The following is a 43,236-nucleotide window of genomic DNA, read 5'->3' as shown; positions in this document are numbered from 1 at the left end:
ATAGAGTTTTACACTGGTGACGTAAATCTTTGGGGTAATGTTTATAATATTGCCAAGCCTGGCGGATCAATGAATCGTCAGTAACTTTCATTTGTTTTTTTTCCTAAAGCCTCGGAATAGAGCAATGCATATCTGGCCTGTTCAGCCCGGTTGCCTTCTGGTTTGAGTTTTTGTAGTATTGCTAATGCACTATCCGGGTTGTTCTGCATTAGCTTTTCAGCCTCACTAAGGCGAGGGGTCTGTTCCCTGTTATAACAACCTGTAAAATAGAGAATAGCTGATAGTCCAATTATAATTTTATATTTCATATTGCGAATATTAGGAGTAACAAACACATTTCGATGCGGAAAGCTTTTATTAGAAGAAATATAATTATTATTACATTCTTTGTATCTCAACAGAAACCATAAATACTTTTTTTGCATGATTCCCTGCATGATAGTTCTCAATTCCTATATATACCATTTCCAAAAACAGACAATAACCAAAAAGTTATAAAATATGCAGGCTTGGGAGTTTAGTATTCTTCATCTTATTATCAACTTTAATTATGCGCTGCTTTATACCATAATGTATTTTCTTTCAGCACAGTCATAGGATTGTCACTCGGATCGGATGTTGTTATACCGGAAAATGTATTGATAGGAATAATACCTTTGGCCATAGTGTAGAAATTTTTTGTATGGGTTTTATATGGAACAAGATGATTTAGCTGCTCTCTAAATTGGTTTAATAATATAGGATCGTTACAGAGTGAGGTTATATAATCTGCAAAATCATAAAATATTACAGGAGTATAACCATCTAAACGTTGGATTGTTCCCCTCAGGGATTTGTCAAAAGAATATTTACTATTGATACTTTTTATGATGGCTGCCATATTCTCCAGTTCTGAACAGTCCGTTACTGCTAATGTCCCACAAGGCATTATTTCATAGGTTGAATAAAAATTGTAAAATTCTTCACATCCCGATTGATAATCGGGATTCCCCAGTAAATATTCCCCAATAGCGGCATAAGGCATTCCGTATGCCATCATCTCACTGGTAGAACCAATCAAATATTTTGTAACATCCTTTAATTCATAGGCAACCTCTATAGATGACATATAACAGTCATCAAATAGAATATATTCCATTTTCATGCCTGCATTAGCAATACCGGAGGCTAGAGATTTTATATCTGTTTGGTATTCGGCGGTCAGTCCTCCAAAATAACGTGTCAATGGAACACCCTGATATTCCCAATGCATTTTCATGTGAGGTGCGGAACGCACTTTCATCTCATAAACAGGAAGCCATCCCATACCGTGACATCCTATAATCATGGTATAAACAGAAGCCGGAGCAAATGCCTTTACATCATTTAAAATTGCTGTTATCCCATCGATTGTCGTAAAAGGCGGAGACTTATATTTTTTAAGTATTTCACGTTTACATCTCCCGTGAGAAGACACAATTTCAAACATCATGGCCTCCGTACTACCGGTAGAAATAAAAACAATTACTTTCTCATTGTTCAGCCCTATTTTCGTTATACATTTTTCCAGGTCAGATATGTTATTATAAAAATAGTTCGTCAAATTTGAGGACCATGGCAAATACATGAATAATGTTTTCCGGTTGGCTTCTATCTTTTGATTTTCCTCCTTCTCGCATGAAGAAAAAAGTAAAATTCCTCCCAATAAAAAGATAATGCTAACCTTTACGTAGATTTTTTTCGTTGTTTTCATCCTGCAAATTGTCCAATAACTCATTATTACTTTTTTATTATAGCCTTCCATTGTAAAATCTCTATTTTATCTTAAATGTGAATTGTAAATAACCATTTCCTGATATTCATAGAATCAAATCCTCTTATAATCTTACAATATTATGACTCATTATCTCACAATATATTGAATATTCTAATAAACAGCATGAATTTAATCGTTTATAACACGAGATGATTTTCTTTTCAATGCCCTATGGCAGTTCTCATTGGAGACACTGCCGAATGGCACTTGTTTCCGTTTCATTCTTGCAAAAAAAGATGAAACGGTTTAACAGGAACAACTGCCTGTTGAAACAATACCGGCACCAATGTCACAACAGGCAGTTTTATGGTTACTTATGGCAGTCCAAACCGATTTTCAAAGCCAAATCGCTCCGGCTTCCACATCCCCTGACTTATAAGTGTAAATTATAAACTCTTCAAGCGCTTCTTTCCATGTAAGATTGAAGGTTCCCATAATTGAATGTATGGCACGATTACTTTTTTCATCAAGCCCGTCTTCTTCCACCCCTTCGGGGTTCGTGTCTTCGTCTACCCCCACAGTCTCTTCACGGCTCCAGAACACCACTACCGGAATGTTTAGGTTGATATCCCATGTACCACGCTGGATCAATATTCCGGAAGGTTTATAGAACGGATCAAAAGTACCTGTTTCCGGATTGCCCTTGGATTTGTAGCCGTGATAAAGACGAATTTTCAGGTCGAATTCCTTACGGTCTTTCAAAAAACGGATAACTCCTTTCAAACCTATCGGGTTACTGTCTCCTGTTATTTCAGCTTCCTTGCTATGTTTGGTCTTGTCCCAGGGGGTAGTGTCCACATAAAGATAATCCACCAATTTCTGCGGTTCATTGTCATCGGCTTCCGGCTGACCGTCAAATGTGGGTTTTACATTTTCAGGCGTGAAGAAATGTTGATGAATATTATCCTGCCCGTTTTCTATAAACTGGCTGTTCATCAAATCTCCTTTGGCGTTATAGTAATAGATGAACATCAAATAAACGGGAGCCGGGGTGTATTTCCCATAAGTATAGTAGTCTCCATTTTTCTGCACGTAGAACTTGCTTTGACTGCCTTCGGCAAGCCTCCAACCCTTGCCGGCTTTCAGCTCATAAGTTATTTCCTGAATACGTTTCATGTGCTTGGCCGGAGATTCCGGATTCTGGTGAGGTCCACCGACTTTCTGTATTTCATTCCAGTCTGCATGCAGGTGACATTCCACAAGACGGATAGTCATTTTGGAAGGATCTTCATGCAATTTATTATCTGTCTCATTTTCAGGAATTACAGGATCTTTACTGCATGAATTGAACAACAACGAAAGAGCTGTTCCTATCAGGAACATCAATGCGATTTTACATACATTTGTTTTCATTTTTTATTTATTTGGTTAATAATAATTGTTATAAATCAAAAACTCCAGTTCACTACACAACGTACATCAGATCCCATGTCATGTGCATAGTAGCGTGAACGGTTAGTGTATTCTTTATATTCTTTGTTCAAGATATTGTCTGCCGCTATCATGAATTGTAGTTTGTATCCGTATTTTACAGGACACTCAAAGCTAGCAGCGAACCCCAAGAGGTGGTATGCCGGAGGGGTATAGGGAATAAGATCCGTATTCGAGTCAAACCGGGTCTGTTTTGCCACGAATCGATGTCTGATACTCAAACGTAATTTGGAATGCGATTTGGTTTCGTGAAGCCATGAGAGGTCATGGCTGAAACGGGAAGAGGGGATATAAGGAAGGTAATTTCCTGTCGTCTGTTCATTTGCCCGTATAAAAGAAGCAATCAGGTGATAATCCCATGAATTTATGGGCATGAAGTGAAAGTCAAAATCCATTCCGCGAAAGAAAGCCGGGGTCTGTTTGTATTGGAATACAGGGTATACCCCCGAAATAACAGTGATGGTTTCTTTCTTCGGTTCATCATAGATATAGCCGCTTATCCATTGCAGGTAACCGTCCATTCGGGCACTGAATACCTTATTGCTGTAACTGATGGAAGATATCCATTTATAGCTCCTTTCGGAGTGCATGGTAGAATCTCCTTTGACAAACATTCCGGATCCGAGTTCATTTCCGTTGCTATATAATTCATACACGTGAGGAGCTCTCCAGGCCAGCCCGAAATTAGTGGTGAGCTTCCATTGGTCAGAGAAATGATGATGACCTCCCAGACTGTATGATACGTTATTGAACTTTCTTGTTCCTCCATAGAGACTTCCTGTCCAGTCATAACCACTGGCACGGGTTTCCTGTCCGTCAAAACGAATACCTGCTTCAATTCCTCCTTTACTGTAATTATACTTCCCGATACCATATATTCCCATCTGTGTCTCCGTATAGTTGGGAATAACGGGAACAATACCTGTTCCTGCCTGACTGTGATTATCAATGAACATAATTTGTCCCCCAACCTCTGTTTGCCATGAATTATAATTCAATTTCCAGCAGAGAGAGTTTTGTAATGAGTTTAAGTGCAGGGAAACAGCTGGAATGTCGGAACCCAGACGCCGGATGCGGTTTTCCTGTCGGTCGTCCTTCTGCCAGGAACTTTGCCAGTAAAGATTTCCTGCGTTCCGCATACTGAACTTCATTTTACCAATGGCTGTCTGATGGGTAACTTTTTGATATGGGTATGCGATACTTCGCGTGAAAGGATCTGTGTACAGGGGACGTCCCAATCGGATACGTTCTGCCAGCAGATCTTCACTTCCCATCTGGGCACTGAACATTACTCCCGTCCGGTTGTAAAAGTGACTGTAGAATCCTTCTATTCTTAAACGTCCACGGTCATAGCCGAGTAAAGCGGAGGTATGATGTTCTCTGGCTCCAGTGTTATTTAGAAGATAGTTTGCGGTGGAACGGTCTCCGGAATTTGAATATGTCCCCTGTACTCGCCAGGCAAGGTCACGGAGAAAAGGGAAAGTGCCTTCCAACTGTCCGGTCAGCACATAACGGTGACCATTACTTCCATAAAGTATGGAAGTCTTTCCTTTCAAGGCCTTCTTCCGGAAGGGTAAGGGAGCCTGTTCCATGACAATAATTCCTCCCAAAGCTTCTGAACCATATCGTACCGCGTCAGAACCTTTTATCACCCGAATGGAAGCGTTTCCGTTCATATCCACTTCAGGAGCATGATCAACTCCCCATTGTTGGCCTGTCTGGCGGGAACCATTGTTTATGATTAATATCCGGTTGCCATACATTCCTTGGATGACAGGTTTGGCAACTGTCGTCCCCGTACTGATGGAACTTACGCCACTGACCTGTTCAAGCAGAGAGGTGAGAGAAGTTCCCAATGCGCGATTGATTGCGAAGGAAGTAAGGTTGTTGCTTACCGTATTCCGAGTCACTCCGGAGCACTCACCGGTAATAATGACTTCTTCCAGAATTTTTATCTCCGGATAAAGATATACTGTTTGAATATTCACCTTTTTGAATGCCTCACTCAAATATATATATTGAGATTTGTAGCCCAAACTCTGTACAAGAACTGTATCCTTGGAATTTGTCTTCCAAGGGATAATGATTCTTCCTCCGGTTGAACTGGCAAGGGGTTGATTCTCCAATAAGATGTAAGCTCCTTCAATCGGACGTCCGGTTTCCTTATCTACAACCAACAGTGTCCTATGTGTATCTGATTGCTGTCGGTATTTCTGTGCATACATCCTTGTAGGAGATATTGCACACAGCCAGACAATGAATAGACACACATATTGGAAATATGCATGAAATGTCATACTTTACGAAAATTGTAATGAAGTTATAAATTGTTTAAGATAACCAAAGGGCACAGCATCCCTCTTTCACATGTCATCTTATAATGCATGCAACCCATGAGAGGGATTGTAATAGTTGGACAGGAGGAGCGCGGAGAGACAATAGGGGAAAAGTAACAGTAATGTCCTTCTCCTTTTGGATAAGATATTCAACGGGGTTCTCTGTCTGAACGCAATTGTACTCAAAGCTCTCGGCTTCGGTAAATGAAGATAAAGTGAACAGGCAGATAGCACATTTATCGGCAGAATCATGATGGGAAGATTGTTGCTCATCATGAGATATACATAAATCTTCTTTGTGAACATGAAAGGCTTTCACAAAGAAGAAAGGCATCATAGTCAGCAACAATAAGCATGCCACTATGGCTCTGTATTTCCGCTTTTTTCTTGCATTATCCATTAGGTTGTAAAGATAGCAGATTGCATAATTGTACGCAATACCTATAAATGATGATTTTACGATCAAGTACGATTAAATATATTGTCCCGATTATTTTGATATGGGAATCAAATAAATCGACACATCGTTACCGGCTGTATGATAACAGGCTATAATAAATCTTCCTATTTTTATTCCTGTTCATATTGGAGGGCCTGTGTAAGATACCCCCTAAAACCAAAATGATTCTTCTCCCAGAAAATATTCAGTAATGATCTCTTGATAAGTTTTGACCGATGAGCATTATTATTTTAAAATCAAGTACTTCGATTCTCATATAATTGTTTTTAAATTCGTTTAAAATTGAACGGTGTCCAATTGTTACGATAATACTTCAGTTCACGTTGATATTTCGAGGACGCAAAGTACGGCTCATTCCCAAAGCATAAGAGAAAGGATTGATGTCGAAATCGCGTTCAAATGTTCCGGTTACCATATTCTTTCTTTGCGGAAGTGTACCTGGAAAGTTTTGGTTACGCCAATTTCCTTGTACAGATATGCCAGCTTTTATCTTGTCTTCATTCCAATAGAAAGATTTTTTTATATTTATTGGTCAAGAGAGGCTACTACTACCCTCCTGAAGTTAGTAAACGGAATCATTTTTTACTTCCTCTTTTTTTCTTATTGTTGTGCATTAATAAATAAAGCTCTTGCAAGAAAAAAAAGGAATATTTTTGTCTTAGATATCATTGTGAATTTCAATTTAAATATAAACACAATATTGGACCGGATCAATTTGTCACAAATCATTTTATAACGAAGAAGGTATGTGTATGGACATATTAAAAAGAATAGCGTCACTCGTCAATACCAAATCATTAGCACCAATCATTTGAAAAACAATATACAAAAAACGCTTTCCGCCAATCTCCTTTAATTGGGCGGAGTTAAGTTCAAATCTTACATTATCCAAATATATATCCTTTACAGAAGAAAAGAGACCATTCAAGACGTTCTTGCTCCATTTATTCTTTTCCCATTGCAATGAATCATGATCCTTAATTACAAATTCCACATACTGTATCCATCTATCTATAGAATTGGAAAACTTATTTTTCACATCACCATAATTACTATTCTTAAGTTTATTTTTCACAAACTCATGCAAATCCGGTGTTGAGTAGGCTATCAACTCATTCTTCAATTCACTTAAGGGTTTAAAACCGGTGAATATTTTATCAAATTCTGCAAGCAACAAGCCACCATTACCCTTTGCATACATGCTTAAATGTAGTGTAAGCATGTTGCCTGTGTCGCTTTTTTCTTTCAGAGTTGTACTGATTTCCACAGCATACGCACTTTCATCATATGAAAAAATGTGACCATTAAATAGAGATGGATTTTCATATATCCCTCTCATATACTTCTGTTTTATAAAATCTGTATTTACAGTAACCTTTCCTTCATAATATTTATTCTTGTCAAACAGAAGTGATATTCTTTTTTTAGACCTACTATTATTGTACCTAAGATAGAAAGAAAGCTGATTTTGCTCATATTTTATATCTTCAAGAACCGTCTTCTCAAGATCTTCCAGAGTAAAAAGATATTTTTCTCCCCCTACATTTATAGAATAAAAGTCCACTAACCGGCCTAAATTCTCAATTGTAAACATGTTCACTTTATGTAATCTGTAAAAGCTATCAAAATCAAGCTTTGCATAATAATCAGCATTTGCTTTCCACTCAGCTTGTGCACCATTAACCATTTGATAATCGTCAGGTTTGCTCACAAAGCCGGTAAAAGTGAATTCATTCTTAAAAGGTGAACCATTTACCGTGCCTGTAACATATAGCACAAATGAGCCTTTTTGATAATCTTTCCTTTTCACTACAGCCTCAGTTATTTTTATCATTTTCCCGTTTATCTGCAGCGTCTCTTTCTGTGCTTCAACAAGTCCTAACGCAACATTTATATCTCTAGACATATCAAATCTAAAATAAGCTGCAACATCCTCTTTAGCCACAGCGGGAACTGATCCGGATTGTTCACTATGAGATTCTTCCTGTTGCCTGGGATGTCGATTCCGGGATTCAATCGGATCATTCTCACCACAAGCAACTAATAACATTATACAGACAAGAAATAATAGGCACCTTTTTATGTTAAAATTTCCTACCTTAAACAAATCACATGTCCTATCACACATAAACATTACTGTCTTTTCAATATATATTGTGCTGCGAGCCGCCCGCTATTGTTGAAGATTTCCGTACTGTCAGACAAGACCACTGCGTCGTCGAGAACTTTATAATATGTTTTGGCACCCGATGAAGGAGTAACCAGTTCAATGATGTTTTCGCCTATCATATTATATACACCGCTCTCTTCAAAAATACCATTCTCCTCACCCAGATACTCACTCCGCAAATCATAAGTTGCATCACTATTAATTTTCAATGTCGTTTTGATGCCACCACAGTCGGCACAAGGTAATATGCCTTCATAGGTGCCATAACAATCTTTGTTTTTGCTATCCACTACTCCGGCAGCACTATTTTCTTGTTGTTTATATTTCTTCCCAGATCCAACACAGCCTGATGTTACTATTATCATGGCTGCTACCAATAAATGCAATTTAATCAATTTCATAATTTAAAATATTTAACATATAATTTGAGGTTAATTATAACTCGCAAGATCATTATATACAAAGACTTATTGTAAATGCATAGCAGTATATAACGAAATTATCTTCGTCTCACTCGCTATGCATTACAATAAAATTAGAAAAAAAAGAAAACTATTTAACCGTCACATTGATAGTTCCCGTTTTCTTATCCTTATCTGTAACTGTAATAGTAGTTTTTCCTGCCTTAACTCCTCTTATGTTGACTTTATTTTCCTTGACTGATACCGTAGCAATATTGACATCTTTCGCAACGGCAGAATATGGCTGTGCACCACCTTTTACTGTTACTATACCATCTTTTCCAACACTCACAGTAATAGATTGTTTATCAAAATCCAGTCCTTTTGGAGTTTTTGGGGTCTCTTTTACAGTTCTTACAGTTACAGCAACTTTTCCTGTAACTCCCTTCCGGTCCGTAATAGTTATCATTGCTGAACCATCTTTTACACCGGTAATTACAATCGCATTTTTATCTGATTTCGCAACTGCGATTTTTGCATCACTTGATTTCGTCGTATATGGTGCAGTACCATTACTAACAGACACAGTAACCGTTTTACCAACTGCAACTTCTACTTTATTAGGACTGATTTTTAAATTGGGCTTATCATCATCCTTATCACATGATACCAATACAAAAGAAGTTAAGCAACAAATCACTAATGCCATCGATTTTAAAAAAGGTTTAGTTTTCATTTTTGATAAATTTAAATTAATAGATAAAATGCTAATGAGTACTCATAAATAAAAAAGTCAGATTTTTCTTACTTTTTCTTTGCCAGCAAAAATAATAAAGCGAAATTGTATTTGAATTATAAAATGATTTTAAAAATCTAACACCTCAATTCATATACATCTAACAATCAACACCTTAGTGTTATGAAACATTATTTTATCTCACATTGAACTAACATCTGTTCGAAAAGCATAAAAAAACAATATTATTCCAATATCAAACTTAAAAAAATATGTTTCACATTGCTAATTCTGATTATATGGTCAATCTTCATAATAGAGTGATACACTATTATAACACCGACTGTTACAGTATCCCTAACAGTGTTTGAAAAAGACCCTTTTTATGATATTTCACAAATACCATATATTCCCTATAATATTATTCTTAATTAGTGAATGAGCCATTCAAAGTAAAAATTGAATGTATTTTTAGCATATTCTATAAAAATCAAGAAAGGATGGCCAATTCAAAAAGTATTTTATCCAACAAACGGAACATTCTTTTTACAAGTTGAAGGTGGTATCACTCAACTATAATTGTGGATGATCAAAAACGTGTGTTCAAACCATACACAATAAATCTTCTATAGCACAAGATTTCTTGAACAGCAAGAGATAGGTACTCGCAAGTCCACGACAAAACGTTTTCCGAGGGGATACTGACGAACTTAAGGATATTGAAATGAGGTACCATACAAAAGTCGGTTGTTGTCACCAATATTATCTTAAAATAACTCATCTACAAAAGCTATGTGTTGTGACATCGTATTGTTAAAAAAACATTGTCATAAACGTCTGACGTCTCTTGATAGATTTACTTTTAGAGGGTATCATATAGCTATCTTCCATATCGTTTCGAGTCGCTTTCTGTACTCATTTGATATCATTCAGGCCATACTCTTGAACATTCACTCATGCAATAGGGGCACTTAAGTTCTAATAAATAGATTATCTCGCTAGCAGTCTCATCTCTCACCACACAGCTAGATTTATTATAAAGTTAAATTCAATGCTCGTGCAAACGGCTGTTTGTTCTGATTTAATGTACTCTTTGTTTGAAGGCACAAAGATATAATGAGTATCTAATATTCAAATAAACTATGTTTTAAGACTTTTTATGACACAAACAAATACGAATGATTTGAAAAATAAATTGATTCTCTTTCATAAGATGTTCTTTCCTATAAGTTAATAAAAAAAAACACTTTATATAATTTTTTTTCTCTTCATTTTTTCGAAAAGCCCCAGTCTTCCATTTTTTATAGAATATCATTTACATATTCCTATTTTTTCCATCCATGCATTATATACCTCATTTTTAGGTGAAGTTCACCCACTCTCTCCTCTTATTTTAGTCAGATTATGCTGCCGTTTCTTTTTTTTTCTTCGTGACCTTTTCAATCATACATACCGCATTGAACGTATGTACTCCAAAGAAAATCCAAAATATTTCCACTTCCCTGTTTCTGGCTTTTTATTCTGGTCTGTAAATAATATTATTTCTACATTTTAAAACTTCCTTTCAATCTGGTAGCACTTTCATGGCTGAGTTCTGACCATCAAATCTTACGAAATGGAGCAATTTAGATAGCTCAGACCTTGTACTTAAAGAAGTGTTTTGTAAAACTTTTTAAATTGATATTATTAGTGTAGCTTGAATCCGCAGCAAGTACCTTAATCCTAACTTTGATCAGTTGTTGTAAATGAATACAGTCTTTCAAATGTATTACTTCGTTAAAAGCCGTAAAGGAGATATGTTCTATAAAGGAGATTTCATCTATCTGTATACTGTTGACTTTGCCTCCGAATTAAACGGATTTGTTTTTTCTTGCCTTAATAATAGTCTGGAGGGACTAAATATTAAGGAAATTTGCTAATTACTGACGAATCACATTAACGATTTAGGATTGGTTAGTGAATGAAGAGGGGCAATCTGAACACCACTAAATAACTGGTAACGAATATTACTAGTTAAATATTTAATCAGTTATGAATATGAAAAGTTGATATAGGACTTCAAGACTACCAAGGCCATTTTATTTTCAGGAGAAAAAAATAACTTTTACCCCCCCAAAAAAAAGGAGAGGATGTCAAGCATCTGTTGGGTTATTCCCAAGAAAGTGAACAGAGTATGGAAGCTGCTGATTTATTCGTTACAACTTTGACGATAATTTTTAAGCATATCGAGCGGTGTAAAATCTACCTAAACAAAACACGATTTCTTTTATATCTTTATCGTGTATTTTTATTTTAGATTTTCATCGGTTGGATTTAACCGATTGAAGAATAAACTTTTAGCAGAGTATTTGAGAAATAGAGGTAACGAATTAGCAACCGTGCAAATTTCAGCGATTTGCGGTGCTATGTTGTCAAATAACTCTTTGTAAATACAAATAAAATATTTAGTACAATTTTGAAGACATCATTAATAACCTTATTTATATCCATACACCTTTGGTTTGTTTCCCTATATTTATTGATAATCTTTTATTCACATATTTGGTAAATATTTCAATCTACGTAGATTTTATAACTAATAGAGTATAAACAATACAAGCTATTCCAACAAATAAAGCTACGGCAGAGCATTTGGTAAATATTGTATCTTTATTTTTAATACCATACATAAGCCCAATAATAGCACATAAAGGAATACCGACAGGAATAATCGTCAGAAACCAAATGAGCATTTTATGATACCCATTGCTGTTAATACTTTGTTTTTCAAATTACTCATAGCTACCATTCTCATTGCTTGTTACTCTTCGCATCTCTTTCTTTATTCATCAACCGCCAAATAGCTTTCTGATATTTCAACTTGGCGAACATCTCGTCATCTTGGTTATCTATCTTTAAGGTCATTACCCGAATACTTGGGGCAGTGGGATATCGGCTTCTCACTATATCATCCACTAGAAACCCGCATAGTCCGGTAGCCGGTTCTGTAAACAAGAAACCTTGAAACATGAGATTAATATAGTCTGCATTTTCGCAAAGATACGCCTTGTACCTCTTATATGTATCCAACTTCATATAATCTTCTGCACGGCTGCTGAAATTTGGCTTGGCAATTTCTTCGCATAAGGCAGATTCTAATTTGCTGTAGGTGGCAGTATCTAAATCTCCCCACCAATAATGATCTTCGGGATTGACCGACATATCCACCCATTCAGAAGCCTCCCAGTAGTCTATCGCAAACACAATTGAATCGGCTTTCTCTTTGGATGAGTAATAGATGGAATCTTTCTCCCAACCTTTGAATATACTTTCAATAGAATCTATTTTCTCTTTCCTAATTTTATTATATATGTTTTTTAAATCGTAGCCATGAGGTAACGATATTTGAAAAACACCGTTTTCAATTCTTGCATTCACCTTTGGATTTGTGATTACCGTATCGTCAAGTACAAAAGCTATATGTTTGCCAATCGCCTTTTCTGTTTCTTTTGCCCATTTTTTTAGTTTATGCTTGCTTATTTGCCCCACAATTACGCATGTCCCATTTTCATCAGAATCCATTCGTAACGAAACAAAATCTTTTACTGTTACAATAGACTCTTTAGCAATACTGTCTTTTTGCTGTGATAGGATGTGATACCATCCATTCTCATAGTGGGTTTTATGTATTTGATTACAGGAAGCGAAATAAGCAATTAAAATAAGTATTCCGAATAAATTCTTTTTTTGCATGTTCTTATATAATAAAAAAATAAACTGTTATCTGTTCCTGAATTGTATCCGTCAGATATATTTAAAGCATTATGTTTCAAATTAGCTACTTCTCCAAATATATAAGCAAAAGTAGATTGTTTGCCTTTTTAAGAAGACTGTTCAAATCTGTTTTGATATTGTTTTTCTTGATCACAACTTATAAGATGGATTGTGTATAGTTATTTCATCTCGCCAAGCATATTCCTTGTTTTATCCATATAATTACTGAAATGCGCCTTTACCTGTCAAAAATATATTACTGTAAATAATGTACCGTTTTATCCCAAAAGATTTAAAAACAGTTCTTTATTTACTATTTTTGCAGATTTGATACGTGATTTGAGCCGTGATTTTCGAGCATATACGTTAGCCACCGTATCCTTCATGAATAAGCTAATTACTTGTGGTGAGAATCCTACAAAAATATAGCATAACAGCCTGATGTCAGAAGTTTTCATGGTCGGAAAATCTTCCTTGAGCTTGTACATGGCATTGTCATGACAAGTGTTTACGATTTTTTCCAATTCTTGCAGTATTTCATTGCTTTCTGCAAAATCTGTAATTATCTGCTTTACTTCATTAAATATGACTGACTGTTGCGATGTTGTATTTTCACGTTCATAGTAGGTCTTTCCAAGTTTATCGACAATGTCAAAGCGTGAAGCAGCCAATCCTCTTAAATAACTTTCCGTAGTCTGCTGTTTTTTCACGCGTTCAGTAAGAGCCTTGTACTCGGAATTGGCTTTCTCTGTCAATAACAAATAATGGTTGGTACGATCACGTTGCATGCGTAAACGTTGGCGGACGATATACCAGGCAATTCCAATAATAAAAAAGGTAGCGGCTGCTATAGCTATTTCCCAGACAGTCCGGTTTTTCATTCTGTATTGGGCGAATTTTGTTCGCTCTTTAAAATAGTCCCGCTCGACCATACCGGCGGAGAATTGCATGTTTGAGCGCATTATTGAATCGTTCAAGTAGATATAGCGATGTACATTGTCCGTTGCTTTTTCAAAATTTTTAGCCTGCGCTTCGATATGGTATGCAGTGTATTGTAGTTCTGCCATGTCGCAAATATCAGTAGTGTGCGCCTTTGCAAGCTCCAGATAATACCGTGCACTGTCTATATGATTCTTCAAAAGACTTACATCTGTCAATGTGTGATATCCATATACCGTATCCTGTCGGGCGGAAAGTTCGATTCGCTGTAACAGGTCATTGGATATATGCCGTTTGGATATCACATATAGTGATGCAAGATTAGTAAGGCTGACTTCTATCAGATTACTGTTATTATGTTCATCGGCCAAGTCAAGAGCCGCCGAATACAGCCTTATTGCTTTTTCTATATCTTTTGAGTGAAAAGTAGCGGCTGCCATGTCAAGGGTTACCTTTGTCTCCTCCTGGATATCACCCGATTGGCGGAAATTATTTCTGGCTTCGTGGAAATAATGATATGCCCGGCTGTAGTTCATTTGTTTATAATATACTTCACCGATCTGTCTGTATAAAAGCCCTTTGTAATAAGATTCATCGGTATCTGTCAGTTTCTCTTCTATTTTGAGAAAAAGACGTAATGCTCCCGGTTTATCACCTGTGCGTAATTTAATTCTTCCCCAATAATATAGAGTTTTACACTGGTGACGTAAATCTTTGGGGTAATGTTTATAATATTGCCAAGCCTGGCGGATCAATGAATCGTCAGTAACTTTCATTTGTTTTTTTTCCTAAAGCTTCGGAATAGAGCAATGCATATCTGGCCTGTTCAGCCCGGTTGCCTTCTGGTTTGAGTTTTTGTAGTATTGCTAATGCACTATCCGGGTTGTTCTGCATTAGCTTTTCAGCCTCACTAAGGCGAGGGGTCTGTTCCCTGTTATAACAACCTGTAAAATAGAGAATAGCTGATAGTCCAATTATAATCTTACATTTCATATTGCGAATATAATAATGTGTTTTATTTTTTGCATGGGCGATTAGGAATATTTTACCAATATAAATTATTCTTTAACTTATATGATTATCGCTCGCTATTTATATATATTTTTTATTGGGCCTAACAATATATAATTGCTTATTAGCATATTATATAATATGTATAATCGTAATAGTACAAAATAGCAGTAAGTTATTGCTATTCAGAGTAAAAGTATCAGTTCACTCGTTGTTGTTAAAAAATAAACTTGACTACCCTAAAGGTGTAAGTGTAAGTGCTTTTTTGAATTTTATCAAGGGTGTTAGATATGTGTTAGATTATTAATTGAACCATTTTTGCAAACTACTGATTATAAGTAAAATAAAAATCAATGTATTAGATTTATTCTTTTGTCCTACAACTAAAAAGCTCTGCAATCTTTTTACTTTTGCATTCGAAAAAAATAAAACAATAGATTATGAAGAAAATTGCTATTTTATTAGTTTTTACTTTGGGAACATTTATTGTAAATGCCCAATCAGTTGTAGAAGGAACAAAGTTTATGGACAATTGGTCTGTAGGAGTGAATGCAGGAGCAGTTACCCCTCTCACTCACGCCTCTTTCTTTAAAGGGATGCGTCCCGGTTTCGGAGTTGGAATATCCAAACAATTAACTCCTAGTTTTCGGTTTGGAATTTCAGGGAATGGGATATATCAATACAACTCCGAGTAAAACAGCTTTTGATGTTTTAGATGTCAGCTTGTTAAGTAAAATTAACTTAATAAATCTATTTGCAAGCTATCGGGGCAAACCTCGTTTGTTTGAGATAGAAGCTATTGCCGGAATGGGGTGGTTGCATTATTATGTAAATGGTAAAGGAGATGACAATTCATGGTCTACCCGTCTCGGATTGAATCTTAATTTCAACCTCGGTGAAACAAAAGCATGGACATTGGGAATTAAGCCCGCTATCGTATATGATATGCAAGGTGATTTTAATCAGGCAAAGAGTCGTTTCAATGCAAACAATGCAACATTTGAACTGACTGCCGGATTGACTTATCACTTCAAGATGAGTACTGGGAATCATTACTTTACTAAAGTAAAAGTCTACAATCAGAGCGAAATTGATGATTTGAATGTTGCTATTAATGCACTTCGCGAACAGGTGGGCAGTCGTGACAGAGAACTAAACAATGCTAACCAAAGAATTAGCGGTTTGCATAAAGAGTTGGAAGAATGTCGTACAAAGGTCGTTCCCATTGAAACAGTAGTCAAGACTGCCCGCGTTCCGGAATCTATCATTACTTTCAGACAAGGTCGCTCATCAGTGGATGCATCACAGCTACCGAATGTGGAACGTGTAGCCTCCTACATGAAGAAATATCCCGATTCAAAAGTCATTATTAAAGGGTACGCTTCTCCAGAAGGCAATGTTGAGATCAACGCAAAAATTGCTACCGCACGTGCAGAAGCTGTAAAAACAATCCTTGTTAATAAATACAAGATTAATACGTCTCGTATTACTGCCGAAGATCAGGGAGTAGGTGACATGTTTACCGAACCGGATTGGAACCGTGTAAGTGTATGTACTATCGAAGATTGATGTAATAAGAATATTTGGAGTTGTTGAAGGTAAATAAAAAAGGAAGCCCGAAATCTGAGGGCACTGAAAAAGTTCTTTTTCTCCGTTAGCTCCTCTTCTTATGAATTGGCTCCAAAGTTGCATGGCGTATGATAAATTTCATTTGCATGCAACTTTTCCTTATATTGGTAGTGAGTAATCGTCTATTGGTATACATGCACGCTGGCAACGACACTCTCAAAGGAGACTTTGAAAGAATGCAACTTCAGTCCGCTTTTCCCATCTGCTCCGACTACGGCTCGGAGGCTATCGTCCTTCTGATCTTTGACCAAAAGAACTTCTTGGTCTTTGATTTTTTTGCTCATATTACTATGTATTTAATGACGTCAGTAGCGGTTTACAGACAAAAGTAAACAAAAAAAAGTGAGTGCTAGAGATTGTAAATAAGTGAGTATTTGTAGCTTTGATATGATTAGGAGTAGCATATTGAAAGTTATAAATTTCATTTGCTGAATTACCATAAATGGGGAATGGTAAGTAAAAAAATCATCATTTTAAGGTATTGCAACCGAAAAAATATGTGACTAATTTTGCGTTATAAAATAAAGAATTATGTTCTGACCTATGCAAACAACGAAGGATTATATACGTAAGCTATTGCTGGAAACAGCGCAGAAAGCTTTTTTCGAAAAGGGCTTCAAGTCGGTGTCTATGCGTGAGATTTCTAAGTTGTCGGGCATTGGTCTGAGCAATATATACAATTACTATCCCTGTAAGGACGATTTACTGGTTGATGTGTTGCGTCCTCTTTTGGCTGCTATGTACAGGATGCTGGAAGATCACAACCGACCGGAGAATTTCTCCCTTGACATATTTATCTCAGATGAATATCATCGTGCATCTTTGCAGGAGCTTATGGGCATTATAACTCGTTACCGAAGTGAATTAAATTTACTGTTTTTCTCTACGCAGCATTCTCGCCTCAAAGATTATTTGGAAGAGTGGATTGAGAAGAGTGCCACAATAGGGATGGAATATATGGAAAAGATGAGAAGACTCCATCCGGAACTACATACCGATATTTCTCCGTTCTTCATGCACTTCACCTGCTCTTGGTGGATTAATATGATGAAAGAGGTGGTGCAACATAAGGAACTTTCCTGCGAAGAGATAGAGTGTTTCATCAGTGAGTATATTCGCTTTAGCACGGGAGGATGGAAGAAACTCATGAATGTAAAGAATGAAAGATGAAGGCAGAACTATTGAAACATCCTGTCTGTCAAGAGATAACTAATCAAAACATCCGTTTCTCGTCTTGTCTGCAATGCAAGCCTTGCGGAAATGATTGTACGATTGTAAACAATCGAATCTCTTTTGTATTTGATTCCGAGACAATAGGCATCAGCTACCTTCTGCTCGACTCCACACCTATAGCCTGCATGGACAGATGCTGCAATCTTGTCAGGCAGCGTTTCGTTTGATGCAGGAGTTGGAACGCCGAGTCATTCCAGAAGAATCACTAAATAATAATCAGCATATGAGTATCATCAACATCATCAGCAACGACGAATTAACACTCGTACAAGGAGTCAACGGGCTTTTCTTCTGCGAGGAGTCATGGGTTACGCAAAGCAGGGCAGTCTCCCGTATCGGAAAGGTTTTGCCCAAAGAAATTATTGGGACGAAAGATCAAAGTACCAACATCGTACATCCGCAGACTGACCGAACTAAACTTAGTTGCCAAAAGCATGAAACGTCTTATTTCTAAATCTAACTGTTTCTCCTACCGAGCGAGCCGCCTGCAAAGAGCGGCTCGCTTTGCTTCTGAACAAAACAAACTTTTGTTCTCTTTTGACGCACTAACTTCCAATCCATCATAGCCATGTCTCAACCAGTACTTATAGCATTTTTCCTAACATCGTTTGCCGGTATATCCACAGGGATAGGCAGTGCGATTGCATTTTTTGCTAAGCGCACCAATACTTCATTCCTTTCTCTTTCATTGGGATTTTCAACAGCAGTAATGATTTATATGTCTTTCGCCAATCTGTTTGCCTCTTCTTTGCAGACTCTTGCCAATATACATGGCAAGGACGACGGAACTCTTCATTCCACACTTTCTTTTTTCGGGGGAATCGTATTGATTCTACTTATTGATAAGCTAATTCCTCACTACGAAAATCCACACGAAATGCATCGGGTGGAAGAAATGAGCTTAAAGGAAGAACGAAAGACTGAAATAAAGCCTCAATTATTACGCGTCGATGTAGTGACAGCCTTGGTGCTGGCAATACACAATTTCCCGGAAGGTATGGTTACGTTTCTTGCAGCATTGAAGGATATAAACATTGCTATACCTATTGCCTGTGCCATCGCCATACATAATATACCCGAAGGCATTTCCGTCTCCGTTCCGATCTATTATGCTACAGGTAATCGTAAACGGGCCTTTTGGCTTTCATTTCTATCGGGATTGGCCGAGCCGGTAGGAGCCGTCATCGGCTATCTTATCTTGGCACCATTCCTCAATGACCATGTTTTCGGCGTTATTTTCGGGATGATTGCCGGTATCATGGTATTTATCTCGCTTGATGAGTTACTACCCGCTGCCGAAGAATACGGTAAGCACCATCATACTATCTATGGTTTGGTAGCAGGCATGGCGGTTATGGCACTCAACCTGCTGATGTTGTGTTAGCAAGACTAAGTAATATAAAAAACATAAGTAAAAAAAAGAAAGAATATGAACACTTCTCACTCCTGCCGTTGTCACGTGCATGATGCCCACAAAGAGCATTCTTGTGTCCACGCACATTGTCACCATTATCATATGTAGCCCCAAAGTGGAAAGCTATTTCTCGTCACGCTGCTGAATGTGTTGAAATGAATGAACTTACCAATAACAAACGATATGAAAATAGAAAGAATCAATGACTGGTTTGCCCGTCAGGGCAGATGGATGGTACAAAAACGATGGCTTGTACTAAGCTTGTTTATCCTCGTCTTCGCCATAGGATTTACAGGGTTAAGATATTTCAAGGTGAGTGCTTCGTGGGAAAACTACTTCCTCGAAGACGACCCGATGCTTGTCAAGACCAAAGAATTCAAGGATATATTCGGCAATGACAATTTTGCCGCCGTACTGACCCAATGCGACAATTCGTTTATGAAAGAGAACTTAGAGCTCATCCGCGAACTCACGAACGAAATGATGGATAGCATTTCATACGCCGACAAAATCACTTCGCTCACTGACATCGAATTTATGGTAGGGAATGAAGAAGGAATGACTATCGAGCAGATAGTGCCTGACCTTATTCCCACTGATGCGGCAAGTCTGGAAACGATACGTCGCAAAGCCTATATGAAGCCACATATTGCCGAGCGGCTTGTCTCCAAAGATGGTACGCTCTCGTGGATTATTCTCAAGTTGCGTACCTTTCCTAAAGATTCAGTGTGGAATAAAGGTAAGAATGCCGTTTCTCCTGAAGTGCTAACGGGGAATGAGCTGGAGCATATCATCACTAAAGACAAATACCAAAAGCTCCATCCCAAAGGCACAGGCTTGCCCTACGTTACCGCCATGAAGATGAAATGGATTGGCAAAGAGATGCCCCGTGTGATGGGCATTGCCGCACTCGTTTCCATTCTTATTTTGTTACTCATAACACGCTCCCTACGGGGCGTTGTCGTTCCACTTATCACGGCGGCAGGCTCAATTGTGATTGTGTATGGACTGTTGGGATATGTCGGCATGACGATAGACAGCGGTATGATGATGATACCTATGCTGTTGGCGTTTGCCGTCTCGATAGCCTATAACATACATATCTTTTCCTATTTCAAACGGCAATTCCTTCTACACGGAGAACGTCGACGAGCCGTAGAAGAGACCGTGGGTGAAATGGGCTGGCCTGTGTTGTTCAGTGCACTCACCACCTTTGCCGCCCTGCTGTCGTTTCTCGCTATTCCGATGCAGCCCATGCGGTTCATTGGTATCGCTACCTCCTCGTGCGTGATGCTGGCTTTCTTCATTGCCATTACACTGATGCCCGTGCTGTTGAGTTTTGGCAAGAACGGCAAACCTCATCCCAAAGTGCAGGAAACCGGCGGACGGTGGCTCGACCATCAACTGGGGCGTTTGGGAGAAAGCGTACTCCGGCATGGCACATTGATCCTATGGATTGCAGGGCTGCTTACCGCAGCACTCATTTATCAATTCACCAAGATAGAGACCGCCTTTGACATAGAACGCACCATGGGACGTAAAATAGCCTATGTAAACAATCTGCTGGAAGTAGGTGAAAGCGAACTGGGATCCATCTACACCTACGACGTCATGATAGACCTGCCCGAAGACGGCTTGACAAAATCGCCGGCAATGCTTGTACGCTTAGACTCTCTGGCACAAAAGGCCGAAGGCTATAAGCTAACCAAGCGAACGACTACAGTGCTGAATATCCTAAAAGACCTGAATCAAACCCTGCACGAAGGAGATGCGGCTTATTATCGTATTCCGACGAATCCGGAAGAGGTGGCACAACTGCTGCTCCTTTACGAGAATGCAGGCGGTAGCGAAGCGGAATATTGGATCGATTACGACTATCGACGTTTGCGCCTGATGGTGGAGATCAGCAGTTTTGACTCCGGCGAGGTAGAACGAGAGTTGAACGATATTGCAGCCAATGCCGCCAGGCTCTTCCCCGAAGCTTCTGTCACTACAGTGGGTAGTATTCCGCAATTTACCGTGATGATGCAGTACGTGGCTCGCGGGCAGATGGTTTCATTTGCCATCTCTCTCCTTATTATCGGCATCCTAATGATGTTGGTCTTTGGCAGTGTACGCATCGGGCTTATCGGTTTGATACCCAATATCACTCCGGCTTTGGTGGTCGGCGGACTGATGGGATGGCTGGGCTACCCGTTGGATATGATGACCGCAACCATTATGCCGATGATCCTCGGTTTGGCTGTCGACGACACCATTCACTTCATCAACCACGGGCATTTGGAGTTCGACCGTCGAGGTAATTATCGGGATGCCATTCTCCGCTCGTTCCGTACGATCGGGACACCAATCATTCTGACCAGTGTCGTGATATGTGCGAACTTCGCTATTTACATGACTTCCGAAGGCCTCTCTTTTATACACATGGGTCTGCTCTCCGTAGCGGGTATCGTATCGGCACTCGTGGCCGACCTCTGCGTTACACCCGTGTTATTCCAAAAGTTCCGGTTATTCGGGAAAGAGATAGAAACCAATGAAACAATCAATTAATATGAATACATTAAAGAAACTTCAATTTTACATGGGCAAACGCAAGGTGCTTATGCCCATAGCCCTGACACTGTCGGGATTAAGCGGTCTGCTCTCGCTTATACCGTTCATCTTCATTTGGCTTATCGTACGCTCGCTACTATTGACTGGCAGCGTTGCCTCAGGAATCCCTATCAACGTCTATGCATGGTGGGCGGTAGGCACAGCCGTTGCCGGCCTTGTCATTTACTTTGCCGGGCTGATGCTTTTGCACTTAGCGGCGTTCCGGGTAGAAACCAATATGCGACGTACGGCTATGAGAAAAATCATGCAGATGCCGCTTGGCTTCTTCGACCGGAATACCAGCGGACAGATGCGTAAGATTATTGATGAAAATGCTTCTGAAACCCACACGTTTGTCGCACATCTCTTGCCCGACCTGGCGGGGAGTTTTATAGCCCCGCTGTCGGTTATAATATTGATCTTCGTCTTCAACTGGCAACTTGGTCTGGCGTGCCTGATCCCCCTCACGGCGGCTGTCTTCATCATGACACGGATGAATACAACTGCTCAGAAGGCGTTCCAAAATGAATACCTCGGAGCACAAGAGCATATGAGCAGCGAAGCGGTGGAATACGTACGTGGTATTTCGGTGGTGAAAGTGTTCCAGCAAACGATATTCTCTTTCAAACGTTTTTACGACAGCATCATCGCCTACCGGGATTTAGTTACCAAATACACGCTGGGTTGGCAAAAGCCGATGTCACTCTACACGGTGGCCATCAATAGCTTTGCTTTCCTACTTGTCCCCGTAGTCATATTGCTTATCGGCAACAAAAGCGAAAACATTGCCCCCATCATCACCGATATGTTCCTGTATGTGCTGATTACTCCGGTGATAGCAACCAATGTGATGAAAGTGATGTATCTGCAACAAGATATGTTTCTGGCAGATCAAGCCATAAGCCGGGTGGAAAACCTGACGAGTAGTGAACCACTCCCAATAGCCGAAAATCCGGAGAAAATCACCGCTTGCGATGTGACATTCGAGAACGTTTCGTTTGCCTATCCCAATGCCGGTCAAAATGCCGTAGACGGTATCAGCTTCCACCTCCCCGAAGGGAAGACTTTTGCCCTTGTGGGGCAATCGGGAGGAGGGAAGACCACCATTGCCCAACTCATTCCCCGCTTTTGGGACGTATCAGCAGGTAGTGTGACGATTGGCGGAATAAATGTGAAAAACATTGCCAAAGACAACCTGATGAACCACATCGCTTTCGTCTTCCAGAATACAAAACTCTTCAAGACCTCTTTGCTGGAGAACATCAAATACGGTAATCCGGCAGCGAGTGATGAAGCCGTGCAACGTGCCATAGACCTTTCCCAAAGTCGGGAGATCATCGACCGGCTACCCAACGGATTGAACACGAAGATAGGAGTAGATGGAACATTCCTTTCGGGAGGGGAACAGCAACGCATTGTCTTGGCCCGGGCCATCTTGAAAGATGCGCCGATTGTTGTCCTGGACGAAGCAACAGCTTTTGCCGACCCCGAAAACGAACACCTGATACAAAAAGCCCTGCACGAGCTGAGAAAAGGAAAGACAGTGTTGATGATCGCCCATCATCTGACTAGCGTACAGGATGCCGACAAGATACTGGTGATAGCACAAGGCAAGATTGCCGAAGAAGGCACACACAGCGAGTTGATAGCCCGAAACGGCATCTATAACAGCATGTGGAATGAATATCAACGAACCGTGACATGGACGGTATAAACCTCAGGAGACAACATTATGAATATTAGTAAATATTTTCAACACAGATTCACCTTATCGGAAGACGGGGCAAAGACCTTTATAAAAGGGGTTATAGCTTCTCTTTTTCTCAACCTGGCACTGATGCTGCCGGTAATCTTCATCTTTCTATTCATCACCGATTACCTGCACCCTGTTATCCAAGCCGGGAACAGCACGACGCACGGGCTCTGGTACTACGTGCTGACGGCTCTCTGTTTTATGACGGTACTCTTTGTGATTGCGATGATACAGTACAAGAGCACCTACACGAAAATCTATACCGAGAGTGCCAACCGTCGTATTGGCATTGCCGAGAAGCTGCGTAAATTGCCTTTGGCTTTCTTCGGAGAAAAGAATCTTTCGGATCTCACCGCTACGATGATGGAGGATTGTAACATGTTGGAAACCCTCTTCTCTCACACAGTTCCACAACTCTTCGCCTCTGTCATCAGCATTATCTTGATTGCCACCGGGATGTTCTTCTACAACTGGCAACTGGCCCTTGCTCTCTTTGGGGTCGTACCGGTAGCGACAACGGTCATCTTCTTAGGAAAAAGGCTTATGGATAAAGCTAATAAGGAGTACTATCACGTAAGGCGTGATACGACCGAGCAGATACAGGAAGGGCTTGAAGCGGCGCAGGAGATTAAATCGTACAACGGAGAGGCAGCCTATTGCGACCGTTTAGACAAACAGCTCGAGATATATGAAGCCACTCTGCAGCGAGGCGAATTTCTCGGAGCGGGGCTTGTGGGCAGTGCACAGTCTATCCTGAAACTTGGTTTGGCAAGCGTTATCATTGCGGGAGCTTATTTACTTGGTTTGGGCAGCATCGACATGTTCACTTACTTGGTCTTCCTGCTCGTTGTAGCCAGCATCTACAACCCCATCATGGACGTGTTCAACCATATGGCGACACTGATACTACTCGATGTGCGTATCGACCGCATACGTGAGATGAACGACATGCCCGCACAGCAAGGCGATGAGGATTGCACGGTAGAGGGTTACGACATCTGTTTTGACAAGGTCGATTTTGCTTACGAGACAAGCAAGCAGGTGCTGCGCAACGTCTCTTTCACTGCCAAGCAAGGCAAAGTAACGGCACTTGTGGGACCTTCGGGGGGAGGCAAAAGCACTTCGGCAAAATTAGCTGCCCGCTTTTGGGATATTCATGGCGGAAAGATCACACTTGGCGGACGGGACATCTCAAAAATAGATCCCGAAATGCTCTTGAAAAACTATGCCGTAGTCTTTCAGGACGTGTTGCTTTTCAACGCTTCCGTCATGGACAACATCAAAATCGGGAAGAAAGACGCTACCGAGGAAGAGGTGAAAGCGGTAGCACGTCTTGCCCGTTGCGATGAGTTCATCGCCCGGCTGCCCAACGGTTACGACACCTTGATAGGCGAAAACGGAGAATCGCTATCGGGAGGCGAACGCCAACGCATATCCATTGCCCGTGCGCTTCTCAAAGATGCTCCTGTCATCCTCTTGGACGAAGCAACGGCAAGTCTGGACGTAGAGAACGAAACGTTGATACAGGCCGGTATATCGGAGTTGATCAAGAACAAGACCGTCGTCATCATCGCACACCGTATGCGCACCGTTGCCAACGCTCATCATATCGTGGTGCTGAAAGACGGAACCGTCGCAGAACAAGGAGCACCCGACGAACTGCTTGCCCGAAACGGCGAATTTGCCCGCATGGTAGCACGGCAGAAGGAGACCGGAATATAAATCGAATCAATCAGAATCAATTATAAAGAAAAAGGACAAATGAAGAGATCAATCGCAGTAGTAGCCATGCTTGTGGTGGGGTTCGCTGCCACAACATGCGCACAAACGGGCAGAGAGATTGCCCAAAAGGTAAAAGACCGTCCCGACGGCGATACCCGTCGGTCTGAAATGGTTATGACGTTAATCAACAAACGCGGAGCGGTGCGCGAACGCAAGCTCATTTCCTACTCCATCGATGTGGGCAAAGAAAAGAAAGACCGCAAGAGCATAATGTTCTTCCAATATCCCGGTGATGTAAAGGGGACGGGCTTCTTGACGTGGGATTATGATGAGCTAAACAAGGACGATGACAAATGGCTCTATCTGCCCGCCATAAAGAAAACGCGCCGTATCAGCGGTTCGTCTGCCAAGCAAGACTACTTTATGGGTAGCGACTTTACCTACGACGACATGGGCAGCCGCAACGTGGACGAGGATACGCACACGCTCCTGGGCGAAGAAACCGTCGACGGACAGAAGTGCTGGAAACTGGAATCCTTGCCTAAGGACAAGCGTGATATTTACTCCAGGAAAACGGCCCTGATACGTCAGGACTGTCTGATACCTGTCAGGGTGGAATATTACGACAAGATGGGCAAGCTGCACCGTCGTCTCGAGATGTCGGATATTGCCAAGGTAGAGGGCTTCTGGGTAGCCCGGAAGATGCACATGACCAACGTGCAAACCGAGCATCAGACGGTTCTCGAAATCAAGAATCCGACGTACAACATTCCCATGGAGGAGAGCAAGTTTAACGTGACCACGTTAGAGAAAGGCAGGTTCTGATGAAAGCGTTCAATCGTCTTTCCGCGGGGCTTTGCCTCTCGGTCTTTCTGTTTTGCCCCGTGCATGGAGTTTGGGGACAAGGAGCGGGCGAATCGTCGTGGCAGCTCAAAGGCCTTGTCGACACCTACCACGCCTTCCGCTCCGAAAAGCCGAACGATTGGATGTCTTCCCGTACCCGACTCAGGGGCGAGGTCGGCAAAAACTTCGCAGGCTCTTCGCTCTTCGTCTCGTTCAACGCTACCTACAACGCCTTGCTGAAAGAGCGCACCGGCTTTGAACTGCGGGAAGCATACCTTGACCATCGGCAGGAGCACTGGGGCTTTCGTCTCGGGCGACAACTTGTCATCTGGGGTGCGGCCGACGGCGTACGTATCACCGACCTCGTCTCACCCATGGATATGACCGAGTTCTTGGCGCAAGACTACGACGACATCCGCATGCCCGTCAATGCCCTGCGGTTCTTCGTCTTCAACGACAAGATAAAGCTCGAACTGCTTGCCGTTCCCACTTTCGAAGGATACAAGCTGCCCACCGATGCCGCCAATCCGTGGAGCGTGTTGCCTAAAGAAACACCCCGGTCCCTTGTCTGGGACGCGGAGGGAAGCCGCCCCGAGCTACGCCTCTCCAACGTAGAATACGGGGGCAGGCTCTCTTTCGCCCTGCCGGGGGTAGACTTCTCGCTTGCCGCGCTGCATACGTGGAACAAGATGCCCGTCATCGAGTACAAACCATCGGGCTCCCAACTTACGGTTTCGCCCCGATACTACCGCATGGGATTCGTCGGAGGCGATGTCTCAAAGCCCTTGGGACAGTTCGTGCTGCGCGGCGAAGCGGCCTTCAACCTCGGGAAGCATTTCAGCTACATACAGCAAGCCGCCTCCACCCCTCAAAAAGGATTCAACACCATCAATTGGTTGGTGGGGGCCGACTGGTATGCCCCTCATGAATGGACAGTGATGGCTCAGTTCTCTTCCGAGAGTATTTTCAAGTACGAAAGCTACGTCGCACAGCCCCGCCATAATTCGCTCCTTACGCTCTGCGTGTCGAAGAAGTTACTGGACAGCAACTTACAGCTTTCCGACTTCACCTATTTCGACCTCAACCACAAGGGCTGGTTCAGCCGTTTCACGGCTGACTATGCCCTGAACGACCACATCCACCTCTTGGCAGGCTACGACTGGTTCGGAGGAAGCGAGGGTATGTTCGGCCCGTATAAGCACAATTCGGAAGTATGGGCAAAGGCTAAATACTGCTTTTGAGATCCACACCATTTTAATAACCATAAACAAAATTTGAAAAGATTATGAAGAAGACATACGACAGCAGTTAAAGAGAATGCGGACTTAAGCAATCGGAATCGTTTAAGTTAAACGGTGAAAGACGTTCCAATGGAGCGATCAAAGCCGTTTACTGAAGCTGTTTAAGTAGAACAGCAAAATTATTCAAAGTATAACCATCAAAAACATCAAAAGTCATGTTACTATACAACGTAAAAAAAGAAGAGATGCGCATCGGTAAACACAAGGGCAAAACCATGTATTACGCCTCTCCCATTGCACAAGACAAGATTACCACCAAGCAGCTAGAGGATCGGATTGTCAATGCCACAGCCCTGAGCCGTGCCGACGTGCGGTCAGCCATCACCGCCTTGGCGAAAATCGTACGTGAAGAGATGCTCAGCGGCAGAACCGTTGACCTGGCCAACCTCGGGTCATTTAAGGTTGTATCCAACGGGAAACGCGTGGAAACGGAAAAAGCCGTTACCGCCGAAACTCTCAAAACACCACGCATTCAGTTTTTTCCCAAACTCGAAATGCGCAATCAGGCAAAAAACGTACAGCATGTGGTGATACGTGAAAGCGAGGCCGGATCGGCTAAACCGAGTCCGAATCCCGGAAATTTGCCCGAAGCACCCGATTCTGCTCTTTAATATTCATAACAAGAAACAATGAAGCAGCAAGTATTATTTTTCTTTTTCACGCTGATGCTCACAGGTATCAGCGTGTCCGCCCAAACAGGTGGAGGACGGATTGCAGGCGTGGTCATCGACAATGCAGGCGAAGAACCACTGCCCGGCGCAACCATCTTCATCGAAGAGCTGAAAAAGGGCATTGTGACAGACGGGCATGGCGAGTTCTTACTTTCCGATGTTCCCGCAGCCACTTATACGCTTACTGTAAGGTTTATAGGCTACCACACGCAAACCCGCAAGCTCACGGTGGGTAAAGAGAGAGGGAAAAAAATCATCATCCGCCTGAAAGCCGAAGCAAAATCGTTGGACGAGGTGGTAGTGATGGGTAAGAGCGAAGCCCGTAAGTTACGGGAGCAGGCCATGCCCATATCCGTTATCAGCATGAACCAGATACAAGGAACGGTTAACAATGTACAAGACATTCTGGCAAAAACTGCCGGAATCACCGTGCGTGCCACGGGTGGAACGGGCAGTACCTCTCGCATATCGGTGCGCGGACTGGAAGGCAAACGCATCGGGCTTTTCATTGACGGGAATCCGATGAACGACAATTCCGATTTTATCGACATCAATGATATTCCGGTCGAAATGATCGACCGCATCGAGATATACAAAGGAGTTGTCCCTGCCAAGTTCGGAGGTTCTGCCGTAGGTGGTGCGGTCAATATTGTCATCAAAGAGTATCCGCCTAAATATTTGGACGTGAACTATTCTTACGGCAGTTTCAATACGCACAATGCATCCGTTGTGAGCAAGATGAACATTGCCCCAAAAGGAATCGAGTTCGGGCTGGGAGGTTTTTATACCTATGCCGACAACGACTACAAGATGAAGTCTCCTTTTCAAGAGGGGCTTACTATAACCCGCGATCACGACAAGTTTAAAAAAACAGTCATCGGCGGTAGCTTTAAGGCACGGAAGTGGTGGTTTGACTTGGTGGAGTTTGAACCCGTTTTCATACATACTTACAAAGATATACAGGGGATAGAATCGAACATCCGGCATGCACACAGCCATTCCAACGCCTTTATTTTCGCCAATAAGATGGAGAAAGAAAACTTCCTCTTAGACGGCCTGGACTTGGACTGGCAGCTGGGGTATATCTATACCGACTATCATTTTGCCGATACCGCCTCGCACCGCACACATTGGGATGGAACGCATTATCCGGCAGTTTCCGAATTCGGCGGCGAAATCGGCAAATGGGCTTCATTATTGACGAATGAAAAGCATCAATTGCAGCACAAATTGAATCTCAACTATCTTGTCAATGAGAACCATTCGGTAAACTTCAACTCTTTGCTGAAATACGCTCATGCCAACCCTCGTGATGGGATGAAGGACAAGGTCATAGGTTATCGTACCGACTTTCCAAGCAATATGTTCAGTTGGGTGGCAGGCTTGAATTACGACTATCGCACCTCGAACGATAAGTTCCTTAACTCTTTCAACGTCAAGTATTACTACTACTCGATGAAAACGCGGATGGCAAGTGTCCTGGTAAAGACAGCAGAGGATATAGACACACACAAGAATGATTTCGGCATCAGCAATGCACTTCGCTACCGCATCACACCCAGTCTGATGGCAAAAGCTTCGTTCGGATATGATGTAAGGCTTCCATCGGAAGAGGAACTGTTGGGTGATGGATACGTGATAGCTCCTGCCGGCAATCTCACTCCCGAACGCAATATAAGTGTCAACATAGGAATGTTATTCGATTTAACTGGAAAAGCCTCCCCTAACTTACAGATTGAACTGAACGGATACTATATGCATCTCAAAGACATGATTCGCTTTACGGGCGGATTCTTGCAGTCGCAGTATCAGAACTTCGGCGAGATGCGGACTCTTGGTATGGAAGCAGAGGTGAAAGCCGACATGACACGGTGGCTCTATGGCTATGTGAACGCCACTTACCAAGATCTGCGAGATGTGCGTAAGTATGAACAAAATACAACTGTTGCCAACCCTACCAAAGGTAGCCGTATGCCCAATATACCCTATCTGATGGCAAACGCAGGATTGGAGTTTCACAAAGAAAATCTGTTCGGAGGCAGCGGGATGAATACGCGCATATTCACCGATGCTTCATTTGTGGAAGAATATCTGTACGACTTCGAACAAAGCCAATTCCAGCAGCATCGCATACCTCGAGCCCTCTCGTGCAATATAGGCTTTGAGCAAAGCTTTGGCAATGGGCGCTACTTCATTATGGGAAAAATAAACAACCTGACCGATACAAAAATGATCAGCGAGTTTAACCGTCCTTTACCCGGACGTAGCTTCACTATCAGATTCAGATACGTATTTAAGTAACAAATTAACAATCATTAAACAAAAAAAAAGAAATGAAAAAGAATGTATTTTTTGTAGCAGCGATATTCGCTGCATTGTGCCTTAACTCATGTGACAAGAATGATCCGGACAATCCTATTGCAGGAGGTTCGGGAAAGATTCTCCTAACAACAGCCCTACCCAATGCAACAGGTATGGATGGAACGGTTTATATGCAACTCATTGATGAGCCTGTATTAGGCAAGACGATGGCTACCAATAACAACAATGGTATAAATGTTCCCTTTGGCAGTTCTTATCCTATGATAATAGGTCAGGAAGTCTATGTCTTCCCAAGCTATCATTTGACAATGGACAAAAACGAACTGATTAAATACCGTCGCACGAATGGAATTTTACAAAGAGAGGGAAGCTTGCAATTGCCTGCCAATAACAGTGCCAACAATCTTGTCAAACTATCTTCCACAAAAGCCTATCTATCGCTTGCCGGACTAGGACTGATTTACATATTTAATCCCGAAACGATGCAGAAGACAGGAGAGATCAACCTGACCTCTTTGGGTATTCAAGATAATAATCCGGACATCGGAATCATGATTGAGCGTGACGGATATGTGTTTGCTGGTCTAAGCCAGATGGTGGGAGGTTGGACAAGCCCTGAGAATTACAAACAAGCAGATGTAGCCGTCATTGACACCAAGACGGACAAGTTGGTCAAGATGATTTCAGAGAAAACCAGTGGTTTTTCTCAAGCCACACGTCCGATCGACCCCAAGTCTTTATTCATGGATGAAAAAGGCGATATATACATTTCTTGTCTCGGGAACTTCGGAATGGTGGCAGGTCATAAGGCCGGCATACTTCGGATTAAGAAAGGAGAAACAGACTTTGATCCAACATACCATTGGACGATAACCGGAGCTTCTATCGAAGGAGAAGAGAAAGTAGCTGGTTTTGCCGCTTCAATTTGTTATGCAGCCAATGGCAAAGCCTACGGATACATTGATATTCCCGGTTATTACAAACCAGGAGAAACGGGACATGGCGCTATAGCGAGCCGAGCTGTAGTCTTTGATTTATACAATCAGAAGATGAAGAAAATAGAAGGATTGGATTTGTCCAATGGCTATGGCGTGTTAGTGTCTAAATATAAAGACGGTTTGGCAATCGCCAATGCTTCAACGACAACAAAAGGCATCTATTATCTCAATCCTCAGACAGATAAGATTAATCCTATTCCTATGATAACCACCATAGGAAATCCCATGGCTATAGAGTGGTTCGGCAACTAAACTTATAACGCGAGTTCGGGATAGCCTCCTTCCAAAAATAAAGAGGGTGTCCGACTGATGAAGTGACCCCAAAAATTTGGACTGGTTAAACACTATCCAGTTATAGAAAGAGTTCGGTATTGTACTGGACTCTTTCCTTTTAACCGGGACTTAATTCTTTTATTATTATAATAATCTATATATCCTTCCAAAGCCTTTGTGAAGTCTTCCGGAGACTCGAACTTTTCAGCGTATAGAAGTTCAGATTTCATAATTCTGAAAAAATTCTCCATCATAGAGTTGTCCAGACAGTTTCCCTTTCTCGACATACTTTGAATTATATGATGCTCTTCAAGCCTTTTCCGATATCCGAAGTGTTGGTATTGCTAACCTTGATCAGAATGAAGTACGAGTCCGTCAAGGTTATCACACTTATCAAATGCTTTATCGAGCATGTCATATACTTGTTCAAGATGAAGTGCACCCTCTTACATTTTATTTTTTTAGGAATATCCCCAAATAACTTGATGTCTGCTTTAACGATAGAACCTGTTAGGTGTTTGCAGCGGACATCACCATAACCCATTGCCATTACCACTACTTCTTGCAGTTGTTGTGAGCCCTCTCTTAAGTTGATGAAAAACTTCCGCTAATTGTTTACCGGAACTTCTTGTGTTTGATAACCAATGAATGAAATGACCAAGGTTTCTTCGGAAGATACATTAGCTAATGCAGTCGGTGATACAACCGTTGCTTGTACCTTTTACGAAGACTGACGCACCGGTAACCAGACCGAAATCATCATTCACGGTACCGGAAATGCTTAGCTAGAAATAGCTTGTGAGCTGATTCTATTTTAAAATATAAATGTTAGTTTTATGTTAGATAATTCCGGATACTTTAATCTTAAGAATTTGATTATAATACATATATAAATTTATTTGTTAGATTTAAAGTTTTTTTTTATAACTGTAAAATACAGATTTAGCCTTATATTTACAATATGATATTATTGATTTTATCTAGTAAAAAAGCTTTTGCATTATAAGGACATTCAATTCTTCTTCCAGAATTGTAGTATATGTTTTATAATCATACCAATAAGATAAAAAAGATAATGGTCAAAATAAAGCTCTCAAAACAAAATACTTGTTGTTCAATTATCTTATAATAGTAAAAATGAATTTGTTGATTCCGCAAAAGAGTTTGTATCAGATGTTGAGGTTTCAACAATATTAAATATTACTTTTATTTATAGTAACTAATTTGCATTAATATGAGAAAGGTATTTATTCTTTTGTTTATTTCTTTAGCATTGTTATCCTGTCAAAAAGAGGAAAACAATAGAAAAACAGAGTATCAAGTATTAACAAGTAAGGACGCATCCAAACCGTTTAGCTGTCTTGGAGAGAAACGTATTATTACGATTACGATTATAAAAAAAACATTAATAGATGATGTTTTAAGTTCAGAGGTTCCGATTATTCCCAGGGATGTTTCGGTAGAATTTGATAAAACTCTTTTTTCTGATATAGAAACAAAAGTGGAGGGCGATCAGGTAGTATTAAATATAACCTCAAATATTAATAAAGAAGATAAAATTTTGAATGCTGATTTACAGATTTCTTACTCTACTATTAATGGCATAAAAGTAGAAAAAATTCCACTAATTATAGATAAAGGAAAGTTGACATTTGTGTATAAAATCCATTCGGAACAGAATCCTTTTATTCTACCAGCTGAAGGTGGTAGATTTGAGTCACCTTTTACTTGTAAAAAACAGACATATTTGAATGGCCAGTTTATAGAGGAAACTTATTCATCATTAAACGGATTGAGATTTAAAACGATAAGTAGTGGTAATGTCTGGTTCCTTACAGTCAGAAAAGACGGAGAAAAAATTGGTTTTTACAAATTTTCTTTTGTGGGAGAAGGACCATATAACCAAAAAACAGATCCAGAGTGCTATTTTAACATATATACCCATGATGCAGATTTAATTACAGATAATCCTACAGAAATATTCAGACAAGATTTTATACAACCCCAGACCCCGGGTGAGGATTATTATAAACCTTCCCGGTCCTCTTATAAACATGGCACTTTTGACTTTTAACGTATTCAGTATTAACCTTAATTATATTAATTATAAAACAGTATACACGTTTGTTGATTTTGACAATTATGTTTTTAACTTCATATTTCGATGACAGAGAAGTAATGAAACAAGAATCTTCGCCACCATCTTTAGTAAAAAAAACTCGGCTTATCGTAACTAGTGTATATTCACTACTTTCTATATACTAATGCACTTCTTAATGTAGGTTATGTAGTAATTCATTATTTGAAAGCTGATAAAATATTTTTTTTTGAATATTTTATCAGCTTTGTATATTGCATAATATGATATAAATGAGATTTATTTTTGCTGCCTCTTGGCACGCAGCATTTCTGCCGCCTTCATTTCCGTCCAACGCTCGAAGTCCTCCACCTCTTTCCTTATTTTCCGTATCAGTTTCCTGTCCCTGTTCCACTCGAAGCAGTTCTCCAGTATGTCAAGCACCTTAGCGTCCATTCCCCCGTCACAGACAGCTTCCCCAACAAAACCCGTTAAATCATTGTGTTAATATATATTTCATGTATCTTTGCGGCATAGATATCTGTTGTGAAACAGGAATCTGCTTATATTATTCTTGCTTGTGACAAGCCGGAATCTTATAACTTAGTACAAAATAAAAAAATAAAAGAGGAGAGCTTCCGTTCTATGGAGCTCCTCTCACTTTTTATCTCTAGTGCCCGACTGCCTTTTATCTTTCTACTTTCCCAAAAGGAGTATCCTTCCCGCCAGCATACAGCACAGCGAAAACAGTATAGCCACTAAATTCTTCTCATTTGTGCAACCCCTTCTGTATTCATCTTCCAACCTTGTATATCGCTACCGAGATAGAAAATGGACAGATGCACAGCTGGTACGTCAATTATCAATACCAATATATACCAGTTCATACGTTCTCCCCAATAAAAAGATCCCCTAATTTATTTCTAGTTCACAGTCCAAATTTATACTTTCCTGTAAAATACAGGATATAGTTAAGTCTTCAAAGTTTTTCCCCTAAAGACACAGAAATATTACAAAAATCAATTATCACATTATATCTTATTTCTGATGATACAAAAGGAGATAGCAATCTATTTTTTAATTCTTTAGATGACATAAAGAATGCCTTTAAAATTAATTATTCAGAATCTAATTTGGGACTTCCTATTTTTTGTAAGGGATATTACAAAAAACAATTCCGTTTTTACTTTAACTATAAGTTCTGGTAGGGACCATCCAAACATGTTACCAGACCAACAAGACCAAGGGGAAGAGTTTAGAAGGATGTATTACAGCTACTAAAGATGATAAATGCCAAAACCAAATTCATTGCAATTGGAATTGGGGTAACAGTTATTTTTTATTTTTAGTTCAATCAAGCCGGGAAGAATGATTAATAATAAAAGAATCAAGTCTTTAAAGGAAGATATCAATAAATAACTCTTGCAACATGCAGTTTCTTTCTGGCTGAATTTGCGACTCTGGAGCTATATTCTGAGGAACGGTTTGGCGGCGGAATATGCCGTTAAACCGTCCGGTTTTCGTTAAACGAAAACACAACTTGCTGTCCCCTCTACGGGGACAACGTTTTTAAGTAGAACTGTAGATTGCCCCGACTGGTGCCTCCCTCCCGATGGCAACCTCTCCCGATTTCGGTCTGCTTCTTCAGGAAAGTTGGCGTTTTTTACCAATATTCCGGAGGCGGAATAGGCTGTAGCTTCCTGTAATAGTAGAGCATTCTACGATTATCCGACACATCAGATGGCTTCTTTTTCGTGATAATTGAATATTCAGAGAACTGAATATTTTGATAATCGGATAATCCGAATACTATTATATCTGTAGTCTCTTGGAATGTTACACAGTGACAACTGAATAATTGGCGTTTTGGATATTGCTATATTTGTATAATGGATAAGCAATTATAAAAGGCTACAATTATAATAGGCTGTTATTATACATTCCCCATCAGAGAGAAAGTTCCTTGAGCCTGCTGCCGTCCAGCCGGTGAACGGATACCGTACCGTCACAGTAAATAGCGAATGTTGGCATGTTCCCGTCCTTCGGGAAAGTGATGGAGCCGGTATTGCAGACCGCTGTATGCTCAGTCCGTTCAAGTTTCCACCGGTGGGTGTGACCATAAAAAAGACAATCGAACCTTCCCTTCGGCAGTCTGTCCTCATTGTAGATATGTCCGTGGGTGAGAAAGAAACGTTTTCCATTATCCACCAACAGGGTGTAATCGGACAGGATGGGAAAGTCCAGCAGCATCTGGTCCACCTCCGAATCACAGTTTCCACGGATGGCGACAATCTCACCGGCCATCGCATTGAGACGTTCTGCGATCCCTTTCGGGTCAAGTCCTTGAGGTATCCCGTTCCGGGGACCATAATTCAGGATATCTCCCAAAATACAAAGCATTCCGCATTGCTGCTCCCTGTAAAATGCCAGCACTTGTTCCAGTGCCGGTAACGAGCCATGTATGTCGGACACAATCAGGTATTTCATCATAATCTATTCGTTACGGGTTAAGTTTTTGCAGCACAAAAATAAGCATAATTATCTAATCTCCCTAACCGGGGAAACGATGAGAAAAAAAGACAGGTTCCCTGAACTGTAGATTGCTGTATTGCTGTCCTTGTAGATTGCTGCAATGTTATAATCGGATACATAAAATAAGGGTATTTAGCCTTAGCTAAACTAAGCTAACAGTCTGACAATAAGGCTTCTAATACTATGACATGTGGGTTTATTATGCTACCTTAGTGGTATAATAATAAAGGATAAAAAGCTATGAACGAACAAGTTAGAAATATCTTAGAACAGAGTACCACCAAGACGAGCAAGATTGAGCAGCTGCTCCGTCTGGGCCTGACGCGCAGGGAAATTGCCGATTTGGTGACACGTGGCAACTATGGTTTTGTATATAATGTTGAGAAGAAAATGCTTGAAAGAGAAGGTGGAGTCTTGCTGAACAGGGCAGCAACCACCCTGATGGATTACACCTTCACCCACAAGTTCGGTATTGAGATTGAAGCCTATAACTGTAATATGGAAAGACTGGCACGCGAATTGAGGGAGGCCGGTATCCATGTTGCCGTTGAGGGTTATAACCACACGACCAGGGATCATTGGAAGCTGGTGACGGACAGCAGCCTGCAGGGAAATAATACTTTCGAGCTGGTCAGCCCGATACTGGTGGGTGAGAATGGCCTGAAAGAGCTGGAAACGGTATGCTGGGTGCTTGACATCTGTAATGCAAAAGTGAATGACAGTTGCGGGTTCCATGTCCATATGGATGCGGCTGGTTTCAATCTGGACACCTGGAAGAATCTGACTTTGACCTACAAGCATCTCGAACACCTGATTGATGCCTTTATGCCAAGGACACGCCGGAACAATACCTACTGCAAAACCCTCTCCGGTGTTTCCGACGAGAGAATCAAATCGGTAAGGACGATAGACGGCCTGCGGGAGGTCTTTAATAATGACCGGTACCACAAGGTCAATTTTGAGGCTTATTCCAGGCACCGGACCGTTGAGTTCCGCCAGCATTCCGGTACGACCAATTTCACAAAGATGGAGAATTGGATCCGGTTCTTGAACGGATTAATTACCTTTGCGAAAAGATCCAGCCTTCCCAGCCGGATGACATTGGAGGAGTTACCCTTCCTGGACGGGAAACAGAAATTATTTTTTAAACTTAGAACTAAAAAGTTAGCGGTATGATACAGACTTATCATTTGCTGGATGGCGGTCAGATAACCGCCGCCAGCCCGGAAGAGTTCGTCCGGCTGCTCCGTGAGGGGAGCCGGTTCGACTATGATTGCACGGATCAGGAGTATATGGAGAACTTTGCCCGGCGTTACGGGGAGCTGCATGGCGTGTCAGTTGCCACCGATACCCCTGAACATTTCCTGACGGACTTGCAAGCCGCCGGTTACGTCCGGTAACCGGTATCGCTCCTTTATTATTAGTCCCTGCTTCAAAGATGAGGCAGGGATTTTTCTTTTTTCATTGCAACCTTTCCTGTCTGCCTGACGGCGTTTCCTCCTGTCAATTCCTGACTATCCATGACTATCCGTGACAGGGTATTTCATCTTTTCCCGGCATTCCTTTCTTTTGCAGTGTAGAACGATATACAATTATAAGCATTACAGTTTTACAGCATTATATTTTTATCTGATTATATAAAGAAAGCGTATGAAAAAAGAACCGTTATTAATTGCCTTTGCCAGCCAGAAAGGAGGAGTCGGAAAGTCTGCCTTCACAGTTCTGGTGGCCAGTATCCTTCACTACCAGAAAGGTTTGAAGGTGGGTGTCGTGGATTGCGACTCCCCCCAGCACAGCATCTCCCGGATGCGTGACCGGGACATAGAAAGCGTGCAGGAAAGTGATTTTCTCAAAGTGGTCCTCTACCGGCAGCATGAACAAATCCGGAAACGTTCCTATCCGGTAATCAAAAGCAATCCGGAGAAAGCGATAGAAGACCTGTACCGCTACATCGAAGAGCAGGATGCCGTCTTTGATGTCGTACTGTTCGACCTTCCGGGAACCCTCCGCAGCGAAGGGGTTGTCCATACCATTTCCGCAATAGATTACATTTTCATCCCCCTAAAGGCCGATAATGTCGTCATGCAGAGTTCCCTCCAGTTTGCCGAGGTGGTGGAGGAAGAACTGATTGCCAGGCACAACTGTAACCTGAAAGGCATCTATCTTTTCTGGAACATGGTCGACAAGCGTGAACGGACAGAAAGCTACGAGTCCTGGAACCGTGTCATACAAAAAGCGGAGTTACACCTGCTGGAGTCACGGATACCGGATACCAAACGCTATAACAAGGAGTTGAGCTCCCTGAAGAACAGTATCTTCCGTTCCACACTGTTCCCTCCCGACAACCGCCAGATAAAAGGTTCGGGTCTCTGTGAACTGATAGAGGAGTTATGTGCCGTAACACATCTGGATGCCTCCCATACCTTATAATAAAAGGAATTATGGACAGCGGAAAAAAGAAATTTGACCCTCGGAGCATTGATGAGAAGGCCATATTGGATATTGTCGCCAGGAAAGGGACGATACGACCGGACTCCCCTGCAACGAGTGTATCCCCTAAGCCGGAGGATACGGCAGAGGAGATTGCCGGGAGTAGCGAAGCTCCGGTCTTTACCACCGGGGAAATCGACGCTTACAGGGCATCCTTCCTGAATACGGTCAGGACCAAATCCCGTAAATCATTGCATATCGATGCCAACCTGCATCGCCGCATCTCTTCCTTGGTATGGGCGGTGGGACGTGGCGAGGTGACCGTAGCCGGTTTTGTAAACCAGGTGCTGGCACATCATTTCGAAGAGAACGGCGGATTGATAAACGCTGTGCTGGAGAAGTATTACCAATCACTAAAATCATAAGGACATGGAATACCTTTTTATTATCCTGTTCATCTATGCCTCTTACCTGAGCATTGAAAAGTATGTGCATACAGGCAGCATTTTCACATGGAGAGGCAGAAAGGACAAGAAGGAACGTCGGACTGCACCTGCCGCCATCCATCCGGCAATTGCTCCGTCTCAGGCGGGAATAATAGGCAAAAGCCGATACCAAATGCGACATTCACTGACAATAGATGACAATAGCGGACAGCCTGAATCAGGCATAGAAAAGAGTGATACCTTTACTCCCGAAAAGAAAACAGAGCCGGTTCTCCGAGTACACGAACCCCTTGATAAGAATACGAAATTCCCGGAAGTTCCGGCTCTTTTTCAAAAACTGAATTATCCTGAAATTGATTATATGCAGGAGCCCTCTCCTTCTTCCGGTGAAGAAAAAGAGGAGATTCCCGAACGCTACGAGATTACGGGATACGTACAGCGGAGCAATCCCCACCGGGCAACCGGTGTCACCTTTGACGATATGGATATGATTGAGAAAGCAATGGCATCGGACGAACTTACGGAAGCGGAACAGGAACAGGCCCGGCAGACTTTCCAAAAGCTGGAAGGCACGAACATGGAAAGGGTACTGCAGGCGAGCGTCTTGGGAAGCAGCGATAAACTGAAACGCTATATGCGTTTGTATGTAGACCGGGGTGAACCCCATTTATTGACTGGAAAGAATAGGGACGACATTCTCCGGGAATTTGATATTACGGAGCATGTGCCCCAATAAAATAGAACAAGTAAGGAATATGAGACAGTATTATGATTCCGGTTGATCCGGGTGCAGCGAGTTTTAAAACAGAATGTATAACCTAAAAAGACGAAAAAGCATGATAGATTTCTTTGACTCCGGTTGATCCGGGCAGGACGGGTTCTTGAAACGTAGTGTATAACCTGTTAAAAGGAAGATATAGATATATGAGAGGCTTCTATGATTCCGGTTGATCCTTACCCTTTACCGGAGCGAACATTAAAAGAGTGATTAACCCCTTAAAAACGGAGGTATCTATGATTGGTTACTATGACTCAGGTTGATCCTAAAAAGACATCGTGGTTGCAAGGACAAATCCGCAGGCAGGAAACTTCCTGCGGTTTGTTTGAAACAAGGTTTTTATTCACATTAAAAAATTAGATTGTATATGAAAAGACATTTTAAAAAGACGGTTGCTCTTATCGCATGAATAGCTGTTTCCACCCTGAGTGCCTATGCCGAAGGGGACGGAAGTGCCGGTATAACAAAGGCCACATCCATGCTTACCGGTTATTTTGACCCCGCCACCAAGTTGATATATGCGGCAGGGGCTATTGTGGGGCTGATAGGTGCCATTAAGGTATATTCGAAGTTCAGTAGCGGCGACCCCGACACCGGTAAAACCGCCGGGAGCTGGTTTGGAGCCTGCGTCTTCCTCATCGTCGCGGCGACAGTCCTTCGTTCCTTCTTCCTGTAATATAGCAGGCTATGGAATACAATATCAACAAGGGAATCGGACGCAACGTGGAATTCAACGGCTTGCAGGCACAATACCTGTACTTTTTTGTCGGGGGCTTGCTGGCCATTTTCCTGCTGTTCGTCATCTTCTATATGATAGGTATTGACCGGTGGTTCTGTATCGGTTTCGGTGTCCTCTCCGCTTTCTCTCTGATCTTCGGGGTGTTCCACCTGAACAAGAAGTATGGTCCCAACGGCTTGATGAAGCTGGCCGCAGTCAAGTACCACCCGTCCTATATCATCAATCGCAAACGTATATCTTCCTTATTTAAAAAACGCATTCATGAGAAATATATTAAAAGCCGCAACGCTGGAAAGTAAGTTTCCAATCCTGTCCGTGGAGGAAGGGTGCATTCTCTCCAAAGACGCGGACGTGACCATCGGCTTCAAGGTCTTTCTTCCGGAGCTGTTCACGGTCACTTCCGCAGATTATGCATCCATGCACGGCACATGAACAAAGGCAGTCAAGGTACTGCCGAATTATACGATAGTACACCGCCAGGACTGGTTTCTGAAAGAAAATTACAAGGCCGACACGCAGAAAGACGGGATGAGTTTTTTGGACCGTTCTTTCGAACTTCATTTTAATGAACGGCCTTTCCTAAATCATTTCTCTTACCTGTTTATCACCAAGACGACTAAGGAACGCAGCCGCAGCCAGAGCAATTTCTCCATCCTCTGCCGGGGGAATATAATTCCGAAGGAAGTCCGGGACAAAGAAACGGTCAGCCTGTTTTTGGAGAGTGTCGACCAGTTCGAGCGCATCCTGAATGACTCGGCCTTTATCCGTCTGGAGCGGTTGACCACCGATGAGATAGTCGGCACACCGCAGCAGGCCGGATTGATTGAAAAGTATTTTTCTCTTTCGCAGCAGGACACGACCACACTGAAGGATATACAGATGAGCGCGTCGGAGATGCGCATCGGGGATGATATCCTCTGCGTACATACGCTTTCCGATGTGGATGATCTTCCCGGTTCCGTCCAGACGGATACCCGGTATGAGAAATACTCCACCGACCGCAGCGACTGCCGTCTAAGTTTTGCCGCTCCGGTGGGGCTAATGCTCTCCTGTAACCATATTTACAACCAGTTCCTGTTCATCGATGATTCGGCAGAAATCCTGCAACGCTTTGAGAAGACGGCACGCAACATGCACTCGCTTTCCAAATACAGCCGAGCCAACCAACTTAACAAGCAGTGGATTGATGCCTACCTGGACGAGGCGCATTCCTTCGGGCTGACCGCCATCCGTTGCCATTGCAATGTCATGGCATGGTCGGACAGCCGGGAGAAGCTCAAGGTGATAAAGAACGATACCGGTTCTGCTCTGGCCCTGATGGGATGCAAGCCCCGTTATAATACCATTGACGCACCTGCCTTGTATTGGGCAGGTATTCCGGGAGGCGAGGGCGATTTCCCTTCCGAGGAGTCCTTTTTCACTTTCGTCGAACAGGGAGTCTGCTTCTTTACGGAAGAGACGAACTATGCGGATTCCCTGTCGCCATTCGGTATCAAGATGGCAGACCGGACAAACGGGAAGCCCCTGCATCTGGATATTTCGGACGAACCGATGCGTCGTGGTATTACAACCAACCGTAACAAGCTGGTCATCGGGCCTTCCGGTTCGGGCAAGTCATTTTTTATGAACCATCTTGTGAGACAGTATTGGGAACAGAATACCCACATTATATTGATCGACATCGGTAACAGTTACAAGGGATTATGTGACCTGATTCACCAGCGCACAAACGGTGAGGATGGCATATATTATACGTATAGTGAAAAACATCCGATAGCTTTTAATCCATTTTTCACCGAAGACAAGGTCTTTGACCTGGAAAAGAAAGAGTCCATTAAAACGCTGATCATGTCGCTCTGGAAAAGGGATACGGAAGTCATTACCCGTGCCGAGGAAGTAGCACTCTCAATGGCGGTTAACCTGTTCCTTGAAAAGATAAAGGAGGACAATGAGCTGGTTCCTTCCTTTAATACTTTCTACGAGTTCGTACAGGGAGAGTTCCGTGGAATACTGGAGGAGAAGCATTACCGCGAGAAGGATTTCGATCTCACTAACTTTCTGAATGTATTGGCTCCTTATTATCGTGGTGGAGAGTACGATTATCTGCTGAACTCCGACGAGCAGCTCGACCTCTTGAACAAGCGTTTTGTGGTATTTGAAATTGACGAAATTAAGGGTGCGCCCGTCAAGGCTGCATAAATAACTATTCCTTTAGCAAGGAATTAGGCAAGAGTACATTGAAATGACCTATCATCCACCTACTTATCCATTCAACGAAAGACGATGGGGAGTGTAGCATGTAGGAAAAGCCATGAGTCAATTAGCTATCAAGTTGCGACTGAATGGTAGGATGAAATGATAGACAAAGGATAAAATCCATACTGATTAAATGATAGTCCAAGCGGTATTCGGCTGTACCTGCAACGTAAGATAGCTAAACTCGTTGTATCG

General features: G+C 41.8%; 33 protein-coding genes and 5 pseudogenes. 23 read left to right on the top strand and 15 right to left on the bottom strand.

The genetic code is table 11. From position 1 onward, the window contains the following. The 11 genes and pseudogenes from BSAG_RS24900 to BSAG_RS0222855 form a co-directional block, all read right to left on the bottom strand. Positions 1-308: pseudogene (locus tag BSAG_RS24900) on the bottom strand (hypothetical protein); the annotation flags it as partial. 236 nt (positions 309-544) lie between these two features. Then, positions 545-1,732, bottom strand: a complete 1,188-nt coding sequence (locus BSAG_RS16025) for a clostripain-related cysteine peptidase (RefSeq protein ID WP_008771494.1) — start codon at positions 1,730-1,732, stop codon at positions 545-547. A gap of 399 nt (positions 1,733-2,131) precedes the next feature. Further along, positions 2,132-3,148 carry a hypothetical protein gene (locus tag BSAG_RS16030; RefSeq protein WP_004313753.1) on the bottom strand — a complete coding sequence of 339 codons (1,017 nt, stop codon included), beginning with the start codon at positions 3,146-3,148 and terminating at the stop codon, positions 2,132-2,134. 35 nt (positions 3,149-3,183) lie between these two features. Beyond that, positions 3,184-5,523, bottom strand: coding sequence for a TonB-dependent receptor (locus BSAG_RS16035; protein WP_004318683.1), 2,340 nt, complete (start codon positions 5,521-5,523; stop codon positions 3,184-3,186). Between the two features lie 73 nt (positions 5,524-5,596). Continuing rightward, the gene (locus tag BSAG_RS25525; protein ID WP_008017067.1) at positions 5,597-5,962 is read right to left on the bottom strand and encodes a hypothetical protein; all 366 of its coding nucleotides are present in this window, start codon (positions 5,960-5,962) and stop codon (positions 5,597-5,599) included. Between the two features lie 286 nt (positions 5,963-6,248). Beyond that, a pseudogene (locus BSAG_RS25185) lies at positions 6,249-6,548 on the bottom strand (hypothetical protein); the annotation flags it as partial. Positions 6,549-6,752: 204 nt separating this feature from the next. Beyond that, on the bottom strand, positions 6,753-8,156 hold the full coding sequence (locus BSAG_RS16040) for a hypothetical protein (protein ID WP_004318688.1): 1,404 nt from the start codon (positions 8,154-8,156) through the stop codon (positions 6,753-6,755). After that, entirely contained in the window at positions 8,156-8,593 is a 438-nt protein-coding gene (locus tag BSAG_RS16045) for a copper resistance protein NlpE (protein WP_004318689.1), read from the bottom strand. The genes BSAG_RS16040 and BSAG_RS16045 overlap by 1 nt, the downstream gene beginning before the upstream one ends. 151 nt (positions 8,594-8,744) lie before the next feature. Continuing rightward, positions 8,745-9,329, bottom strand: a complete 585-nt coding sequence (locus BSAG_RS16050) for a pilus assembly protein N-terminal domain-containing protein (RefSeq protein ID WP_004318691.1) — start codon at positions 9,327-9,329, stop codon at positions 8,745-8,747. 2,790 nt (positions 9,330-12,119) lie between these two features. Next, positions 12,120-13,061 carry a SecDF P1 head subdomain-containing protein gene (locus BSAG_RS16055; RefSeq protein WP_004311519.1) on the bottom strand — a complete coding sequence of 314 codons (942 nt, stop codon included), beginning with the start codon at positions 13,059-13,061 and terminating at the stop codon, positions 12,120-12,122. Positions 13,062-13,360: 299 nt separating this feature from the next. After that, a pseudogene (locus BSAG_RS0222855) lies at positions 13,361-15,014 on the bottom strand (tetratricopeptide repeat protein). Positions 15,015-15,472: 458 nt separating this feature from the next. Here BSAG_RS0222855 and BSAG_RS0222845 point away from each other — a divergent pair. Continuing rightward, positions 15,473-16,601: pseudogene (locus BSAG_RS0222845) on the top strand (OmpA family protein). Between the two features lie 182 nt (positions 16,602-16,783). Here BSAG_RS0222845 and BSAG_RS25180 read toward each other — a convergent pair. Beyond that, the gene (locus BSAG_RS25180; RefSeq protein WP_004318703.1) at positions 16,784-16,945 is read right to left on the bottom strand and encodes a hypothetical protein; all 162 of its coding nucleotides are present in this window, start codon (positions 16,943-16,945) and stop codon (positions 16,784-16,786) included. A gap of 259 nt (positions 16,946-17,204) precedes the next feature. Between BSAG_RS25180 and BSAG_RS16060 the strand changes: the two genes are divergently transcribed. From BSAG_RS16060 to BSAG_RS16105, 12 genes are all read left to right on the top strand, one after another. Beyond that, entirely contained in the window at positions 17,205-17,831 is a 627-nt protein-coding gene (locus BSAG_RS16060) for a TetR/AcrR family transcriptional regulator (RefSeq protein ID WP_004309917.1), read from the top strand. Beyond that, complete coding sequence (locus BSAG_RS24005; protein ID WP_004318707.1) at positions 17,828-18,061, top strand: hypothetical protein; 234 nt, start codon at positions 17,828-17,830, stop codon at positions 18,059-18,061. The genes BSAG_RS16060 and BSAG_RS24005 overlap by 4 nt, the downstream gene beginning before the upstream one ends. A gap of 56 nt (positions 18,062-18,117) precedes the next feature. Continuing rightward, positions 18,118-18,348 (top strand): hypothetical protein, encoded by a 231-nt coding sequence (locus BSAG_RS0222840; protein WP_004309916.1) that lies wholly within the window; start codon positions 18,118-18,120, stop codon positions 18,346-18,348. Positions 18,349-18,462: 114 nt separating this feature from the next. After that, entirely contained in the window at positions 18,463-19,278 is an 816-nt protein-coding gene (zupT, locus tag BSAG_RS16065) for a zinc transporter ZupT (protein WP_004309915.1), read from the top strand. A 213-nt stretch (positions 19,279-19,491) separates the two neighbouring features. Continuing rightward, positions 19,492-21,858 carry an efflux RND transporter permease subunit gene (locus tag BSAG_RS16070; protein WP_004309914.1) on the top strand — a complete coding sequence of 789 codons (2,367 nt, stop codon included), beginning with the start codon at positions 19,492-19,494 and terminating at the stop codon, positions 21,856-21,858. A 1-nt stretch (position 21,859) separates the two neighbouring features. Next, on the top strand, positions 21,860-23,614 hold the full coding sequence (locus BSAG_RS16075) for an ABC transporter ATP-binding protein (RefSeq protein ID WP_004312982.1): 1,755 nt from the start codon (positions 21,860-21,862) through the stop codon (positions 23,612-23,614). An 18-nt stretch (positions 23,615-23,632) separates the two neighbouring features. Next, positions 23,633-25,375: an ABC transporter ATP-binding protein gene (locus tag BSAG_RS16080; RefSeq protein WP_004309912.1), complete on the top strand. Its 1,743-nt coding sequence runs from the start codon at positions 23,633-23,635 to the stop codon at positions 25,373-25,375. 39 nt (positions 25,376-25,414) lie between these two features. Beyond that, a complete protein-coding gene (locus BSAG_RS16085) occupies positions 25,415-26,200 on the top strand; it encodes an outer membrane lipoprotein-sorting protein (protein ID WP_004309911.1) in 786 nt (261 codons plus the stop codon). After that, on the top strand, positions 26,200-27,459 hold the full coding sequence (locus BSAG_RS16090; RefSeq protein WP_004309910.1) for a DUF1302 family protein: 1,260 nt from the start codon (positions 26,200-26,202) through the stop codon (positions 27,457-27,459). The genes BSAG_RS16085 and BSAG_RS16090 overlap by 1 nt, the downstream gene beginning before the upstream one ends. A 215-nt stretch (positions 27,460-27,674) precedes the next feature. Then, positions 27,675-28,130: an HU family DNA-binding protein gene (locus BSAG_RS16095; RefSeq protein WP_004312981.1), complete on the top strand. Its 456-nt coding sequence runs from the start codon at positions 27,675-27,677 to the stop codon at positions 28,128-28,130. An 18-nt stretch (positions 28,131-28,148) separates the two neighbouring features. Beyond that, complete coding sequence (locus BSAG_RS16100; RefSeq protein ID WP_004312980.1) at positions 28,149-30,491, top strand: TonB-dependent receptor; 2,343 nt, start codon at positions 28,149-28,151, stop codon at positions 30,489-30,491. Positions 30,492-30,523: 32 nt separating this feature from the next. After that, positions 30,524-31,762, top strand: a complete 1,239-nt coding sequence (locus BSAG_RS16105; RefSeq protein ID WP_004309907.1) for a DUF5074 domain-containing protein — start codon at positions 30,524-30,526, stop codon at positions 31,760-31,762. Between the two features lie 92 nt (positions 31,763-31,854). On the opposite strand, the gene BSAG_RS26165 is transcribed toward BSAG_RS16105, so the two are convergent. Continuing rightward, positions 31,855-32,034, bottom strand: coding sequence for an IS3 family transposase (locus BSAG_RS26165; protein ID WP_029425493.1), 180 nt, complete (start codon positions 32,032-32,034; stop codon positions 31,855-31,857). Between the two features lie 983 nt (positions 32,035-33,017). On the opposite strand from BSAG_RS26165, the gene BSAG_RS16110 reads away from it, so the two are divergent. Next, positions 33,018-33,857 (top strand): hypothetical protein, encoded by an 840-nt coding sequence (locus tag BSAG_RS16110; protein ID WP_004309905.1) that lies wholly within the window; start codon positions 33,018-33,020, stop codon positions 33,855-33,857. Between the two features lie 303 nt (positions 33,858-34,160). Here the strand turns inward: BSAG_RS16110 and BSAG_RS25175 are convergent, their stop codons facing one another. After that, complete coding sequence (locus BSAG_RS25175) at positions 34,161-34,316, bottom strand: hypothetical protein (RefSeq protein ID WP_004309904.1); 156 nt, start codon at positions 34,314-34,316, stop codon at positions 34,161-34,163. 1,491 nt (positions 34,317-35,807) lie between these two features. After that, positions 35,808-36,347 (bottom strand): phosphodiesterase, encoded by a 540-nt coding sequence (gene yfcE / locus BSAG_RS16115; protein WP_004309903.1) that lies wholly within the window; start codon positions 36,345-36,347, stop codon positions 35,808-35,810. A 285-nt stretch (positions 36,348-36,632) separates the two neighbouring features. On the opposite strand from yfcE, the gene BSAG_RS16120 reads away from it, so the two are divergent. The 9 genes and pseudogenes from BSAG_RS16120 to BSAG_RS0222820 all read left to right on the top strand — a co-directional run. Further along, on the top strand, positions 36,633-37,568 hold the full coding sequence (locus tag BSAG_RS16120; RefSeq protein ID WP_004312976.1) for an amidoligase family protein: 936 nt from the start codon (positions 36,633-36,635) through the stop codon (positions 37,566-37,568). After that, positions 37,565-37,792 carry a hypothetical protein gene (locus BSAG_RS16125; protein WP_004309901.1) on the top strand — a complete coding sequence of 76 codons (228 nt, stop codon included), beginning with the start codon at positions 37,565-37,567 and terminating at the stop codon, positions 37,790-37,792. Before BSAG_RS16120 ends, BSAG_RS16125 begins: the two co-directional genes overlap by 4 nt. A gap of 250 nt (positions 37,793-38,042) precedes the next feature. Further along, entirely contained in the window at positions 38,043-38,822 is a 780-nt protein-coding gene (locus BSAG_RS16130; protein WP_004309900.1) for a ParA family protein, read from the top strand. An 11-nt stretch (positions 38,823-38,833) separates the two neighbouring features. Further along, a complete protein-coding gene (locus BSAG_RS16135; protein ID WP_004312975.1) occupies positions 38,834-39,247 on the top strand; it encodes a DUF3408 domain-containing protein in 414 nt (137 codons plus the stop codon). 4 nt (positions 39,248-39,251) lie between these two features. Further along, complete coding sequence (locus tag BSAG_RS16140; RefSeq protein ID WP_004309898.1) at positions 39,252-40,004, top strand: hypothetical protein; 753 nt, start codon at positions 39,252-39,254, stop codon at positions 40,002-40,004. Between the two features lie 451 nt (positions 40,005-40,455). After that, positions 40,456-40,722: a DUF4134 domain-containing protein gene (locus BSAG_RS0222830; RefSeq protein WP_029425492.1), complete on the top strand. Its 267-nt coding sequence runs from the start codon at positions 40,456-40,458 to the stop codon at positions 40,720-40,722. Between the two features lie 11 nt (positions 40,723-40,733). Continuing rightward, a complete protein-coding gene (locus BSAG_RS0222825) occupies positions 40,734-41,084 on the top strand; it encodes a DUF4133 domain-containing protein (RefSeq protein WP_004309896.1) in 351 nt (116 codons plus the stop codon). Continuing rightward, on the top strand, positions 41,047-41,217 hold the full coding sequence (locus BSAG_RS26040; protein WP_004309895.1) for a DUF3875 domain-containing protein: 171 nt from the start codon (positions 41,047-41,049) through the stop codon (positions 41,215-41,217). Before BSAG_RS0222825 ends, BSAG_RS26040 begins: the two co-directional genes overlap by 38 nt. Before the next feature lie 15 nt (positions 41,218-41,232). Next, positions 41,233-42,984 (top strand): annotated as a pseudogene (locus BSAG_RS0222820) (TraG family conjugative transposon ATPase); the annotation flags it as partial. Positions 42,985-43,236: the final 252 nt, after the last annotated feature.

The sequence above is a fragment of the Bacteroides sp. D1 genome, assembly GCF_000157095.2.
Classification (GTDB): Bacteria; Bacteroidota; Bacteroidia; order Bacteroidales; family Bacteroidaceae; genus Bacteroides; species Bacteroides xylanisolvens.
The sequence above is the reverse complement of the archived record's forward strand: the minus strand, read 5'-3'. Positions and strand labels throughout refer to the sequence as shown.

Coding starts and splice junctions, on each gene's coding strand:
- BSAG_RS16125 (WP_004309901.1), top strand. CDS start 37,565: ATGATACAGACTTATCATTTGCTGGATGGCGGTCAGATAACCGCCGCC.
- BSAG_RS16085 (WP_004309911.1), top strand. CDS start 25,415: ATGAAGAGATCAATCGCAGTAGTAGCCATGCTTGTGGTGGGGTTCGCT.
- BSAG_RS25180 (WP_004318703.1), bottom strand. CDS start 16,945: ATGAGCAAAAAAATCAAAGACCAAGAAGTTCTTTTGGTCAAAGATCAG.
- BSAG_RS16050 (WP_004318691.1), bottom strand. CDS start 9,329: ATGAAAACTAAACCTTTTTTAAAATCGATGGCATTAGTGATTTGTTGC.
- BSAG_RS16090 (WP_004309910.1), top strand. CDS start 26,200: ATGAAAGCGTTCAATCGTCTTTCCGCGGGGCTTTGCCTCTCGGTCTTT.
- BSAG_RS16120 (WP_004312976.1), top strand. CDS start 36,633: ATGAACGAACAAGTTAGAAATATCTTAGAACAGAGTACCACCAAGACG.
- BSAG_RS16055 (WP_004311519.1), bottom strand. CDS start 13,061: ATGCAAAAAAAGAATTTATTCGGAATACTTATTTTAATTGCTTATTTC.
- BSAG_RS16095 (WP_004312981.1), top strand. CDS start 27,675: ATGTTACTATACAACGTAAAAAAAGAAGAGATGCGCATCGGTAAACAC.
- BSAG_RS16135 (WP_004312975.1), top strand. CDS start 38,834: ATGGACAGCGGAAAAAAGAAATTTGACCCTCGGAGCATTGATGAGAAG.
- BSAG_RS16040 (WP_004318688.1), bottom strand. CDS start 8,156: ATGTTTATGTGTGATAGGACATGTGATTTGTTTAAGGTAGGAAATTTT.
- BSAG_RS16105 (WP_004309907.1), top strand. CDS start 30,524: ATGAAAAAGAATGTATTTTTTGTAGCAGCGATATTCGCTGCATTGTGC.
- BSAG_RS16100 (WP_004312980.1), top strand. CDS start 28,149: ATGAAGCAGCAAGTATTATTTTTCTTTTTCACGCTGATGCTCACAGGT.
- BSAG_RS24005 (WP_004318707.1), top strand. CDS start 17,828: ATGAAGGCAGAACTATTGAAACATCCTGTCTGTCAAGAGATAACTAAT.
- BSAG_RS16140 (WP_004309898.1), top strand. CDS start 39,252: ATGGAATACCTTTTTATTATCCTGTTCATCTATGCCTCTTACCTGAGC.
- BSAG_RS16070 (WP_004309914.1), top strand. CDS start 19,492: ATGAAAATAGAAAGAATCAATGACTGGTTTGCCCGTCAGGGCAGATGG.
- BSAG_RS25175 (WP_004309904.1), bottom strand. CDS start 34,316: ATGGACGCTAAGGTGCTTGACATACTGGAGAACTGCTTCGAGTGGAAC.
- zupT (WP_004309915.1), top strand. CDS start 18,463: ATGTCTCAACCAGTACTTATAGCATTTTTCCTAACATCGTTTGCCGGT.
- yfcE (WP_004309903.1), bottom strand. CDS start 36,347: ATGAAATACCTGATTGTGTCCGACATACATGGCTCGTTACCGGCACTG.
- BSAG_RS16130 (WP_004309900.1), top strand. CDS start 38,043: ATGAAAAAAGAACCGTTATTAATTGCCTTTGCCAGCCAGAAAGGAGGA.
- BSAG_RS16025 (WP_008771494.1), bottom strand. CDS start 1,732: ATGAAAACAACGAAAAAAATCTACGTAAAGGTTAGCATTATCTTTTTA.
- BSAG_RS0222840 (WP_004309916.1), top strand. CDS start 18,118: ATGAGTATCATCAACATCATCAGCAACGACGAATTAACACTCGTACAA.
- BSAG_RS16045 (WP_004318689.1), bottom strand. CDS start 8,593: ATGAAATTGATTAAATTGCATTTATTGGTAGCAGCCATGATAATAGTA.
- BSAG_RS16110 (WP_004309905.1), top strand. CDS start 33,018: ATGAGAAAGGTATTTATTCTTTTGTTTATTTCTTTAGCATTGTTATCC.
- BSAG_RS0222825 (WP_004309896.1), top strand. CDS start 40,734: ATGGAATACAATATCAACAAGGGAATCGGACGCAACGTGGAATTCAAC.
- BSAG_RS26165 (WP_029425493.1), bottom strand. CDS start 32,034: ATGGAGAATTTTTTCAGAATTATGAAATCTGAACTTCTATACGCTGAA.
- BSAG_RS16030 (WP_004313753.1), bottom strand. CDS start 3,148: ATGAAAACAAATGTATGTAAAATCGCATTGATGTTCCTGATAGGAACA.
- BSAG_RS16080 (WP_004309912.1), top strand. CDS start 23,633: ATGAATATTAGTAAATATTTTCAACACAGATTCACCTTATCGGAAGAC.
- BSAG_RS26040 (WP_004309895.1), top strand. CDS start 41,047: ATGAGAAATATATTAAAAGCCGCAACGCTGGAAAGTAAGTTTCCAATC.
- BSAG_RS25525 (WP_008017067.1), bottom strand. CDS start 5,962: ATGGATAATGCAAGAAAAAAGCGGAAATACAGAGCCATAGTGGCATGC.
- BSAG_RS16060 (WP_004309917.1), top strand. CDS start 17,205: ATGCAAACAACGAAGGATTATATACGTAAGCTATTGCTGGAAACAGCG.
- BSAG_RS16035 (WP_004318683.1), bottom strand. CDS start 5,523: ATGACATTTCATGCATATTTCCAATATGTGTGTCTATTCATTGTCTGG.
- BSAG_RS16075 (WP_004312982.1), top strand. CDS start 21,860: ATGAATACATTAAAGAAACTTCAATTTTACATGGGCAAACGCAAGGTG.